Origin of the sequence: Streptomyces flaveus (genome assembly GCF_014647675.1) — a bacterium.
Lineage (GTDB): Bacteria > Actinomycetota > Actinomycetes > Streptomycetales > Streptomycetaceae > Streptomyces > Streptomyces flaveus.
The window spans coordinates 1-55,975 of record NZ_BMPQ01000017.1; the positions used below are offsets into that span (position 1 = coordinate 1).

General features: G+C 69.7%; 54 protein-coding genes and 1 pseudogene (1 of these 55 cut by a window edge). 23 read left to right on the top strand and 32 right to left on the bottom strand.

The genetic code is table 11. From position 1 onward, the window contains the following. The first annotated feature begins 365 nt into the window (after window positions 1-365). Window positions 366-764 (top strand): hypothetical protein, encoded by a 399-nt coding sequence (locus tag IEZ21_RS28335; RefSeq protein ID WP_189324727.1) that lies wholly within the window; start codon window positions 366-368, stop codon window positions 762-764. 5 nt (window positions 765-769) lie between these two features. After that, complete coding sequence (locus tag IEZ21_RS28340) at window positions 770-1,438, top strand: nucleotidyl transferase AbiEii/AbiGii toxin family protein (protein WP_189324728.1); 669 nt, start codon at window positions 770-772, stop codon at window positions 1,436-1,438. A 135-nt stretch (window positions 1,439-1,573) separates the two neighbouring features. On the opposite strand, the gene IEZ21_RS28345 is transcribed toward IEZ21_RS28340, so the two are convergent. The 3 genes from IEZ21_RS28345 to IEZ21_RS28355 form a co-directional block, all read right to left on the bottom strand. After that, complete coding sequence (locus tag IEZ21_RS28345) at window positions 1,574-5,056, bottom strand: type ISP restriction/modification enzyme (protein ID WP_246568206.1); 3,483 nt, start codon at window positions 5,054-5,056, stop codon at window positions 1,574-1,576. Window positions 5,057-5,601: 545 nt separating this feature from the next. After that, a complete protein-coding gene (locus IEZ21_RS28350) occupies window positions 5,602-6,942 on the bottom strand; it encodes a class I SAM-dependent RNA methyltransferase (protein ID WP_189324729.1) in 1,341 nt (446 codons plus the stop codon). Between the two features lie 92 nt (window positions 6,943-7,034). Then, the gene (locus IEZ21_RS28355; RefSeq protein WP_189324730.1) at window positions 7,035-9,086 is read right to left on the bottom strand and encodes an APC family permease; all 2,052 of its coding nucleotides are present in this window, start codon (window positions 9,084-9,086) and stop codon (window positions 7,035-7,037) included. 412 nt (window positions 9,087-9,498) lie between these two features. On the opposite strand from IEZ21_RS28355, the gene IEZ21_RS28360 reads away from it, so the two are divergent. Both IEZ21_RS28360 and IEZ21_RS28365 read left to right on the top strand, forming a co-directional pair. Further along, window positions 9,499-10,170: a potassium channel family protein gene (locus IEZ21_RS28360; protein WP_033318826.1), complete on the top strand. Its 672-nt coding sequence runs from the start codon at window positions 9,499-9,501 to the stop codon at window positions 10,168-10,170. After that, window positions 10,170-10,847: a potassium channel family protein gene (locus IEZ21_RS28365; protein WP_033318827.1), complete on the top strand. Its 678-nt coding sequence runs from the start codon at window positions 10,170-10,172 to the stop codon at window positions 10,845-10,847. Before IEZ21_RS28360 ends, IEZ21_RS28365 begins: the two co-directional genes overlap by 1 nt. A gap of 147 nt (window positions 10,848-10,994) precedes the next feature. Here IEZ21_RS28365 and IEZ21_RS28370 read toward each other — a convergent pair whose 3' ends face one another. From IEZ21_RS28370 to IEZ21_RS28400, 7 genes are all read right to left on the bottom strand, one after another. After that, window positions 10,995-11,714 carry a DUF3159 domain-containing protein gene (locus IEZ21_RS28370; protein WP_189324731.1) on the bottom strand — a complete coding sequence of 240 codons (720 nt, stop codon included), beginning with the start codon at window positions 11,712-11,714 and terminating at the stop codon, window positions 10,995-10,997. A gap of 3 nt (window positions 11,715-11,717) precedes the next feature. Next, window positions 11,718-12,116: an OB-fold nucleic acid binding domain-containing protein gene (locus IEZ21_RS28375; RefSeq protein WP_189324732.1), complete on the bottom strand. Its 399-nt coding sequence runs from the start codon at window positions 12,114-12,116 to the stop codon at window positions 11,718-11,720. A 58-nt stretch (window positions 12,117-12,174) separates the two neighbouring features. Continuing rightward, window positions 12,175-12,858 carry a response regulator gene (locus tag IEZ21_RS28380; protein ID WP_189324733.1) on the bottom strand — a complete coding sequence of 228 codons (684 nt, stop codon included), beginning with the start codon at window positions 12,856-12,858 and terminating at the stop codon, window positions 12,175-12,177. After that, a complete protein-coding gene (locus IEZ21_RS28385; protein WP_189324734.1) occupies window positions 12,855-15,404 on the bottom strand; it encodes a DUF4118 domain-containing protein in 2,550 nt (849 codons plus the stop codon). The genes IEZ21_RS28380 and IEZ21_RS28385 overlap by 4 nt, the downstream gene beginning before the upstream one ends. A gap of 251 nt (window positions 15,405-15,655) precedes the next feature. Beyond that, on the bottom strand, window positions 15,656-16,426 hold the full coding sequence (locus IEZ21_RS28390) for a DUF3710 domain-containing protein (RefSeq protein ID WP_033318832.1): 771 nt from the start codon (window positions 16,424-16,426) through the stop codon (window positions 15,656-15,658). 1 nt (window position 16,427) lies between these two features. Further along, the gene (gene dut / locus IEZ21_RS28395) at window positions 16,428-16,943 is read right to left on the bottom strand and encodes a dUTP diphosphatase (RefSeq protein WP_189324844.1); all 516 of its coding nucleotides are present in this window, start codon (window positions 16,941-16,943) and stop codon (window positions 16,428-16,430) included. A gap of 8 nt (window positions 16,944-16,951) precedes the next feature. Next, the gene (locus tag IEZ21_RS28400) at window positions 16,952-17,536 is read right to left on the bottom strand and encodes a PaaI family thioesterase (RefSeq protein ID WP_033318834.1); all 585 of its coding nucleotides are present in this window, start codon (window positions 17,534-17,536) and stop codon (window positions 16,952-16,954) included. 58 nt (window positions 17,537-17,594) lie between these two features. Between IEZ21_RS28400 and IEZ21_RS28405 the strand changes: the two genes are divergently transcribed. Next, window positions 17,595-18,053, top strand: coding sequence for a DUF3093 domain-containing protein (locus tag IEZ21_RS28405; protein ID WP_189324735.1), 459 nt, complete (start codon window positions 17,595-17,597; stop codon window positions 18,051-18,053). A gap of 55 nt (window positions 18,054-18,108) precedes the next feature. On the opposite strand, the gene IEZ21_RS28410 is transcribed toward IEZ21_RS28405, so the two are convergent. The 4 genes from IEZ21_RS28410 to IEZ21_RS28425 form a co-directional block, all read right to left on the bottom strand. Further along, window positions 18,109-19,005 (bottom strand): hypothetical protein, encoded by an 897-nt coding sequence (locus IEZ21_RS28410; protein ID WP_189324736.1) that lies wholly within the window; start codon window positions 19,003-19,005, stop codon window positions 18,109-18,111. A 13-nt stretch (window positions 19,006-19,018) separates the two neighbouring features. Then, window positions 19,019-19,315, bottom strand: coding sequence for a DUF4193 domain-containing protein (locus tag IEZ21_RS28415; protein WP_005481602.1), 297 nt, complete (start codon window positions 19,313-19,315; stop codon window positions 19,019-19,021). Window positions 19,316-19,706: 391 nt separating this feature from the next. Beyond that, entirely contained in the window at window positions 19,707-21,017 is a 1,311-nt protein-coding gene (locus IEZ21_RS28420; RefSeq protein WP_373302316.1) for a sensor histidine kinase, read from the bottom strand. A 3-nt stretch (window positions 21,018-21,020) separates the two neighbouring features. Continuing rightward, a complete protein-coding gene (locus IEZ21_RS28425; protein ID WP_010983842.1) occupies window positions 21,021-21,674 on the bottom strand; it encodes a response regulator transcription factor in 654 nt (217 codons plus the stop codon). A gap of 439 nt (window positions 21,675-22,113) precedes the next feature. Here IEZ21_RS28425 and IEZ21_RS28430 point away from each other — a divergent pair, with 439 nt between their 5' ends. Then, window positions 22,114-22,284 (top strand): hypothetical protein, encoded by a 171-nt coding sequence (locus IEZ21_RS28430; protein ID WP_169786180.1) that lies wholly within the window; start codon window positions 22,114-22,116, stop codon window positions 22,282-22,284. Between the two features lie 239 nt (window positions 22,285-22,523). Here IEZ21_RS28430 and IEZ21_RS28435 read toward each other — a convergent pair whose 3' ends face one another. Both IEZ21_RS28435 and IEZ21_RS28440 read right to left on the bottom strand, forming a co-directional pair. After that, window positions 22,524-23,336: an inositol monophosphatase family protein gene (locus tag IEZ21_RS28435; protein WP_189324737.1), complete on the bottom strand. Its 813-nt coding sequence runs from the start codon at window positions 23,334-23,336 to the stop codon at window positions 22,524-22,526. A gap of 8 nt (window positions 23,337-23,344) precedes the next feature. Continuing rightward, window positions 23,345-24,472: a ferrochelatase gene (locus tag IEZ21_RS28440; RefSeq protein ID WP_189324738.1), complete on the bottom strand. Its 1,128-nt coding sequence runs from the start codon at window positions 24,470-24,472 to the stop codon at window positions 23,345-23,347. Window positions 24,473-24,610: 138 nt separating this feature from the next. Here IEZ21_RS28440 and IEZ21_RS28445 point away from each other — a divergent pair, with 138 nt between their 5' ends. From IEZ21_RS28445 to sepH, 3 genes are all read left to right on the top strand, one after another. After that, complete coding sequence (locus IEZ21_RS28445) at window positions 24,611-25,849, top strand: MFS transporter (RefSeq protein WP_189324739.1); 1,239 nt, start codon at window positions 24,611-24,613, stop codon at window positions 25,847-25,849. After that, window positions 25,809-27,128 carry a D-arabinono-1,4-lactone oxidase gene (locus IEZ21_RS28450; protein WP_189324740.1) on the top strand — a complete coding sequence of 440 codons (1,320 nt, stop codon included), beginning with the start codon at window positions 25,809-25,811 and terminating at the stop codon, window positions 27,126-27,128. Before IEZ21_RS28445 ends, IEZ21_RS28450 begins: the two co-directional genes overlap by 41 nt. Before the next feature lie 484 nt (window positions 27,129-27,612). Then, complete coding sequence (gene sepH / locus IEZ21_RS28455) at window positions 27,613-28,677, top strand: septation protein SepH (protein ID WP_189324741.1); 1,065 nt, start codon at window positions 27,613-27,615, stop codon at window positions 28,675-28,677. Window positions 28,678-28,765: 88 nt separating this feature from the next. Here the strand turns inward: sepH and IEZ21_RS28460 are convergent, their stop codons facing one another. Further along, entirely contained in the window at window positions 28,766-29,593 is an 828-nt protein-coding gene (locus tag IEZ21_RS28460; RefSeq protein WP_189324742.1) for a sulfurtransferase, read from the bottom strand. 316 nt (window positions 29,594-29,909) lie between these two features. Between IEZ21_RS28460 and IEZ21_RS28465 the strand changes: the two genes are divergently transcribed. Continuing rightward, window positions 29,910-30,704 (top strand): VOC family protein, encoded by a 795-nt coding sequence (locus IEZ21_RS28465; protein WP_189324743.1) that lies wholly within the window; start codon window positions 29,910-29,912, stop codon window positions 30,702-30,704. Window positions 30,705-30,773: 69 nt separating this feature from the next. Here IEZ21_RS28465 and IEZ21_RS28470 read toward each other — a convergent pair whose 3' ends face one another. Both IEZ21_RS28470 and IEZ21_RS28475 read right to left on the bottom strand, forming a co-directional pair. Beyond that, complete coding sequence (locus tag IEZ21_RS28470; protein ID WP_189324744.1) at window positions 30,774-31,433, bottom strand: NAD(P)H-binding protein; 660 nt, start codon at window positions 31,431-31,433, stop codon at window positions 30,774-30,776. A gap of 52 nt (window positions 31,434-31,485) precedes the next feature. After that, window positions 31,486-31,917, bottom strand: coding sequence for a VOC family protein (locus tag IEZ21_RS28475; RefSeq protein WP_033318845.1), 432 nt, complete (start codon window positions 31,915-31,917; stop codon window positions 31,486-31,488). 122 nt (window positions 31,918-32,039) lie between these two features. Here IEZ21_RS28475 and IEZ21_RS28480 point away from each other — a divergent pair, with 122 nt between their 5' ends. Further along, complete coding sequence (locus IEZ21_RS28480) at window positions 32,040-32,708, top strand: GntR family transcriptional regulator (RefSeq protein ID WP_189324745.1); 669 nt, start codon at window positions 32,040-32,042, stop codon at window positions 32,706-32,708. A 331-nt stretch (window positions 32,709-33,039) separates the two neighbouring features. Here the strand turns inward: IEZ21_RS28480 and IEZ21_RS28485 are convergent, their stop codons facing one another. Genes IEZ21_RS28485 through IEZ21_RS28495 form a run of 3 tightly spaced genes read right to left on the bottom strand, consistent with a single transcriptional unit; the run spans window position 33,040 to window position 35,978 of the window. Next, window positions 33,040-33,486, bottom strand: coding sequence for a GlcG/HbpS family heme-binding protein (locus IEZ21_RS28485; protein ID WP_189324746.1), 447 nt, complete (start codon window positions 33,484-33,486; stop codon window positions 33,040-33,042). Then, window positions 33,437-34,477: a DMT family transporter gene (locus IEZ21_RS28490; protein WP_189324747.1), complete on the bottom strand. Its 1,041-nt coding sequence runs from the start codon at window positions 34,475-34,477 to the stop codon at window positions 33,437-33,439. Before IEZ21_RS28490 ends, IEZ21_RS28485 begins: the two co-directional genes overlap by 50 nt. Beyond that, window positions 34,461-35,978, bottom strand: coding sequence for a flavin monoamine oxidase family protein (locus IEZ21_RS28495; protein ID WP_189324748.1), 1,518 nt, complete (start codon window positions 35,976-35,978; stop codon window positions 34,461-34,463). Before IEZ21_RS28495 ends, IEZ21_RS28490 begins: the two co-directional genes overlap by 17 nt. Window positions 35,979-36,779: 801 nt before the next feature. Here IEZ21_RS28495 and IEZ21_RS28500 point away from each other — a divergent pair. The 7 genes from IEZ21_RS28500 to IEZ21_RS28525 all read left to right on the top strand — a co-directional run bounded on the left by IEZ21_RS28500 (window position 36,780) and on the right by IEZ21_RS28525 (window position 44,232). Beyond that, window positions 36,780-37,388 carry a nitroreductase family protein gene (locus IEZ21_RS28500; RefSeq protein WP_189324749.1) on the top strand — a complete coding sequence of 203 codons (609 nt, stop codon included), beginning with the start codon at window positions 36,780-36,782 and terminating at the stop codon, window positions 37,386-37,388. Between the two features lie 141 nt (window positions 37,389-37,529). After that, window positions 37,530-38,360 (top strand): DUF1684 domain-containing protein, encoded by an 831-nt coding sequence (locus IEZ21_RS28505; protein ID WP_189324750.1) that lies wholly within the window; start codon window positions 37,530-37,532, stop codon window positions 38,358-38,360. A 154-nt stretch (window positions 38,361-38,514) separates the two neighbouring features. Further along, a complete protein-coding gene (locus tag IEZ21_RS48905) occupies window positions 38,515-38,607 on the top strand; it encodes an Ms4533A family Cys-rich leader peptide (RefSeq protein WP_373302317.1) in 93 nt (30 codons plus the stop codon). Between the two features lie 172 nt (window positions 38,608-38,779). Beyond that, a complete protein-coding gene (locus IEZ21_RS28510) occupies window positions 38,780-40,507 on the top strand; it encodes an ABC transporter substrate-binding protein (RefSeq protein WP_189324751.1) in 1,728 nt (575 codons plus the stop codon). Continuing rightward, complete coding sequence (locus tag IEZ21_RS28515; protein ID WP_189324752.1) at window positions 40,507-41,496, top strand: ABC transporter permease; 990 nt, start codon at window positions 40,507-40,509, stop codon at window positions 41,494-41,496. Before IEZ21_RS28510 ends, IEZ21_RS28515 begins: the two co-directional genes overlap by 1 nt. Continuing rightward, window positions 41,489-42,502 carry an ABC transporter permease gene (locus IEZ21_RS28520; RefSeq protein WP_246568208.1) on the top strand — a complete coding sequence of 338 codons (1,014 nt, stop codon included), beginning with the start codon at window positions 41,489-41,491 and terminating at the stop codon, window positions 42,500-42,502. The genes IEZ21_RS28515 and IEZ21_RS28520 overlap by 8 nt, the downstream gene beginning before the upstream one ends. Beyond that, complete coding sequence (locus IEZ21_RS28525; protein ID WP_189324753.1) at window positions 42,499-44,232, top strand: dipeptide ABC transporter ATP-binding protein; 1,734 nt, start codon at window positions 42,499-42,501, stop codon at window positions 44,230-44,232. The genes IEZ21_RS28520 and IEZ21_RS28525 overlap by 4 nt, the downstream gene beginning before the upstream one ends. A gap of 150 nt (window positions 44,233-44,382) precedes the next feature. Here IEZ21_RS28525 and IEZ21_RS28530 read toward each other — a convergent pair whose 3' ends face one another. Together IEZ21_RS28530 and IEZ21_RS28535 are read right to left on the bottom strand one after the other, a co-directional pair. Next, window positions 44,383-45,219 carry a TIGR03619 family F420-dependent LLM class oxidoreductase gene (locus tag IEZ21_RS28530; protein WP_189324754.1) on the bottom strand — a complete coding sequence of 279 codons (837 nt, stop codon included), beginning with the start codon at window positions 45,217-45,219 and terminating at the stop codon, window positions 44,383-44,385. Further along, on the bottom strand, window positions 45,216-45,905 hold the full coding sequence (locus tag IEZ21_RS28535; RefSeq protein ID WP_189324755.1) for an alpha/beta fold hydrolase: 690 nt from the start codon (window positions 45,903-45,905) through the stop codon (window positions 45,216-45,218). Before IEZ21_RS28535 ends, IEZ21_RS28530 begins: the two co-directional genes overlap by 4 nt. A gap of 64 nt (window positions 45,906-45,969) precedes the next feature. Here IEZ21_RS28535 and IEZ21_RS28540 point away from each other — a divergent pair, with 64 nt between their 5' ends. Next, complete coding sequence (locus tag IEZ21_RS28540) at window positions 45,970-46,344, top strand: MerR family transcriptional regulator (protein WP_189324756.1); 375 nt, start codon at window positions 45,970-45,972, stop codon at window positions 46,342-46,344. Between the two features lie 282 nt (window positions 46,345-46,626). Here IEZ21_RS28540 and IEZ21_RS28545 read toward each other — a convergent pair whose 3' ends face one another. Then, a complete protein-coding gene (locus tag IEZ21_RS28545) occupies window positions 46,627-47,226 on the bottom strand; it encodes a thymidine kinase (RefSeq protein ID WP_189324847.1) in 600 nt (199 codons plus the stop codon). 247 nt (window positions 47,227-47,473) lie between these two features. Between IEZ21_RS28545 and IEZ21_RS28550 the strand changes: the two genes are divergently transcribed. Next, window positions 47,474-47,677 (top strand): transposase, encoded by a 204-nt coding sequence (locus tag IEZ21_RS28550; RefSeq protein ID WP_189324757.1) that lies wholly within the window; start codon window positions 47,474-47,476, stop codon window positions 47,675-47,677. Between the two features lie 22 nt (window positions 47,678-47,699). Here the strand turns inward: IEZ21_RS28550 and IEZ21_RS28555 are convergent, their stop codons facing one another. The 3 genes and pseudogenes from IEZ21_RS28555 to IEZ21_RS48495 form a co-directional block, all read right to left on the bottom strand. Continuing rightward, entirely contained in the window at window positions 47,700-47,873 is a 174-nt protein-coding gene (locus IEZ21_RS28555; RefSeq protein WP_189324758.1) for a DUF6185 family protein, read from the bottom strand. After that, window positions 47,866-47,946 (bottom strand): annotated as a pseudogene (locus IEZ21_RS28560) (FMN-binding protein); the annotation flags it as partial. The gene IEZ21_RS28555 and the pseudogene IEZ21_RS28560, both read right to left, overlap by 8 nt. A 91-nt stretch (window positions 47,947-48,037) precedes the next feature. Beyond that, window positions 48,038-48,166, bottom strand: a complete 129-nt coding sequence (locus tag IEZ21_RS48495) for a hypothetical protein (RefSeq protein WP_281399557.1) — start codon at window positions 48,164-48,166, stop codon at window positions 48,038-48,040. A gap of 229 nt (window positions 48,167-48,395) precedes the next feature. Here IEZ21_RS48495 and IEZ21_RS28565 point away from each other — a divergent pair, with 229 nt between their 5' ends. Next, on the top strand, window positions 48,396-50,648 hold the full coding sequence (locus IEZ21_RS28565; protein ID WP_189324759.1) for a WD40/YVTN/BNR-like repeat-containing protein: 2,253 nt from the start codon (window positions 48,396-48,398) through the stop codon (window positions 50,646-50,648). 100 nt (window positions 50,649-50,748) lie between these two features. Here the strand turns inward: IEZ21_RS28565 and IEZ21_RS28570 are convergent, their stop codons facing one another. The 3 genes from IEZ21_RS28570 to IEZ21_RS28580 all read right to left on the bottom strand — a co-directional run bounded on the left by IEZ21_RS28570 (window position 50,749) and on the right by IEZ21_RS28580 (window position 53,500). Continuing rightward, window positions 50,749-51,051: an Rv0250c family protein gene (locus IEZ21_RS28570; protein WP_189324760.1), complete on the bottom strand. Its 303-nt coding sequence runs from the start codon at window positions 51,049-51,051 to the stop codon at window positions 50,749-50,751. A 683-nt stretch (window positions 51,052-51,734) separates the two neighbouring features. After that, the gene (locus tag IEZ21_RS47075; protein WP_213089367.1) at window positions 51,735-52,310 is read right to left on the bottom strand and encodes a phosphatase PAP2 family protein; all 576 of its coding nucleotides are present in this window, start codon (window positions 52,308-52,310) and stop codon (window positions 51,735-51,737) included. A 293-nt stretch (window positions 52,311-52,603) separates the two neighbouring features. Further along, on the bottom strand, window positions 52,604-53,500 hold the full coding sequence (locus tag IEZ21_RS28580; RefSeq protein ID WP_189324848.1) for an oxygenase MpaB family protein: 897 nt from the start codon (window positions 53,498-53,500) through the stop codon (window positions 52,604-52,606). A 105-nt stretch (window positions 53,501-53,605) separates the two neighbouring features. On the opposite strand from IEZ21_RS28580, the gene IEZ21_RS47080 reads away from it, so the two are divergent. After that, the gene (locus IEZ21_RS47080; protein WP_213089368.1) at window positions 53,606-53,884 is read left to right on the top strand and encodes a transposase; all 279 of its coding nucleotides are present in this window, start codon (window positions 53,606-53,608) and stop codon (window positions 53,882-53,884) included. A 502-nt stretch (window positions 53,885-54,386) separates the two neighbouring features. Next, entirely contained in the window at window positions 54,387-55,082 is a 696-nt protein-coding gene (locus IEZ21_RS28590; protein WP_189324761.1) for a DUF4397 domain-containing protein, read from the top strand. A 313-nt stretch (window positions 55,083-55,395) separates the two neighbouring features. On the opposite strand, the gene IEZ21_RS28595 is transcribed toward IEZ21_RS28590, so the two are convergent. Continuing rightward, window positions 55,396-55,975 carry the 3' portion of a thymidine kinase gene (locus tag IEZ21_RS28595; RefSeq protein WP_189324762.1) on the bottom strand. It continues 71 nt past the right edge of the window, so 580 of the gene's 651 nt are visible here — the last part of the coding sequence; its start codon lies off the right edge, out of view — the gene reads right to left on this strand; it ends in the stop codon at window positions 55,396-55,398.

Consider the following 55,975-nt stretch of genomic DNA (forward strand, 5'->3'; position numbering starts at 1 on the left):
CCGGCGGCCTCCACGGACGCCGGGCATCCAGTCCTGCCCAAACAGTCCCTGACCTGGAGCTATTTACGCGTCAGACACCCTTGTCAGCTGGCTCCAGGATCGCTACACACTCCACGTGCGACGTCATCGGAAAGATGTCGGCCTGAGCGAGTCGTGGAAAAGACCAGGTCAGAGCAGTTTTCTCGGCTCACCGCGCAGCGTGAGGGCGCCCAGAGCGTCAAACGAGCGTAAACGGCCGACAGCCCGTCCCGCCTACTCAGGCAAATAGAGCTACCACGACCAGCTCAGCAGGCTCCGTCCCGCTCACTCCAGACCCAGCTCGCTCATCATGCCCGCGCCACTTCTCCGGCCGCCATAATGGAGTCATGCCCTCCAGCCCACAGCACCACCCCGCACCCGCGCCGAGGGAACTCGCGGGCGCGGACGCCGAGGACCTCGCGCTGTACCGGGAGAAGTTCCGGCAGCGTCTGCCGGAGTCGCTGGACGAACTGCACGGCCCGACCCAAGGGGTCGTCGAGCTGCCGCTGCACATGGCCTGGTCCGGAATGACCTCCTACGACATGAGCAAGCCCCGCCAACGCATGGGCCTGTACCGCACCGTCCTGCACGAGGGCCTGCACGACGACCTGCCCCGCTACCTCAACCAGGACCTGCTCCTCCAGCTGTGGCCGGTGCTGCGCACCCTCGTCGGCCGCACCGTGCGCACCGTGTGGGAGGACGCCTTCCCCCAGCTCGCCTCCCGCAGCACCCGGGCGGCCGCGTGACGGACATGCCGGAGCTGCACACGCGGCTCCTGGCGGATGTGATCGCCCTCGGCTCCCCGTATCCCCTGGTCCTCACCGGCGGGTATGCCGTGCGGGCGCACCGCCTCGTGAACCGCCCCAGCCAAGACCTCGACGTCGCCACCGAGAACCCGGCCCCCATGGCCGACATCGCCGCCACACTCCGCGCCGGCCTGGAAGCCCGCGGCTGGAAGGTGCACGCGCTGGAGACCGCCCCGCTGTCCGCCCGCTTCACCGTGACCGACCCGGCCACCGGGCAGGACTGCGAAGTCGACATCCTCAAGGAGATCTTCTGGCGGCCGGTCGCCCAGAGCCCGTACGGGCCCGTCCTCGCGGAGGAGGATGTGATCGGGACCAAGGTCCGCGCCCTCGCCGACCGCGGAGCGCCCCGCGACCTGATCGACGTGTTCGCGGCCTCCCGCCGCTGGACCAACGCCGAGCTCGAGGAGTTCGGCCGCCGCCACGCCCGCGGCCGCTTCGAGCGCGAGGACCTACAGGCGAACCTCACGGGCGCCGAGTGGACCGACGACGAAGCCTTGGCTGCCTATGGGATCGATGACGCCACCATCACCGCTCTACGTGCTTGGGCCGTGGAGTGGGCCGACGACCTCGCGGCCCGTCTCCTCGAAGAGGCCGATGATCCGGACATCGACTGATCTCCTCCGCGTGAGGTCACATCTGATACTGGTCAGAGCAAGAGCCAGAAGATCCACACAAGACGGTGTCGAGACAGCCCCTCCCACGGAGGGCGTTCCGACGAACCGCCCATGACACCGGGTCAGGCAGCAGCTCTATGGATCTTGTCGATTCCTGCGGAGTACCTGCGGTGCGTCGGTTTTCCGGCTCCTCCGTGACTGCGTCATCGGAGCGGTGGCCGGAGAGTCCCTCTCCGCGGCCAGTGGCCTGACGGCGTGCGGTTCGCGCGCTTCGATCCCCTCGGTCCCGGGGATGGGGTCGGTCTGTGTCGGTGCGGGAGCGGAACGACGTGCGGTGTCCGGGACGGGCAGGACGTTCCGACGTTGCAACTCGGCGACGCTGACCAGCGGTGACATAAGAACGCGGTCGAGCAGCTCGTTCTGAGCTGACTGCAGCTCGACCAGATGCCACAGGACGGCCAGCACGTACTGGAGTTCCTCGCTCCAGGCAGGTAACCACCGCTCGGGCCGGATGCGGTCCAGCTCGCTGACGGCTCTGCGGGACGGCGGTCCTGTCCTGCGTTTCAACCAGCCGTCGAGAACGTTCTGCCCGCTGACTTGATAGTCCCGCATCTCTTGAGTCACCGGCCCGAAAACGCCTTGGCCAAAGTGGAGTTCGAGACGGTCGGGATCGTGGACGAAGTTCTCGGGTAATTCGTCCCTGCCGACCTGTCTCCGGTACGTGATCGCCGGCTGTGCGGTCGTCCAGACCTCCTGGGGCGTACCGGGCCTCCCCGCCACCGGGTCCACGAGCCTCTCTCCGAAGGTGGACGCCCAGATCACCTTCCGCCCGATGTGCAGCGCCTCCGACCACAGGGTGGCGTCACCGGTGAGGGGTACGCGGACGCCGTTGGTGGTGAGTTCGTCGTCGAAGCGGGACCGGAAACCGGGGTGAGCCGTGATCGCGGCGATGTACGCGAGCAAGTCCTCGGCGGAGATAGCCAGACCGCCGAAGGAGTTACGAAGGTGCTGGAGAAGACCGGGGGTCACATTGGGGGTGCCGTCCTTCTGCAGGAAGGGGAACACCCTGCCACCACCCCAGCCGGCGAAGTGGTGCATGTCCGGCATCAGCGCGGTGAACAGCGTGGCGGGGCCGTCACCGAACCGTTCGGAGTGCAGCTCCACGATGTGTATCTGGCCCTCGGCCCGGTTCTCCCACAGCTCCGGCGAGCATCTGTCGAGGACCCTGTTGTCCGGGATGATCCACTGCCGATCGAAAGGGCGGAAGGCCACAGGCACCGGTTGCGGACACTCGGGACCTGCCTCCAGCATCGACCGCCTTCTCTGTGCGGAGCCCGAGAGCGGCTTGACCGGCCGGTCGACGGTACGGCCCTTGGTCTCCCTGAACAAGGCACGCTTCTCGGCCAGGTCCGTCTCGGCGGACAACCTCCGCCACCGGGAACGCAGCATGTCGGGGTCCGGGGAGTAGACCCACGTCCGCTTAGGCAGGATGCCGGGCACCGTCCATGGCAGCAGATCATTCAATGCGGGATATGTGTCCCATGCTCCGAGTGCCGCAGGCGTGAACGGGGCGTGGGCGTCCTGACGCACCGGGCGCCACTGGTCACTGTCCGGCCCGAGAGCCTCGAGCTGCGCGTACTTCTCCTCACGAGTGCTGCCGTCCAGGGCGACGTACCTGATGTGGGCAGGTTCGGTGTCCGCCCTGCTGCGGACGAACACGGCGATCGTCAGTTGCTGCTGAACGCCCTCGAAGAGGCGTGTCCGCAACGGCGGCTGGATACCCTCCGGGCTGAGGTCGATGATCCAGCCCTCGGAACAAGTCTCCCGCAGGTACTTCCTCATCCCTCGGAAACCGGGCCCGCTGAGGAAGCCCGCGGTACTGATGAAGGCGACGATTCCGCGATCCGACTCGGAACGGTGCTGTTCGAAGACTTTGAAGGTGGCCCAGCGCCAGAAGTAGACGTACAGGTTCTTGAGCTTGTTCTCGTGCACTCCGTTTCTGCCACCGAGGCGGAAGGCATCGAGCAGAGGTGCTGTGTCATCCCCCTCGCGGCCTTTCTCCACCCAACCGCCCTCCCCCTCGGCTCTCTCCCGGTCCGGCGGGTTACTGATCATGACGGTGACCTTCTGCTCGCGCTTGATCCAGTCCGCCTTGCGGGTGTTCTCGACCAGAGGATCGCCATCGGGCAGGAACGTGAAGAGCGTGGCCCTCTCGTAGGGGTCCGCAAGGGTGTCGGCGAGATGGAGTCGCAGATCGCCGAGTTGGGTGTCCGTGTCCTGCCTGCGGAGGGTCTGGGTGATCCTCATCTGAGCGACGGCGTAGGCGGCCATCTGGCGCTCGAAGCCGATCAGCCGACCCGCCAGCTGTTCCACCGCTTCGCCGCGGAAGCCTTCCCCGCGGCGGGAGCGTTCTTCGGCGACCCTGTCGATGATCTCGCTGAGGAATGTGCCCGTACCCATGGCAGGGTCGACGATCGTCACCTGCCTGTCCGCAAAGCCCTCCACGCAGCCGAGGCGGGTGCGCAGGACGGCGTCGGTGAAGCGGACCATCTCCTTCACGAGACGGGGCGGGGTGTAGTACGTGCCGGAGCGTCGACGCAGCTCGCGGTCGTACTCCTGGAGGAAATCCTCGTAGAGATGAACGTGGGCGTCGGGCGTGCGGGCTTGGATCACCTCCCAGTCGACAGCGTCGATGACCTGCACGAGCGTGTCGATGCGGCGGGCGAACTCGGCGTCCACCGTTTCCGTCAGCAGCTGCAGGGCTCGGCCCATGACCGTGTTCTCGGCCTTCAACTCACGTGCGACGTCAGCAAAGTTACGGCCAGTGAGCGGTACGTTCTCGATCCGGGCCAGCAACATGGCAAAAGCGATCGTCTGGGTGTAACGGTCGGCGAAAAGGTGGTTGGGGTCTTGTCCGTCGGTGGAGGGGAAGAGCACCTTGCTCCAGTGGTGCGCCAGCGCGGTGAACGGCTTGGGGGCACGCCGTCGCCCGCGAGGACCGTCCGGTGTTCTGCGTTCCAGGGCGAGCTGCTCCAGCACCTCCTCTCGCAGGTACTGGCACAGCGGAGCGATGGACGACACCAACTGGCTGACGGTGGTAATGCGTTGGGGCTGCCACCCGAGAAATTCCCGCAGCAGATCCCGAAACGCCGCTCCGTCGGCATCGCCGGTGCGCAACCGGCTGCCGGACCGGTACAGATCACCTTCGAGCCGAACCGTGCGGTGAGGCCGCGAACCTCCTCGGTACAGGCACCAGGTGTGACCGTTGCTGTACAGCACGTTGGGCAGCCGACGCATCAGCTCCCACTGCTCCCGGTCCCGCTTCGTGAAGCCGTTGGGCGTGACGTCGTGCCCAGGGGCCTTCAGCTCCAGGAAGCCAGTGATGCGCCCCGAGGTCTCCACCGCGTAGTCCGGACGCACCCGGGCCTCAGGCAAGGGGTACTCGGGATGAAGGCGAGGACTCAGCTTCCGGCGCGCGCCGAAAGTTTCCACCAGCTTCGCCACCGGCAGGCTGATGGACGCCTCCGTGTCGCTGACCCGCAGACGCTCCCTGCACTCGGATCCAAAGTCCGCGATGAGATCCCGTATCCACTCCTCCGGCACCTTGTCCCCCTCCAAGCTGTGGACGTGAGCGGTGGATCACCACAGACACAGCTTGTTGGAGGCGAAGGGGCCGACTCAGTGCGCACGGGGGGCGCGCGCGAGGCACGAACGGCGCGTTCGGTGACTGCTGGGAAATCAGATGCTGGTGTTGGTCAGGAAGGAACCGCAATAACCGACTTAGCAGTGCGATGCGTAGTCGTAAAAGTACTCTCGAGACGCGATGGCATTGCCATCGCCGACCGTCAGGTGGGCCTTCACACACACGCTGATCCCTCAGGCGGGGAGGCGCGCCACTCCCAGTTGCTGCCCACGTGCAAGAGGACCAGTACGTCAGGCTGGCCGCTGGGAATCAGCACCGCTCACGGAAGCCATAACGAAGTTTCAGCACGAGCGTCACCTGAGCGTCAATCGTGCCAAACAGCGCCGGGAGCACGACTCGGCGGCACACCGTCCGTGCCTGAAACCGCAGTTCAGAGGCCCAAAGCGGATGGTTCCCTGCCCGATGTGTTGTGCGGAGGGAAACAGGTCGAGGGAAGCGCCCAGGATGGTGAACCCGCAGCTCAGGAGCCCTTCCCGACTGGCTCAAGAATCGCCACGCACTCCACATGATGCGTCATAGGAAACAGATCGAACGCCCGAAGCGTCCGCACCCGGTACCCGCCCTCGCGGAAGTATCCCAAGTCCCGTGCCAGCGCCGCCGGATCGCAGGCCACGTACGCGATGCGCCGCGCCCCCAGCCCGGTCAGAAGCCGAACCGTCTTCTTGCCCGCGCCCGCGCGGGGCGGGTCGAGGACGATGAGGTCGACCTCGGTGATGCCGGTGCGCGGGAGGACCGACTCGACCTTGCCCTGTTCGATGCGGACGCGGTCGAAGGCGGCGAGGTTGTGCCGGGCGTCCTCCACCGCGCGCTTGGCGGACTCGATGCCGAGCACCGCGCCCTTGTCGCCGAGCCGGTCGGCGAGGGCGCCCGCGAAGAGGCCGACGCCGCAGTACAGGTCGAGCGCCATCTCGCCCTTGCGCGGCAGCAGGCCCTGCATGACCGCCTTGACCAGCGTGTCCGCGGACTTCGGGTGGACCTGCCAGAAGCCGCCGCTGCCGACCCGGTACGTGCGGTCGTCCGCGCGCTCGCGCACGAAGGGGCGGCCGTGGACGCGGTGCACGCCCCCGTCCTTCTCCTCCACGCGCATGACCGACACCGGCCGGTCCAGCTCCACGATCGGCAGCCGGGCGCCGGGCCGTGGCGTCAGGATCACCTGCCGGTCCTGGGAGCCCGTCGCCGCGATCGCCTCGATCGACTCCATCCCGGGCCACTCACGCCGCTCGATGCCCAGCTCGCTGACACCCGGCGCGGCGATCATGCAGTGCTCGATCGGCTCGACCTCGTGCGAGCGGTGCCGCCGCAGACCGGCGTGCCCGGCGTCGTCCACCGCGTACTGCACGCGCGTACGCCAGGCGGGCACCTCACCGGGGGGCAGCTTGTCGCCCTCGGCGGGCATCACCGTGCCGTCCCAGCCGACCTCCTCGGGCGTCAGGCCCGCGAGCCGCTTCAGCTGCTCGGCGATCACCTCGCCCTTCAGTCGGCGCTGCGCGCCCGGCTTGGCGTGCTGCCAGTCGCAGCCGCCGCAGCGGCCGGGGCCCGCGTACGGGCAGGGCGCCTCGACCCGGTCCTTGGACGCGTCCAGGACGGTGACCGCGTCCGCGCGCAGGAACCGCGAGTCCTCCTCGCCCTCCGTCACGCGCGCGACGACCCGCTCACCGGGCAGCGCGTGCCGGACGAAGAGCACCTGCCCCTCGGACGTACGGGCGACGCAGTGGCCCCCGTGGGCGACGGGCCCGACCTCGACCTCGTACTCCTGCCCCACGAGCGACCCCGCCGGCGATTTCTTCGGTTCTGCCTGCATGGCGGGGTGACTCCAGTTGCGAAAAGGGGGAACGGCCGGACAACAGCCCACCAGTCTACGTGGACGCCGCCCGGCCGTTCGACACGAGTCCGTCAGCCCTTGGGAGTGGTGGGCTCCTTGGGCCGCTCCTCCGCGGGACCGCGCCGCACGGCACCCGGCGCGTTCCACTCCTGCTGCTTCCGGGCCCGCCTCTTGGCCACCTCGGAGGACTCCAGCTGGTACGGCACGGACGTCACCATCACCCCCGGTGTGAACAGCAGCCGTCCCTTGAGCCTGAGGGCGCTCTGGTTGTGCAGCAGTTGCTCGTACCAGTGGCCCACCACGTACTCGGGGATGATCACGCTGACCGCGTCACGCGGGGACTCCTTGCGCAGGTTCTTCACGTACTCGATGACCGGCCGTGTGATCTCGCGGTACGGGGAGTCGAGGACCTTCAGCGGTACGTCGATGCCGCGCCGCTCCCACTCCTCCCTCAGTGCCTTGGTCTCGGCCGGGTCGACATTGACGCTGAGCGCCTCCAGGGTGTGCGAGCGCATCAGCTTGGCGTAGGCGAGGGCGCGCAGCGTCGGGCGGTGGATCTTCGAGATCAGGACCACGGAGTGGACGCGCGAGGGGCGTACGACATCGTCGCTCGGCCCTTCCGGCGCGGCGATCTCCTCGGCGACGCGGTCATAGTGCTTACGGATCGCGGACATGATCGCGTAGAAGATCACCATGCCGAGCAGCGCGACCCAGGCGCCGTGCGTGAACTTGGTGACCAGGACGACGATCAGCACGAGCCCGGTGAAGAAGGCGCCGAAGGTGTTGATCGCCCGGGAGCGGTACATGCGGCGGCGCGCGGCCTGGTCGCGCTCGGTGGCCAGGTGGCGGTTCCAGTGCCGGACCATGCCGGTCTGGCTGAGCGTGAAGGAGACGAAGACGCCGACGATGTAGAGCTGGATCAGCCGGGTCGAGTCGGCGCCGTAGAACCACACCAGCAGTCCGGCGGCGCCCGCGAGCAGCACGATGCCGTTCGAGAAGGCGAGGCGGTCGCCGCGGGTGTGCAGCTGACGGGGCAGATAGCGGTCCTGCGCAAGGATCGAGCCCAGCAGCGGGAAGCCGTTGTACGCGGTGTTGGCCGCCAGGAAGAGCACCAGCGCGGTGGCCGCGGCGAGCACCACGAACATGAAGCTGCCGTCACCGAAGACGGCCTCGGCGACCTGCGAGATCACCGGGTTCTGGACGTAGTCGGCGCCGACCGCGACACCGTTCTCCAGCAGGTCGGTCGCCGGGTGCTCGGCCATGCGTACGTTCGACGCCATGGCCAGGCCGATGATGCCGCAGAACATGGTGACCGCGAGCAGGCCCATCATCGCCAGCGTGGTCCCGGCGTTCTTGGACTTGGGCTTGCGGAAGGCCGGGACGCCGTTGCTGATCGCCTCGACACCGGTGAGCGCGGCACAGCCGGAGGAGAAGGCACGCAGCAGCAGGAAGACCAGCGCGAATCCCGCGAGACCTTGCTGCTCGGCCTCGATGTGGAAGTCGGCGGTCGGCGCCTTCATCGTGTCGCCGAGGACCAGACCGCGGAACGCGCCCCAGGCGATCATCGCGAAGACGCCCACCACGAAGACGTACGTCGGAATCGCGAACAGCGCCCCGGACTCCCTGACCCCGCGCAGGTTCATCAGCGTGAGCAGCACGATGACCCCGATCGCGCAGAGCACCTTGTTCTCGATCACGAAGGGGATCGCGGAGCCGAGGTTCTCGATGCCGGAGGAGATCGACACGGCGACGGTGAGTACGTAGTCGACGAGCAGCGCACTGGCGACGGTGAGGCCGGACTTGGGGCCGAGGTTGGTGTTGGCCACCTCGTAGTCGCCGCCGCCGCTCGGGTACGCGTGCACGTTCTGCCGGTACGACGCCACCACCGTGAACATCAGCACCACGACCGCGACCGCGATCCAAGGGCTGAAGTGGTAGGCCGACACGCCCGCGATGGACAGGACCAGCAGCACCTCGCCCGGCGCGTACGCCACGGAGGACAGCGGGTCGGAAGCGAACACGGGTAGGGCGATGCGCTTCGGCAGGAGCGTTTCCCCCAGCCGGTCACTGCGCAGTGCGCGCCCGATGAGGATGCGTTTGGGCACGTCGGTCAGTTTGGACACGCTGAGGATCGTAAGCGGTCGGGGTACGGGGTGCCCACCCGCCACCCGACCTCTGCTCTACGAGTGAATTGAGCGACCGGTGATGCTGCGGGTTCCGGCACCGACAGCTTCCCCATGCCTATATGACAAAACCTCGCCTCCCACCCCTCCTGGAGACCTCATGACGCAAGCCGCCGCGGAACTCATCGGCGCCGCCGCCGCACTCATCGGGCTCGGCGTCCTGACCCTCGTCAGCGTCCGCAGCATCAGCCGCCGCTGATCGCGACAAGGAGAGTGGGCGAGCGTGCAAGGGGGTGCCCGCCGTGGACCATGCGTGTGTAGCTTGGGCATCGGTCTGAGACCCTGTTCGAGACCTTGTTCAGCCTGAGCAGTAACTCCATGAGCAGTAAGAATTGATACCGGAAGGACGGTCGTGCACATCGTCATCATGGGCTGCGGGAGAGTGGGTTCCGCTCTCGCCCAGACCCTGGAGCAACAGGGGCACACGGTCGCCGTGGTCGACCAGGACCCCACCGCCTTCCGACGACTGGGCTCCGGGTTCGGCGGCCGTCGTGTCACCGGAGTCGGCTTCGACCAGGACACCCTGCGCGAGGCGGGCATCGAGGAGGCGGGCGCCTTCGCCGCCGTCTCCAGCGGCGACAACTCGAACATCATCGCCGCCCGGGTGGCCCGCGAGATGTTCGGCATCGAGAACGTCGCGGCGCGCATCTACGACCCGCGCCGCGCCGAGGTCTACCAGCGGCTCGGCATCCCGACCGTCGCCACCGTCCGCTGGACCGCCGACCAGATGCTGCGCCGGCTGCTCCCGTCGGGCTCCGAGCCGCTGTGGCGCGACCCCACGGGCGGGGTGCAGCTCGCCGAGGTGCACGCGTCGACGGCGTGGGTGGGCCAGCGGATCAGCCGGCTCCAGGACGAGACCGGCGTACGCGTCGCTTTCGTCACCCGCCTTGGCGAGGCGATCCTGCCGAGCTCGCAGACTGTGCTGCAGGAGGGCGATCTCGTGCACGTGATGATGCGTACGGACGACGTGGACAAGGTCGAGGCGGCGTTCGCCAAGGGCCCTGACGAGGAGGGCGGTCACTGATGAGGGTCGCCATTGCCGGTGCCGGTGCGGTGGGCCGCTCGATCGCGGGCGAGCTGCTGGAGAACGGGCACGAGATCCTGCTGATCGACAAGGCGCCGACCGCGATCTCGGTCGAGCGCGTGCCGCAGGCCGAGTGGCTGCTGGCCGACGCCTGCGAGATCACTTCGCTGGACGAGGCGGCGCTGCAGCGCTGCAACGTGGTGATCGCCGCGACGGGCGACGACAAGGTCAACCTCGTCGTCTCGCTGCTCGCGAAGACGGAGTACGGCGTTCCGCGCGTCGTCGCCCGCGTCAACAACCCCAAGAACGAGTGGCTGTTCAACGAGTCCTGGGGCGTGGACGTCGCCGTCTCGACCCCCCGCCTGATGTCGGCCCTGGTCGAGGAGGCGGTAAGTGTCGGCGACCTGGTCCGCCTGCTCCGCTTCAGCCACGGCGACGCCAACCTCGTCGAACTGACGCTCCCCCCGGAGTCGGCCCTCGCAGGCACCCGGGTCGGCGACGTGGAATGGCCCGAGGACACGTCCCTGGTCACCATCATCCGCGGCACCCGCGTCCTGACCCCCACCCGGGAGGACTCCCTGGAGGCGGGCGACGAGCTGCTGTTCGTTGCGGCTCAGGCTCGGGAGGAGCAGCTGGAGGATCTGTTGTCGGTGCGGCGGGAGGATGCGGTGGGCTGACCGACCCCGGAAATACGAGAAGGGGGGCGCCCGGAGTTCTCCGGGCGCCCCCCTTCAGCCCGTCCGGCGTTTGAGGACGAGGCCGTTCAGGCCGATAGCGGGGGTCTGGGGGCGCAGCCCCCAGTGGCCCACACCACCACCGCGTACCTACTCGGCGGACCGAGCGGCAGCATGCCGCTCCTTCTCCGCACGCTCCTCCGCTTCCATCTCCGCGAACACGTCGATCGGCGCGGGCGCCTTCGCCAGGAACACCCAGGTCAGCCACACCGCAAGCAGGAACGGCGGAATCTTCAACGCGACCAGGACCCACCCGAGCTGCGTGGTGTCCGCCCACCAGTACAGCGGGAAAAGAATCGCGCACTTGGCGAGCAGGATCGCACCCCAGGCGTAACTGGCCTTCGCGTACGCCTTCTTGCGCCCCGGGTTACGCGTCCGCCAGGAGAGGTTCTCCTTGAAGACCGGGCCGAGGATCAGGCCGATCAGCGGGACGCCCGCGAGAGTCGTGATGATGTACGCGAGGCCCAGGCCCAGCGTGTAGAGCATGCCCGGCAGATAGAAGTCCTTGGCGTTCCCGGTCATCATCGCGAAGACCACGCCGAAGGCCACCCCGAAGACACCGCTGAAGGCGTGCTTGACGGTGTCCTTCATGACCAGGCGCACCACGACGAGCAGCACAGAGACTGCGATGGCCGCGATGGCCGCGGAGTGCAGGTCCTTGTTGACCGTGTAGATCGTGACGAAGAGCAGGCCGGGCAGGACCGTTTCGATCATGCCCCGCAGACCGCCGAACGCCTCGAAGAGCGCGGCCTCCGTCACCGCCCGCGAATCATGGGCGTCGTCTTCGGTCGGCTTGTCGAGCGACGTCACCGGCTACTCCCGTCCGAGGGGTCTGAGTTCGTATTTCGGATTGAACAGCACCTTGCGGCCCCGGCTCATCGAGACCCGGCCCGATGCGATCAGCTTGCGCCCCGGTTCGATCCCGACGATGGAGCGCCTGCCGAGCCACACCACGTCCAGGGCGGCCGAACCGTCGAACAGCTCGGCCTCCAGGGCCGGGACACCGGCCCTCGGGCGCAGCGTGACCGTGCGCAAGGTACCAGTAACGGTCACTATCTGTCGGTCATGTGCGTCACCGATACGCGTACATCCGGTGGTCTCGATGTCCTCGCGCAGCTCCTCCGACTCCAGGTCCTCCTGCGACGAGGAGAGCCGGTCGATCATCCGCCGGAACCGGCCCGGCGGCCTTTCGGAACGAGGAACAGCACTCATGTCTGAAGCGTACCGGGGGCCGCCGACAGCTTCGTACCCCTTGAACTTACCCATAGAACTAACGCTCGAATCGATAACCCATCCCCGGCTCCGTGATGAAGTGCCGCGGATGCGAAGGATCCCCTTCCAGTTTGCGGCGGAGCTGGGCCATGTAGACACGCAGGTAGTTGGTCTCGGTGCCGTACGAGGGTCCCCAGACCTCCTGGAGCAGCTGCTTCTGGCTGACCAGGCGGCCCGTGTTGCGCACCAGCACCTCCAGGAGGTGCCACTCGGTCGGGGTCAGGCGTACGTCGCGGCCTGCCCGGTTGACCTTCTTGGCGGACAGGTCGACGGTGAAGTCCTCGGTCTCCACGATCACTTCGTCCTCGCCGGCCCCGTTGGGCTCCGCGCGGCGGACGGCGGCCCTCAGCCGGGCGAGCAGCTCGTCCATGCCGAAGGGCTTGGTGACGTAGTCGTCGGCGCCCGCGTCCAGGGCCTCGACCTTCTCGTCCGAGGAGTGCCGGGCGGACAGCACCAGGATCGGTACGCGGGTCCAGCCACGCAGTCCCTTGATCACCTCGACGCCGTCCATGTCGGGCAGGCCCAGGTCGAGCACGATCACGTCGGGGTGGCGGGCGGCCGCGAGCTGGAGCGCGGTGGCGCCGTCGGCGGCCGCGTCGACCTCGTACTTGCGTGCCTTGAGGTTGATCACGAGGGCTCGGGTGATCTGCGGCTCGTCGTCGACCACGAGGACGCGGGTCATGAAGCCTGCCTTTCCGGTTGTACGAGTTCCGCGAGTCGTCCGGCACGGGACGGGCCCGCCCGGACGGTGAGCACCATGGTGAGGCCGCCTCCGGGAGTGTCCTCGGCGTCGAGGGTGCCGCCCATGGCCTCGGCGAAGCCGCGGGCGACCGCGAGCCCGAGGCCCACACCGGTGCCACGCGGGGCGTCCCCGTAGCGCTGGAAGGGCGCGAAAATACGGTCCTTGGCCTCGTCCGGGACGCCGGGCCCGCGGTCCACCACCCGCACCTCGACCCGGTCGCCGAGCGTGCTGGCGGCCACCAGCACCCGCTCCCCGTCGGGGCTGTACTTCACCGCGTTCTCGACGATGTTGGCGACCGAGCGCTCCAGCAGCCCCGGGTCGACGGCGACCATGGGCAGGGTCTCGGGGATGTCGAGGTCCACGCTGTCCTCGGGCACGCCGCCCAGCGCCATCGGGACCACCTCGTCCAGGTCGATCTCGCGGATCAGCGGGGTGACGGTGCCGGTCTGCAGCCGGGACATGTCCAGGAGATTGCCCACCAGGTGGTCGAGGCGGTCGGCGCCCGCCTCGATCCCCTCCAGGAGCTCGGCCTCGTCCTCCTGAGACCAGGCCACGTCGTCGGACCGCAGGGACGACACGGCGGCCTTGATCGCGGCCAGCGGGGTGCGCAGATCATGGCTCACGGCGGCCAGCAGCGCCGTACGGATGCTGTTGCCCTCGGCGAGGGTGCGGGCCTGCTCGGCCTCCTGCTGAAGGCGCTGGCGGTCCAGTACGACGACGGACTGGGCGGCGAAGGCGGCCAGTACCCGGCGGTCCTCCGCGGGCAGCACCCGGCCGGACAGCGCCAGCGCCATGTGGTCGCCGACCGGCATGTCCACGTCCGCGTCCTCCGGGAGGGCCGGCGGATTCGGGCCCACGCTGGCCGCGCAGGTCCACGGATCGACGTCGCTCGTACGCTCCAGCAGGGCGACCGACTCCATGCCGAAGGTCTCGCGGACCCGCTCCAGAAGGGCGTCCACACTTGTCTCGCCGCGCAGCACGCTGCCCGCCAGGAAGGAGAGGATCTCCGACTCGGCGCGCAGCCTGGCCGCCTGATGCGTACGCCGGGCCGCCAGGTCCACCACCGAAGCCACCGACACGGCCACGCCCACGAAGATCACCAGAGCGACGATGTTCTTGGGATCGGCGATCGTGAGCCGGTGCAGGGGCTCGGTGAAGAAGTAGTTCAGCAGCAGGGAGCCGAACGCCGCCGAGGCGAGGGCCGGGAGGAGTCCGCCGAGCAGTGCCGACGCCACGGTCAGCGTCAGGAACAGCAGCATGTCGTTGGCGAGGCCGAGGTCCGCGTCGATGTGCGTCAGCAGCAGGGCCAGCAGCACCGGGCCCGCCACGCCCGTCAGCCAGCCCCAGATGATCCGGGACCGCCCGAGCCGCGCACCCCGGGCGACCGGAAGGCCGCGCCCCTTGCCGACCTCGTCGTGCGTGATGAGGTGGACGTCCAGGTCGGGCCCGGATTCCCGGGCCACCGTGGCGCCGACGCCGGGCCCGAAGACGTACTGCCATCCCTTGCGACGGGAGACGCCCAGCACGATCTGGGAGGCGTTGACCCCGCGCGCGAACTCCAGCAGCGCCGAGGGGATGTCGTCCCCGATGACGTGGTGAAAGGTGCCGCCGAGATCCTCGACGAGGGTGCGCTGGACGGCCAGTTCCTTGGGCGAGGCGGACGTCAGGCCGTCGCTGCGGGCGATGTAGACGGCGAGCACCTCGCCGCCCGCGCCCTTCTCGGCGAGCCGGGCGGCCCGGCGGATCAGCGTCCGCCCCTCCGGACCACCGGTCAGCCCGACCACGATGCGTTCGCGGGCCTGCCAGGTGGAGCGGATGCCGTGCTCGCCCCGGTACTGCTGGAGGTACTCGTCGACGCGGTCGGCCACCCAGAGCAGAGCCAGCTCGCGCAACGCCGTGAGGTTGCCGGGGCGGAAGTAGTTGGAGAGGGCCGCGTCGACCTTGTCCGGCTTGTAGATGTTGCCGTGCGCCATCCGCCGCCGCAGCGCCTGGGGCGACATGTCGACCAGCTCTATCTGGTCGGCCCGGCGCACCACCTCGTCGGGGACGGTCTCCTTCTGCCGTACGCCCGTTATCGACTCGACGACGTCACCGAGCGACTCCAGATGCTGGATGTTGACCGTCGAGACCACGTCGATACCGGCCGCGAGCAGCTCCTCGACGTCCTGCCACCGCTTGCCGTTGCGTGAGCCGGGTACGTTCGTGTGGGCCAGCTCGTCGACGAGGGCCACCCGGGGCCTGCGGGCCAGCACCGCGTCCACGTCCATCTCGGTGAACACCCCGCCGCGGTACGCCAGTTCAGCGCGCGGGATCTCCTCCAGACCGTGCAGCATCACCTCGGTCCGCGGCCGGGCGTGATGCTCCACGAAGGCCACCACACAGTCCGTGCCCCGCTCGACGCGACGATGCGCCTCGGAGAGCATCGCGTACGTCTTGCCGACGCCCGGCGCCGCGCCGAGATAGATCCGAAGCCTGCCGCGTCCCATGGTCCCATTGTCTTCCTGTAACAGCCGCACACGCTGCGTCGACCTTACGGCCAATCACCACTGCCCAGGGCGCTGAAGGCGGGCCCGGAGACGTCTTTGACGCAACCCTGATGCGCGTTCGCGCGGATGGGCCCGGCAAGGGTGCGGCCCGGCTCGCACGTCGGCCGCACCGACGGCCCGGAGGCCGCATACGACGACGGGCCGCACCCGGCGAAGGTGCGGCCCATGGTCGTGAATCGATCGGTGTGTGCCTACCGGACCTCGGTGATCTCCGGCCCGCGCTGCAACTGCCCCATGCCTCCGGAGAAGCGGGAACCCTCCTGCTCCTCCTGCTGGACACCCTCGGCGACCATCTGCGCGTCGTCCGGCAGCTTCAGCACGATCGGGTCGCGCGGGGCCATCGGGCCCTCACCACGGACGACGACCGTGTCCCGGAAGATCTGCTCGAGCAGCCCGGCGGCCTGCGGCTGCACCGCGCCCTGCCCGGAGATCACGCCGCGCAGGAACCAGCGGGGACCGTCCACGCCGATGAACCGTACGACCTGGAAACCGCCGGTCCCGTCCGGCAGCTGCACCGGTACCTGGGCGCGCAGCTCCCAGCCCAGCGGGCCCTCGACCTCGTCGATGACACCGCCCTGCTGGGTGATGCCGGTGGCGATCTCCTCGCGCACCTCGCCCCAGATGCCCTCGCGCTTGGGGGCGGCGAAGGCCTGCAGCTGTACGGCGCTGTCCTTCAGCACCACGGTCGCCGCGACGATGGCGTCGCCCGCGACCTCCACGCGCAGTTCCATGCCGTCGACCCCGGGCACGAAGAGGCCGCCCAGATCGACCCGGCCCTCGGCCGGATCGCGGACCTCCGAACTGTCCCAGGGACCGTCGGGGCGCGGCTTGGGCTCGAGCCGTACGCGCTCCTGCTCTGCGTCGTCCGTCTCAGTGTCGACTTCCTCAACCACGCCGTCGACCTGCTCGGCCTCGCTCGCCGCGTCCTCGGCGGCACTGCCCTTCTTGCGACGTCCGAACACGTCACTGTCCTTCCCGGTCGGATACGACCGAAGCGTATCGATTCCCACCCGTTGTGCCGTCCACCGCGGCATGGCCGCCGGTGGACCCGAAGCCCCCTGCGGCCCGTGTCGAGTCGGGAAGCTCCGCAACCTCCTGGAAGCGCACCTTCTCGACCTGCTGGACGACCAGTTGGGCAATCCGGTCGAAGCGCTCGAACCGCACGGACTCGCGCGGGTCGAGATTCACCACGATCACCTTGATCTCCCCACGGTACCCGGCATCCACCGTCCCCGGGGCATTCACGAGGGCTACACCGCAGCGGGCGGCGAGCCCGGAACGCGGGTGCACGAAGGCCGCGTACCCCTCGGGGAGGGCGATGGACACTCCGGTCGGGAGAACGGCCCGTTCGCCGGGCGCGAGCTCATGGCTTTCGGTCGTCCGCAGATCCGCGCCGGCGTCGCCGGGGTGCGCGTATTCCGGAAGCGGTACGTCCGGATCGACGCGCCTGATCAGTACATCAACGGGGCTCGGGGGCACGGCTCGAGTCACGGGTTCACCTCGAAGGCACGGGCTCGCCGGACCTGGTCCGGATCGTTCATGGCCGCCTGGATCTCCTCCTGGCGGCCGTTGTCGACGAAGTGGTCGACCTTCACCTCGATGAACAGGGCGTCCGCGCGGACCGCGACCGGGCCGTCGGGGCCGCCTATCCGGCCGGTGGCCGTGGAGTAGATCTTCCGTCCGGCCACCGCCGTGACCTCGGCCTCCAGATGCAGGACCGTGTCCACGGGGACGGGCCGTACGAAGTCGGTCTCCAAGCGGCCGGTCACCGCGATCGTCCGCAGCAGCCAGTTCAGCGAGCCGAGCGTCTCGTCGAGCGCGCTCGCGAGGACACCGCCGTGGGCGAGGCCGGGCGCACCCTGGTGGGCGGTCTTGACGGTGAACTCGGCGGTGATCCTGACGCCTTCGCCCGCCCGGGCCGCGAGGTGCAGCCCGTGCTCCTGTCCGCCGCCACAGCCGAAGCACTGCTCGTAGTGCGCGCCGAGCAGTTCGCCGGGGGCGGGGGCGTCCGGGTGCCGCACCGGTGCCACGGCGTCGGCCGGGGGCCGCAGGGTCGAAGAGGTACCACTCACAGGCGCAGACCTTACCTCCGCGTCAGCGGCCCGTAGGCACCGTGGCAGGCTTGGGTTCATGCAGCTCTCCGCATCGCCCTACGAAGAACGTCTGACCGCGCCCCGCACCTGGTGGCTCGTCTGCTTTCTGGTCGGCGTCTCGATGGCGCTGATCCTGCTGCCGTTCGGCGTGCTGCCCCTGCTGGGCGGCCTGGCCGGCGGCACGGCGGTCGCGGCGGTGGTGACGAGTTCGTACGGCTCGGTCCGGATCCGTGTGGTGGGCGGCTCCCTGATCGCGGGCGACGCGAAGATCCCGGTGTCGGCCCTGGGCGAGGCCCATGTGCTCGACGCCGAGGAGGCGCACGCCTGGCGCTCGGTCAAGGCGAACCCGCGCGCCTTCATGCTGCTGCGCGCCTACATCCCCACGGCCCTGCGGGTGGAGGTCACGGACCCCTCGGACCCGACGCCGTATCTGTACCTGTCGACGCGGGAGCCGGAGCGACTGGCGGCAGCACTGGACGCGGCTCGGGCGGCGTAGGTCCCTCGTCGGACTGCTTGCGGGGATCGGCTTTTCGGCGGGCTGCCGTGCGGACTCAGTACCCCAGCTCCTTGGGAGTGTTGCCCATGTCCAAGGGGTCGGCGGGTTTCTCCAGGGGCGGCAGCGCGGGCAGGGCGTCCCAGGGGACCTGCGTCTTGCGGAGGTCCGTGCGGACGCGGTCCGCGAGTCTTCTGGTCTCGCGGCGGTTCATCACCGCCCCGACGGCGGCGCCCACCAGGAACGGCATCAGGTTCGGCAGATTCCTGATCGTCCGCTTCATGATCCGCTGGCGCAGCTCGCGCCTCATCCGGCCCCCGAGGGCCGCGTTCACCGTCGACGGCTTGGTCACGTCGATGCCGCGCTCCTCCGACCACGAGTTCAGATACGTGGTCGTACGTTCCTTCAGATTGCCCGGCGGCCGCTGACCGTAGACCTCGTACAGCTCGGCGATCAGCTTCAGCTCGATGGTGGCGACGCCGGTGATCTCGGCGGCCAGCTCCGTGGGCATCGCCGGTGGTACGGGCATCATCGCGGCGGCGCCGACTCCCGCGCCCACGGTCGCCGTCGCCTTGCACGCGCCCGCGACCAGCTTGTCCGCGAGCTGCTCGGGGCCGAGGCCGGGGAACTGCCTCTGGAGCGTCGCGAGGTCCCGTACGGGAATTCGCGGGGCGTTCTCGATGATCCGCTCCGTGAGGTACGCCAGGCCCGCCCTGGCCCGACCGCTGCCCCAGCGAACGCTTTCTCTCACCCCATGTCCGACGGCGACCACCCGCCGCTTGGCGACAGGCGCCTTCTTGTCCGCCACCTCGAGGGCACCGGAGGCGCCTGTCACGTCCGCTGCTTCGAGCGAGGCCGGGTGGCCCCGCTCGTCGTCACGTACGCCGTCCGCAGACGGTCCGGCCGCTCCCTGGTCGTGGGAACGGCGCTTCCAGGGCGGGGTCGAGCCATTCACGGCCGACCCTGCCTCAGTCGCAGTCGCGGCAGATCGGCTGGCCGTTCTTCTCGCGGGCCAGCTGGCTGCGGTGGTGGACCAGGAAGCAGCTCATGCAGGTGAACTCGTCCTGCTGCTTCGGCAGGACCCGGACGGCCAGCTCTTCGTTCGAGAGGTCCGCACCGGGCAGTTCCAGGCCTTCCGCGGCCTCGAACTCGTCCACGTCTACGGCCGACGTCGACTTGTCGTTCCGGCGAGCCTTCAGTTCTTCAAGGCTGTCCGAGTCGACGTCGTCGTCGGTCTTGCGTGGGGTGTCGTAATCCGTTGCCATGTCGCTCTCCCCCTCTGGGTGTCTGTGGTGTCTCAGCGCACGTAACGCGTGAGAGGCCGGACTTGTGCCCGACCTGAGGCGGAGATTTTGCCTCACATCAAGGTCTGTTACTCAATCGACACCCAACCGAACTCAGCAGTAGTGATCGGCTTGGATGGCGAACGGGACCGTACACGGTCCCAACGCCGCACTTCAAAGGCGTCCCACCTGTACTTCCCGTGAATGAGACCATCGAAAACCCGGACTTTCCCGGCTTTCCGCCAGTCCCCTTGATCACGGAGAGTAGATGGCCAGAAATTCGTCTATGTGATCGATGACACATGAATCTCCTGGGCTGTTGCCCCGAAAATTCCGCGCAAAGCGAACATCGCCCTGTGTCGGCGACATGTTCTCAGATGGGCAGGGTTACTCGCATCACCAGCCCACCCCCTTCCCGCGGCTCGGCGGTGATGTGACCGCCGTGCGCACGGGCCACGGACCTGGCGATCGACAGGCCGAGCCCCACACCTTTGTCGCTGCCGGTCCGCTCGGTCCGCAAGCGCCGGAACGGCTCGAAGAGGTTGTCGATCTCGTACGCCGGCACCACGGGCCCCGTGTTGGACACCACGAAGATCGCCTGGCCGTGCTGGGCCTGTGTCGTCACCTCGACCCAGCCGCCCTCCCGTCTCCCGCCACCGCCCTTGTTCGGAAGCGCTTCGCGCTGCACCTCCTCCTTCGGCACGTTGTACCGGACGGCGTTCTGGACGAGGTTCAGCGCGATCCGCTCCAGGAGTACGCCATTGCCCTGGACGACCACGGGAGCCCGCTCCCCGCGAATCTCCACGCCGTTCGTATCCGCCTCGGCGCGCACCTGGTCGACGGCCTGGGAGGCGACCTCGGCGAGATCGACCGCCTTGCGCTCGACGATCTGGTTGTCGCTGCGGGCGAGCAGCAAGAGGCCTTCGACGAGCTGCTCGCTGCGTTCATTGGTGGCGAGCAGGGTCTTGCCGAGCTGTTGCAGTTCCACGGGTGCCCCCGGATCGGAAAGGTGCACCTCCAGGAGCGTGCGGTTGATCGCCAGGGGCGTACGCAGCTCGTGCGAGGCGTTCCCGACGAAGCGCTGCTGGGCGGTGAACGCCCGCTGCAATCGCTCCAGCATGTCGTCGAAGGTGTCCGCCAGCTCCTTCAGCTCGTCGTCCGGACCGTCCAGCTCGATACGGCGCGAGAGGTCCGAGCCGGCCACCGCGCGCGCGGTGCGGGTGATCCGGCCGAGCGGCGCCAGGACCCGGCCCGCCATCGCGTAGCCGAAGGCGAAGGCGATCACGGCGAGGCCGAGGAGGGCCAGGAGCGAGCGGCTGAGGAGGTTGTCCAGGGCGGTCCGGCGCTGGATGTCGATGCAGGTGGCGATCGCCGCGTTGAACTCGTCGAGCGTCTGGTTGGAGTTGACCGCGGGACAGTTCTCGCTGGCCACCTTTATGTTCGTGCCGCCCGTGACGCCGGTGATCTTGAAGAGCGGATCACTGCCCGTGTTCAGCGCCTGTGCCGCCAGCAGATAGATGATCGACAGCAGCATGATGCCGGCGATCAGGAACATCCCGCCGTACAGCAGCGTGAGCCTTATCCGGATGGTCGGGCGCAGCCAAGGGAACGGGGGTTCCGGTCTCCGCGGGTCCCAGGAGGGCTTCGGAGGCGCTGTCGGAAGCGCGGGTTTCGTCACCACCATGGATCAGATCCGGTAACCCGAGCCCGGCACGGTCACGATGACCGGCGGCTCGCCAAGCTTGCGGCGCAAGGTCATCACCGTGACGCGCACCACATTGGTGAACGGGTCGGTGTTCTCGTCCCAGGCCTTCTCCAGGAGCTGCTCGGCGGAGACGACGGCGCCCTCGCTGCGCAGCAGCACCTCCAGGACGGCGAACTCCTTGGGGGCGAGCTGGACCTCCTTGCCGTCGCGGAAAACCTCGCGGCGGTTGGGGTCCAGCTTTATCCCGGCACGCTCCAGGACGGGCGGCAGCGGCACGCTCGTACGCCGGCCGAGGGCACGCACGCGTGCCGTCAGTTCGCTGAACGCGAAGGGCTTGGGGAGATAGTCGTCGGCGCCGATCTCCAGGCCCTCGACACGGTCGCTGACGTCACCGGAGGCCGTGAGCATCAGCACGCGTGTGGGCATGCCGAGCTCGACGATCTTGCGGCAGACGTCGTCGCCGTGCACCAGGGGGAGGTCACGGTCGAGGACGACCACGTCGTAGTCGTTGACGCCGATGCGTTCCAGGGCGGCCGCACCGTCGTACACGACGTCGACGGCCATGGCCTCCCGGCGCAGTCCGGTGGCCACCGCATCGGCGAGCAGTTGCTCGTCCTCGACGACGAGTACGCGCACGTCGCTTGTCCTTCCTCTGTCCACCCGCGTAGCGCGCTTTCGGCGCACACGGGCAGGGTCTGATGGGGGTCCCCCCGCTCGAGCGAAGCCGAGAGTGGGGGAGGGTGAGACCTCCATCCTGCCCTTTTCGGCCATAAGTCGGCTGTAAGACGGGTGAGAGGGGTGTGAGAGGCCCGGGAATGCGAGATTTTCCCTTCCGGTTGAGGTTTCCGCGGAAGGGAGTGCGGGGAGGACGGCTTTACACCCCGCGATCACGCTCTGCATGTGGCACACCACCATGTGGTACGCCACCGGCCGCTTCCGCAGAGCGGACGTGGGTGTCCGGCACCGTCGCCGCCCAGCACGGGCAGCGCTGGGCATCCACAGGAGACGTGATCGCCCCTTCCGAACGGCACACCCCCGTGCCACCGACCCACGACCCAGGACGAGGGGGCGCAGCATGGACGCATTCACCGCAGGACTTCTGCAGCGCATAAAGGCGACCGAGTCCGACCTGACGCGGGCTCGCGAGACCGGCGACGACTTCCTCGCGGAGGTCGAGGAGGCCGAGCTCGACGACCTCCGCCGCCTCGCCGCCGAGCACGGCGTGGAGGTCGGCTCACGCGTCTGATCAGCTCGTACGAGAGCGGGGCCCGGCAGATCCAGACCGGGCCCCGCCCCTTTTTTTGGGCGGCTCGGTTCGCCTCCGGGGCGCAGAAGCCTGTGTCGAGAGCCCGACCGTGCTCGACCCTCCTTCGTCGGGCACTCCGCGCGCTCGGGCTCTCGACACAGGCGCACCCCTTCGGCTCACTCGCTGCCGCTGTTGTACGCGGTGTCAGTCGGCGGGAGCGGCGGCGGTGGTCCGTACCGTCAGTCGTGCCAGGCGCCCAGTTCCTCCAGGCGACTCTGGAGCGGCTCGAAGAGGCCGGGCGGGGCCGCGACGGTCAGGTCGGGTGAGAGGGGCTCTCCGGGGCGGCCACCGGTGAGGGCGCCCGCTTCCCGGGCTATCAGGTCACCGGCCGCGTAGTCCCAGGGGTTCAGTCCGCGCTCGTAGTACGCGTCCAGGCGACCCGTCGCCACATCGCACAGGTCGATCGCGGCCGAGCCGCCGCGGCGGATGTCCCGCACCTGTGGGATGAGCCGGCGGACCACCTCGGCCTGCCGGGACCGACGCTCGGCGAGGTAGCCGAAGCCGGTGCCGACGAGGGCAAGACCGAAGGCGGGAGCGGGCCGCACGCGCGCGGGGCGGTCGTTCACAAACGCGCCCTCGCCCAGGACGGCCCGGTAGGTCTCGCCGCGCATCGGGGCGTGCACCACGCCGACGACCGTCTCGCCGTCCTTGCGGGCCGCGATCGAGACGGCCCAACTGGGCAGTCCGTACAGGTAGTTGACCGTTCCGTCGATGGGGTCGATGACCCACTGGATCCCGCTGCTGCCCTCGACGCTGGCGCCCTCCTCGCCGAGCACGCCGTCGTCCGGCCTGAGGTCGGCGAGCAGGCCGGTGATCAGCTTCTCGGAGGCGATGTCCATCTCGGTGACGACATCGGCGGCGCTGGACTTGGTCGCGGCCACGCCGAGATCGTCGGGGCGGCCGTCGCGCAGGAAGGCGCCCGCGTGGTGCGCCGCATCCAGCGCGATCTGCAGGAGTTCGGCCTTCAGGCGGTCGCTCGTTGTCGCGGTCACGGTGCTCCTCAGGCGTACGGGCTGTCGGCGCCCGCGGCGGCGGGCTTCGGGGCGCGGGCGGGGCAGCAGCCCACGGGGCACACGTCGTGGCTCGGCCCCAGGGCGCCGAGGGCGCAGAGCTTCACGTCGCGGCCGCTCTCGGTGGCGGCCCGCTCCACGACGAGCTCGCGTATCGCGGCGGCGAACCGCGGGTCGGCGCCCACGGTGGCCGAGCGGCGCACCGGCAGCCCCAGCTCCTCGGCCTTGGCCTTCGCTTCCGTGTCGAGGTCGTACATGACCTCCATGTGGTCCGAGACGAACCCGATGGGCGCCATGACGACGGCCGGTACCCCGGCGCCGTGCAGCTCCTCCAGGTGATCGCAGATGTCCGGCTCCAGCCAGGGGATGTGCGGGGCGCCGGAGCGGGACTGGTAGACGAGCTGCCAGGGGTGGTCGGTCCCGGTCTCCTCGCGCACCGCGTCGGCGATCAGCCGCGCGGCGTCCAGGTGCTGCTTCACGTACGCACCCCCGTCGCCGTGGTCCTCGACGGGTCCGGAGGTGTCCGCGGAAGCGTTCGGGATCGAGTGGGTCGTGAAGGCCAGGTGCGCGCCCGCGCGGACGTCCTCGGGAAGGCCGGCGAGGGACTTCAGTACGCCGTCGATCATGGGCTGGATGAAGCCCGGGTGGTTGAAGTAGTGCCGCAGCTTGTCGACCCTCGGCAACTCCAGACCCTCGGCCTCAAGGGTGGCGAGCGATTCGGCGAGGTTCTCGCGGTACTGGCGGCAGCCCGAGTACGAGGCGTACGCGCTGGTGGCGAGGACCAGGATGCGTCGGCGGCCGTCGGCGACCATCTCGCGCAGGGTGTCCGTCAGATACGGCGCCCAGTTGCGGTTGCCCCAGTAGACCGGCAGGTCCAGGCCGTGTTCGGCGAAGTCCTTGCGGAGGGCGTCCAGCAGGGCGCGGTTCTGGTCGTTGATGGGGCTGACCCCGCCGAACAGGAAGTAGTGCTGCCCCACTTCCTTGAGGCGTTCCTTGGGGATGCCGCGTCCCCGCGTCACGTTCTCCAGGAACGGGACCACGTCGTCGGGGCCTTCGGGACCGCCGAACGAGAGCAGGAGCAGGGCGTCGTACGGATGGGCATCGAGCGCGTCGGGCATGTCTTTGATCCTGCCACTCGTCACTGACAGCCGGGAAACGGCGGTATGACGGGCGGGCGCCCGGCACGGGCCGGAGTTACCTGACCCGTAAGCTGTATCGGCTGCATTCGCGCCTTACGGATCCTCACCGGAGACCCCGTGCCCAGCCCCTACCGCGCCCTGTTCGCCGCCCCGGGCTCCGCGGGCTTCTCCGTCGCAGGTTTCCTCGGCCGGATGCCGCTGTCGATGATGGGCATCGGCGTGGTCACGATGATCTCCCAGCTCACCGGGCGGTACGGCCTCGCGGGCGCCCTCGCGGCGACCATCGCACTGTCCGCGGCGGTGATCGGTCCGCAGATCTCGCGGCTTGTGGACCAGCACGGGCAGCGCCGGGTGCTGCGGCCCGCGACGCTGTTCGCCCTCGCCGCGGCGGCCGGGCTGCTGCTGACCGCGCACTTCGACTGGCCGGACTGGGTGCTGTTCCTGTGCTCGGCCGGCATCGGCTGCGTACCGAGCATCGGCGCGATGACCAGGGCACGCTGGGCCTACCTCTACCGGGACAAGCCGGAGTTGCACACCGCGTACGCCTTCGAGTCCGTCGTCGACGAGATCTGCTTCATCTTCGGCCCGATCATCTCCATCGGTCTGTCCACGGTGTGGTTCCCGGAGGCCGGGCCGCTCCTGGCGGGCTGCTTCCTGGCGACCGGTGTCTTCTGGCTGACGGCCCAGCGCGCCACCGAACCCGCGCCGCATCCCCGCGAACACCACACCGGCGGCTCGGCCCTGCGCTCACCCGGGCTGCAGGTCCTGGTGGCCACCTTCGTGGCGACGGGAGCGATCTTCGGCGCGGTCGACGTGGTCACGGTCGCCTTCGCCGAGGAGCAGGGCCACAAGGCCGCCGCGAGCGTCGTACTGGCCGTGTACGCGGCGGGCTCCTGCGCGGCCGGAGCCGTCTTCGGGCTGCTGCGCTTCACGGGGGCGCCCGCCCGCAGGTGGGTGCTGGGCGTCTGCACGATGGCCGTGAGTATGATCCCCCTCCTACTGGTCGGAAACTTGCCGTTCCTGGCCGTGGCGCTGTTTGTCGCGGGCCTGTCCATCGCGCCGACGATGATCACGACGATGGCCCTCGTCGAACGGCACGTACCTCGCGCGAAACTGACCGAGGGCATGACCTGGGTCAGCACCGGTCTTGCGGTCGGGGTCGCGCTCGGCTCCTCCGCCTCCGGCTGGGTGATCGACGCCGCCGGGGCGCGGGCCGGATACGGGGTTCCGGCGGTCGCCGGGGCCGTCGCGGTCGCGGTCGGTTTCCTGGGGTATCGCCGGCTCAGCGGGCCGGTTCCGCAGCGGGGAGGGACCCATGAGCAGCACAGCGAGCGGGAAGAGCGGCACGTGGCGTAACTGGGCGGGCAATGTCTCCGCCCGTCCCGTACGGGACGTCACGCCGGCTTCTGTCGAGGAGCTTTCCGCCGCCGTGCGCCAGGCCGCCGAGGACGGACTGAGGGTCAAGGCGGTCGGCGCCGGGCACTCCTTCACGGCCGTCGCCGCGACCGACGGTCTGCTGATACGGCCCGATCTACTCACCGGCATCCGCAAGATCGACCGCGCGGCGGGCACCGTCACCGTGGAGGCGGGCACCACCTTGAAGCGGCTGAACGTGGCCCTGGCCCGCGAGGGCCTGTCGCTCACGAACATGGGCGACATCATGGAGCAGACGGTTTCCGGCGCGACCAGCACCGGCACCCACGGCACCGGCCGTGACTCGGCGTCGATCGCCGCTCAGATCACGGCACTTGAACTGGTCACCGCCGACGGCTCGGTCCTGGCCTGCTCCGAGAAGGAGAATCCGGATGTCTTCGCGGCCGCCCGCATCGGACTCGGCGCCCTGGGTGTCGTCACCGCGATCACCTTCTCCGTAGAGCCCCTTTTTCTGCTCACGGCCCGTGAGGAGCCGATGACCTTCGACGAGGTCACCAGCACCTTCGACGAACTCCACGCGGAGAACGAGCACTTCGAGTTCTACTGGTTCCCGCATACCGGCAACTGCAACACCAAGCGCAACAACCGCAGTGCGGGCCCGGAGAAGCCGGTCGGCAGAATCAGTGGCCTCTTCGAGGACGAGTTCCTTTCCAACGGCCTCTTCCAGGTGGCCAATTCACTGGGCCGTGCCGTGCCCGCGACCATCCCGGCGATCGCGAAGATCTCCAGCCGGGCCCTTTCGGCCCGCACGTACACGGACATTCCCTACAAAGTCTTCACGTCCCCGCGCCGGGTGCGCTTCACAGAGATGGAGTACGCCGTCCCGCGCGCGGCCCTCGTCGAGACGCTGCGCGAACTGAAGGCCATGATCGACCGCTCTCCGCTGCGGATCAGCTTCCCGGTGGAGGTGCGCACCGCGCCCGCGGACGACATCACGCTCTCCACGGCATCCGACCGGGACAGCGCGTACATCGCGGTCCACATGTACAAGGGCACCCCCCATCGGGCGTACTTCACGGCCGCCGAGCGGATCTTCCTCGCACACGAAGGGCGCCCGCACTGGGGCAAGCTGCACACGCGCGAGGCGGAGTACTTCGCCGGGATCTATCCGCGCTTCGGCGAGTTCACCGCCCTCAGGGACCGGCTCGACCCGGACCGGCGCTTCGGAAACGACTACTTGCGGCGGGCGTTGGGGACGTAATCGCGACACGTGGTCACGCCATCGCCAACTCCGCGAGAGCGAGAGGGTCTTGGAGGGGGCTCAAGAACTCAAAACCGGAACGATCAACTTCAGTCGTGACGATCGCGTGAAGATCGCCACTCACCGTGGTCACCGGAACGGCGTCCCCGGTGGCCAACTCCCGACCCCCGGGAGAAGTTGGGCGGCGTGCCGATCCACGCAGGTGGCCCAAATGGAGTACTGTTGCGAGCCCTGGGTCCGGACACCCGCCAGGGCGTCCGGGGCCTTCCAGGACCGCCGTGAGGGGGGCTCGTTGCACAGGGTGACGGAGTTCGTCACTTAGCGTTGCGAATAGGTAACCGTGCCATAACGGCGATCCAGGGCCAGCGCCCGACACGCCGGGCAAACAGGCAAGGTTGTGGCAGGCTGCACCCGGGCAGGCCACACTCGACTAGCGGAAGCAGCGACGCACGTGACGTCGGCAGGCACCACCCGGGAGGTCCCCATGCCCGAACTGCGTGTCGTGGCCGTCTCTAACGACGGCACACGGCTGGTGCTGAAGGCTGCGGACAGCACGGAGTACACGCTTCCGATTGACGAGCGTCTGCGCGCCGCCGTTCGCGGCGACCGTCCCCGCCTCGGCCAGATCGAGATCGAGGTGGAGAGCCATCTCCGCCCCCGAGACATCCAGGCGCGTATACGCGCAGGCGCCTCCGCCGAAGAGGTCGCCCAGCTCGCCGGCATCCCCGTCGATCGCGTACGCCGCTTCGAGGGCCCCGTGCTCGCGGAGCGCGCCTTCATGGCGGAGCGGGCGCGTAAGACCCCGGTCCGTCGGCCCGGCGAGACCACCGGACCCCAGCTCGGCGAGGCGGTGCAGGAGCGGCTGCTGCTGCGCGGCGCCGACAAGGAGACCGTGCAGTGGGACTCGTGGCGCCGTGACGACGGCACCTGGGAGGTCCTGCTCGTCTACCGGGTCGCGGGTGAGCCGCACTCGGCGAGCTGGACGTACGACCCGCCGCGGCGGCTCGTACAGGCTGTGGACGAGGAGGCGCGCTCGCTGATCGGCGAGTCCGACGACGACCTCGCCTCGCCCGAGCCCAGCTTCCCGTTCGTGCCGCGTATCGCCCGGCTGCCGCGCGACCGCGAACGCCCGATGGACCGCGCCCTGGAGCGCCAGACGGAACGTCCCGTCCTGCCGGCCCAGTCGCCGGAGCCCGAGGAGGAGAGCATCAACGGTGAGCGGGACTCGCTCACCAGTCTCCTGGAGGCGGTGCCCAGCTTCCGTGGCGACCTGGTGGTGCCCGAGCGCCCCGCCCCGACCACGGATATGCCGGCGGAGGAGGAGCCTGCTCCGGAGCCCGAGGAGGAGGAGCCCCCGGCTCCCGCGGCCTCGGCCGGTTCGGCGTACGCCGATGTCCTCATGCCGCGCTCGGTGGCCAGCCACCGCGAACGGCTCGTCGGCTCCACCGACCGGCAGGCCGAGGCGGACGGCGTCCGCCCGGGGCGAAGAGCGGCGGTGCCGAGCTGGGACGAGATCGTCTTCGGGACTCGTCGCAAGAAGCAGGAATAGGAAGCAGAAGATGTACGCGGCTGGGGCTCGCACCACTTCGGGGCGAGCCCTTTTCGCTGCCGTGCGGAGACTGCGTGCCGGGGCCGGTCTACTGCGGGTCGGGCCCCGTCGCGACCGGGCGGCTCCCGTCCGCCGACCACTGCGACCACGAGCCCGCGTACAGCGCCGCCGGAATGCCCGCGACCTGAAGCGCGAGGATCTCGTGGGCGGCGGAGACACCCGAGCCGCAGTAGACGCCGACTTCACACGTGCCGGTCGCGCCCAGGGACTTGAAGCGCTCGGCGAGTTCGGCGGCGGGGCGGAAGTGGCCGGATTCCGTCACGTTCTCCGTCGTCGGTGCCGAGACCGCGCCGGGGATATGGCCGGCGATCCGGTCGATCGGCTCGACCTCGCCCCGGTAGCGCTCGGCGGCTCGTGCGTCGAGGAGCAGGCCGGTGCGGGCCAGGGCGGCGGCTCCGTCCGCGTCGAGCAACGGCAGCGCGCCGGGCGACGGCAGGAACGTACCGGCGACCGGAGACGGGACACCGGCCTCGACGGGGCCGTCCCAGGCCGCGAGTCCACCGTCAAGGACACGCACCGCCGGGTGACCCGTCCAGCGCAGCAGCCACCAGGCGCGCGCGGCGGCCCAGCCGAGCCCGCCGTCGTACGTGACGACGTCCCGGTCCGCACTGACCCCGGCCGCCCGCATCGCCGTCCCGAAGACCTCCATGTCCGGCAGCGGATGCCGGCCGCCCTCCCCGGCCGGAGCTGCGAGTTCCGAGTCCAGGTCCACATAGACGGCACCCGGAATGTGCCCCTCCTCGTATGCGGAACGCAGGTTCGGGCCGCCCAGTTGATAGCGGATGTCGAGCACCACCGGAGGCTTCGGTCCGGCCAGGGCGCTCGCGAGTTCGGCTGCGGAGATGATGGCGTTCATGGCCACCATCCTTGCGCACGGGGTGGCCGCATCGTTCAGGTCCGGTTACTCTGCCCGCCGGACCGGCCCGAGCACACGGCGTACGGACCTGGACACAGGCTGTACAGCCGATGGACACCACCAGGCAACCGTGGGGATACGGATGGGATACAGCAAATCGGGCATCCTCCAGCCATGCGCCACCGGCCCGGGGCCCGCCCGCATCCCTGGGGATACGGGCGGCGGCACCGGGCGGGGAATCGCGCGGGGGCAGTACGCGCTGTCGGAAGCGGAAGTGAAGCGGCAGGCGCCCCGAGGCGCCGAGGAAAGAGTGACGATGACCGAGTCACGGGGGTCGACCGGCCTGAACGGCACCGCGCACGCGCCCGGCACGCCCTGCTGGGTGAGTCTGATGGTGCACGGGATGGCCGCGACCCAGGAGTTCTACGGAGCACTGTTCGGCTGGAAGTTCCAGCCCGGCCCCCAGCAGCTCGGCCCGTACGTACGTGCCGTGCTCGACGGCCATGAGGTGGCCGGGATCGGGCAGCTGCCGCCCGACCGTCATCTGCCCATCGCCTGGACGCCCTATCTCGCCTCGGACGACGTGGATCTGACGGCGGAGACGGTACGGGCCTGCGGCGGCACGGTCGGCGTGGGCCCTCTGGACGCCGGGGATGCGGGCCGGATGGCCATCGCCTCCGATCCCTCGGGCGCCGTGTTCGGCATCTGGCAGACCGCGGCCCACCTCGGCACGGGCATCACCGAGGTGCCCGGCACGCCCGCCTGGAACGAGCTCGTCACACGCGACTCCGCCGGCGTCGCCAAGTTCTACCAGATGCTCTTCGGCTACGAGGAAGAGCCGCTCGTCTCCACGGACTTCGACTACATCACCCTGCACATCGAGGGCCGCCCGGTGGGCGGCATCCGCGGTGTGGGCCGCGCCCTCCCCCGCGACCGGGGCCCGCACTGGATGACGTACTTCGAAGTCGCCGACGTGGACGCCTCCTTGACCGATGTCATCGACCTGGGCGGCCACGTCCTGAAAACGCCCCGCGACACCCCGCACGGCCGCATCGCCACGGTCGCGGACCCCGAGGGGGCGGCGTTCTCCCTCGTACGTACGAGCCACTGAGCACCAGCCACTGCCCACGAGCCACGATGAACTGGGTCTCCGATGTGGTTTCGGCAGAGGAAGCCGGGTTCAGTGGGTCGCTGTCGCGAGGGCGGCGACGGCGTCGGCGGCGGGGGTGTCGCCGGAGGTGAGCTCGACGATCACGCGGCTCAGGCGCGGCTCGTGGAGGGCGGCGTCGATGAAGGCGGCGACGTCGTCGCGGTGCACATCGCCGTACTCGACCGCGGGACCGGCCGTCACGCGGCCGGTGCCGGGGGCGTCGAGGAGCGTGCCGGGGCGGACGATCAGCCAGTCCAGAGCGGTACGGGTCAGGTACACGTCGGCGGTCTTCTTGACCTTGATGTAGTGCTCGAAGCCCTCGTGGCGCTCGCCGTCTCGCAGTGCGTCGGGGAACACCGAGACGAGGACGAACCGCGGCACCCCGGCGTGTGCGGCCGCGTCGGCGGCCTTCTCCAGGCCCTTGCCGTCGATGAGTGTCGTCTTGTCCATGCCGGTGCCGTGGGCTCCGGCGGAGAACACGACCGCGTCGTGCCCGGCGAACTTCGCCGCGAGCTCCTCGGCGGAGTCGTTGATCAGGTCACCGGTGACCGGGGTGGCGCCCGATGCGCGGACGGTGTCGGCCTGCGCGGGGTTGCGGTGCATGCCGGTCACCTGGTCGCCGCGGGCGGTGAGCAGCTCGGCGAGCCGGCGCCCGACGCCTCCGGCGGCGCCGATCTGGAACACCTTCATGGTCTTCTCGTCTCTCTTCGAACGCGGGGATGAGGGTGGCGGAGTGCCGGGGTCAGGCGGCGAAGACCTGGGAGTCGTCGGCGAACGCCTTGAACTCCAGTGCGTTGCCGGCCGGGTCGAGGAGGAACATCGTCCATTGCTCGCCCTTCTGTCCCTCGAAGCGGACGTAGGGCTCGATGACGAACTCCGTGCCCGCCGCGCGCAGCCGCTCGGCGAGCTCCTGGAAGGCGGGGATCGTGAGGATCAGGCCGAAGTGCGGTACCGGGACGTCGTGGCCGTCGACGGGGTTGTGTATGCGCTGGGCGCGCTCCGGTGCGAGATGGGTGACCACCTGGTGGCCGTGCAGGTTCCAGTCCACCCAGGTGTCCGCGCTGCGGCCCTGCTCGAGGCCCAGTGTGTCGCCGTAGAAGCGGCGCGCGGCCGCGAGGTCGTCGACCGGCATGGCCAGATGGAACCGCGGGATCGGGGAGTCGAGAACGGTCAAGGCACTGCCTTTCTGAGGATGTGGGCCCGGATGGACCATCAACCAGTTGTCCTAATGTTGACATTGCACCAATGCCTTAATGTTAACATTAGGACGTTGATTGAGAAGGTGCAGGTCAGATCATGAGTGATCAGGGCAAGGTGTCCCCGGCTCGCCGTCGCGGCCTGGCGGACGAGGTCGCGGACCGGATCCGGGAGGCCATCTTCAGCGGGGCCTACTCCCCCGGCGCCCAGCTGCGCGAGGTGGAACTGTCGAGCGTGATGGACGTCAGCCGCGGCCCTGTGCGCGAAGGGCTGCGTGTGCTGGAGCGCGAGGGCCTGGTCCACTGCGCCTGGCACCGCGGGACGACGGTGACGACACTGTCCACCGAGGACGTCGCGGAGCTCGACAGCCTGCGCGGCGCCCTGGAAGACCTTGCTGTCCAGCAGGTGATCGCTCGTGCCTCGGACGAGGATCTCGCGTCCATCGCGAAGGCGGCCGAGGTGATGGAGCGCGTTGCGGACACGCACGAGATGGTCCGCCTGGACATCGCCTTCCACGACACCGTCTTCGCCGCAGCCGGCCACCGGCGACTGGCCGATGCGTGGGAGGGCATACGGTGCCAGGTCCACCTGTTCCTGCTGACCCGGATCAACCTCAGCACCGAGGGGTACCTCGGCTGCATCCCGCATGAGCACCGCGAGCTCGTCACCGCGCTGCGCTCCCGCGACACCGACACCGCCCTCCAGCTCTTCGCCGCGCACCGCCGCCATGCCGTCGACGTGGTGACCGGGACCATCGCCCCGAGCTGAGGGTCGCGCCGCCGCCCTCGTACCTGGGCGACGGTCTGCTCCATCGCGCGGCCAGGTGGGCGCGGCTTCCTCCGTTCCGATGTTCTGGATCCTCCACCCAGGACTCGAATGCGACTGGCACAGTCAGCGAGAACGTCCGCCACCTCCCCTCCGACCGGAAGTCACGCGGAGGAGACCGGCAGCACGTCCGGCGACAGCGTCCCCGCCCTCGACGCGGAAGAGGCCGAGGAAACAACGGACGAAGACCCCGAGCGCGTCGCCCTGATCCACGAGCGACTCGACCACGGCGAACCCGTCACACCGAGTGTGGGGCCCTGCCCTGCGGGACGCGCTACTCGTCGGCCTCCTCCGCCCCCGTTTCCGGCACGAGCCCAGCGGCCCGGATGCCTGCGACGGCTGCCCGTTCGTCGTTCAGCGAGGTGTCGCCGGTCGCGCCGACCGCGCCCAGCAGGCGCCCCTCCTCGTCCCGTACGAACACGCCGCCCGGGACTGACAGCACCCGGCCTCCGGCCAGGGCCGCGACCGAGGTGAAGAACTCGGGTGCGGCGGCGGCCCGCCTGCCGATCTCGCGGTTGTTGATGCCAAGCCCGAGGACACCCCACGCCTTGGCGACGGCGATGTCCGGCCTGAGCAGCCCGGCGCCGTCCTCGCGCGCCAGCACCACCAAAGTGCCGCCGGGGTCGAGGACGGCGAGCGTGAGTGGCTCCAGATTCTCCTCGCGGGCGAAGTCAAGACCGGCTTGCACGATGCGGTTCGCCTTGGCCAGGGTGATGCTCATGTACGTTCCCTTCCTGTGTCGTTGATCCTTTTCGGCGGAGTCTGCGGAAAGTGCGGAAAGTCCCGAAGGACAGCCCCTGCGCGTACGCCAGTGCCGCAAGGACCAGCGCGGAACCCGCAGCCTGCGGCCAGGTGATCCGCTGCTCACCGGTCAGGGCGGCGAAGAGGGCGGCGGCGACCGGTACGGCGAACATCCACAGCATCACGGCCGCCGAACCCGCCTGCCCCACCGCCCGGTACCAGACGACCAGCCCGGCCACGGTCACCAGCAGCACGGAGTAGCCGAGCGAGAACCAGCTCAGTGGCTGCCGTGCCGTTCCGTGCTGGGTGAAACCCGCGATCGCGGCGAGTGCCAGGAGAACTACCGCGCCCGCCGCGGAGGTCCAGGCGGTCACACGCAGCGGGCTGCAGTCCCTCAGCAGCGGTCGGGTGACCACGGGGTACCAGCCCCACAGTGCGGCGGCGAGCAGGGCCAGGGCGTTGCCATACCACTCGGCGGTCGGAGGGCCGGCCGCCGAACCGTCCCGACCGAGCACGACGAGGACGACCCCGGCGAATGCCACCGTCCCGGCTGCCGCGGCGCGCCGCGCCGGCAGTGTGCCACGTTCGCCGGCCAGCCGGGCGAACAGCGCGGTGAAGAACGGTGACAGGGCGATCAGGATTGCCGCGCCGGCGGGCGTGCTCAGCCGGACTGCGGCGCTGAACGCGAGCTGGTAACCCACGATCCCGACAGCCGCCGACAGCAGGAGGCGCGGCCAGCGGCCACGCGCCACACGCAGCGAGCCCTCGGTCCACCAGGCGAGCATCAGCAGCAGCGGGGCGGCGAGCAGGAAGCGGAGCGCGTTGAAACCGAGGACCGTGAACTCGCGCAGGCCCCAGGCGTTGACGGTGTAGTTGGCTCCCCAGATCGCGCTGACCGACGCGAGTGCCCAGGGCGCCCGCCTGCACGCCCCTTCCCCTTTCTGCCGGGGCCGCTCAGCGCGCCGCGGCACGGGCGCCCGCCTGCTCCAGCACACCGCGTACCGCCACGAGAGCGGACTCCAGGGCTCCCTGGATCCAGGCGTGTGCGACCGACAGCTGCTCACCTGCGAAGAAGATCCTGGGGCGCTCCGCGGGGTGGGGTGCGCCCAGCTCCGTCAGGTAGCGGGCGTGCTGACCGGGCGCGAGATAGGCGAACGCGCCGCCGCCGATGCCGGGTTGTTCGTCCCAGTTCCAGTGAACGATGTCGTCGACGGTGTCGGAGATGCCGGGATGGAGCTGTTCCAGGGACTCCAGGACGAGTCCCGTACGGTCCTCCTCCGGGAGCGTGGAGAATCGCCGTGCGTTGCCCTCCCATAGATAGGCGCCTGTCAGTACGGCGGGCTCGTGGGACCGGACAGGTTCGGCCGCAACCCAACTCTCCCCGCTCGGGCGGGCGTTGTCGGATGGGTACCAGCACTGCTGGATGGGCAGGTCGGTGAAACTGCCGCCGCCGTGGATCCCGTCGGACAGTTCCCACACCCTGCGGTTCACGTGCACCAGCGTCTTGCTGCTGCTCGCGTAGTGGATGCCGCGCACCGCCTGCCGCTGGGCGGGCGGCAGGCCCGGCTCGAAGCGGATCTGGTCCAGGGCGGGGGCGGGCAGCGCGCACACCGCCCAGTCGTATCGCTCGTCGAGCCGCCCGCCCAGGCCGCGGCCGAGCACCCGCACTCCGTCGCCGTCGGTGTGTATCCGCTCGATGTGTGCGGAGAGTCTGATGGTCTGCGGCGGCAGGGCTCGTACGAAGGCGGAGACCAAGGCGTCCATGCCGTCGGTCAGTTCCAACTGCTCGACGTGGAAGAGGCCGAAGTAGTCGACCAGCACCTCCAGCAGAGAGGCGTGTTCGTAGTGGGCCAGGCCGCTCACCTGACCTGCCAGGTCCCAGGCCTGCGGGGTGAGCCTGGTGCTGGCGTACTGCCACAGGGAGGTGGACATCAACGCCTCGATCTCCGGGTCGTCCACTTCGCCCGCGAGGACCGCCTTGTGCTGCTCGGGACGCAGCCTGTACCAGACGTGGTGCAGCAGTTCTTCCAGCAGCTGCCTCGGGTCACGGTTCTCGGGTCGGGTGAGCCCGTAGCGGTCGGACAGGGTGTGTGCGTCGCGGGCTCGTACCCGCTGTCCGCGCAGATGGAGGTAGGCGTCCGGGTTGGCATTGACGAACTTCCGTGTGGGCAGCCCGAATTGGCGTACGTAGTGCAGTGTGGTGTGGTGGTTGGCGGGCAGCCGCATCGCGCCCAGCTCGCCGTGTGTGCCGTCCCAGAAGCGGTGCGTGCGGATCCGGCCGCCGGGGCGTCCCGCACGCTCGTACACCGTCACTTCCAGGCCCCGGCCGACCAGTTCGTACGCACAGGCCAGTCCGGAGATACCGCCGCCGATCACGGCGACCCGGCCCCCGGCGCCGCGCCGCGCCTCCATCAGGTCCGCGGGAAACCGGAAGTGCTCGTCAAAAGGGCTGCTCACGTCGGTGTCGGCCATGTCACGGGACGCTACGCAGCAGTGCGGGGCGGATGGTGGAGGCGGTATTGCAGTCGCGTGAAACCATCGGAGGCCGGGCGTCCGCCCCGGTTCCCGGTCAGCAGGGATGCGGGCCGGCAGCCGGCCGAGCGTACAGGCGCGCGGCACCCGCCCGTCCAGGCCCAGGCGGGCCCGGACCTCCTCGGGTGCACCGGCCACGAACCGTGCCGGACCCAAGCATCTGGTCAAGGCCTGCCCATACCTACGCTGCCGCTGTGCTTGGGCCGACCTCAGCGACCTGCTTCACCGCAGGATTGGGCGGCGATCACTGGTGCTGTTCGCGGCGGCTGTGCTTTGCTGGCTCCATGACCGTGCTCGTGATCCGCCGCCACGTCGACTTCGTGCGCGTCACGACCACAGCCTGTACCGCCGGACGCTGACACCGCGCCCCAGGTGTTCTGCCGCCGGCTCGCGGCTCTGTTCATGCCGCCGTCGCACCCTTGACCGCCCCGGCAATCGTCCCGACCGAGGTGATGAACCACGCCTTCGGCCGGAGCCGGGGTGGCACCACCGCGAGGTACTGCATCGGAGAACGGCGGACACGCTGATCGCAGCCGTGGGCTCTGGCCGGCTGTATCCGCCGGCCCGGCAAGCGGAGCCGCGGCGGGCATCCCGGGCGCCGGCCGTGTATGGCGGATCGAGTCGGCGTACGGCCGCGGCAGTTCGCTGATCGAGACAGGGCCGGCTCGTTCGCCCATCACCGAGCTGACGGCATGACAGCCCCTCCACACTTCACCCATCCATCGAGGAAAGGCACCGAGCATGTCCCCTCGCACCGCGAACACGGCCGTGGCCGTCCACCCGCTGCTCGCCGAGCGCTGGAGCCCGCGCTCGTTCGACGCCAGGCACACGATCACCGACGAGCAACTCGTTTCGCTGCTGGAGGCGGCCCGTTGGGCACCCTCGGCCCACAACTCGCAACCGTGGCGTTTCCTGGTCGGCCGACGCGGCGACACGACATACCAGCGGCTCTTCGCCACCCTCCTGTCCGGCAACCGGCTCTGGGCGGGGAACAGTTCGCTGCTGATCGCGGCGGTAACGGCAGAGCGCCTGGAGAACGGCACGCCGCATCACGGCGCCGCATACGACACCGGGCTCGCAGTGGCCCAACTGGCGGTGCAGGCCCACGCCTTGGGGCTGCACGCCCACCAGATGGGCGGCTTCGACCCCGAGCAGCTGCGCACGTCGCTGGGTATCCCGGACGACTACCGGCCGCTTTCCGTCACCGCGATCGGGGCTCTGGCCGCGGCGGACCTCCTTCCACAGGAACTGCGCGACCGCGAGACCGTCGCCCGCGAGCGGCGCCCCCTGGCGGAGACCTTCTTCGCAGAGGGCTGGGGCAATTCGTTTCTGGTCCGGCACGACGGTTGAGGGGCGCCACATGCGTGCACACGGATCCGCCCCCTTCGACCGTTTCCGGTCGGCCCGTGAACCTCACCTCCCTCGCCGTTGCCCCGCACATCACCTCTGACCATCAACGCCGTATCCCTGCCGTATCCCTCAGGAGTACACATGACCGTCCAGGATTCCCCCACCGACATCGACGCCTTCGCCGCAGAATGGGAGGCGTGGCACCTGCGGAAGGATTCCGCGCTCGCCCACGAGCACGGATTCCTCGCCGTCACCGGCCTGCACTGGCCGGCCACCGACCCCCAGCGCTTCCCCGATGCGCCCGGTACCTGGTCGACAGGCGACGACGGCATCACCGTCGTGCTCGGCGAGGGGGAGGAACTCGTCGTCGACGGCACCGCGGTGCGCGGACGACACGCTTTCGGTGTCATCCCGGAGCGCGGCGGCGTCAACGCCGTCTGGGGGGATGCGGTGATCGAGATCGCCAAGCGCGGCGGCCACCACCTGATCCGGCCACGGCACCCAGAGCATCCGCTGCGCACCGCGTTCACCGGGACGCCCACGTACGCGCCGGACCCGCGCTGGGTGGTCACCGGCACGTACACCCCCTTCGCCGAGCCGCGACCGACCACCGTGGGCGCCGCCGTCGAGGGGCTGCAGCACGTCTACGACGCGCCCGGCAGGATCCGCTTCCGGATCGACGGCCGGGAACTGGGCCTGACCGCGTTCAACGGGCGCGCACCGGGCAGCCTCATGGTGTTGTTCACCGACGCGACCTCCGGCGTGACCACGTACGCGGCGAACCGCGCCCTGCAGATCGCCGCCCCCGGGCCCGACGGCGCCGTGGTGCTGGACTTCAACCGCGCCACCAACCTGCCGTGCGCCTACACCGACTTCGCGACCTGCCCACTGCCGCCCGCCGAGAACCGGCTCCCCGTCGCAGTCGAGGCCGGTGAGAAGATCCCCCACGAGCGGAAGCCGATCGCGCAGTGAGCACCTCGTCCCTCCCCCCGGAAACGGTGCCGGCCTGAGCCCATCCACTGCCGTGGGCCGCCGAGCGGGGCGCGAATTTCAGTATGCGGGAAATTTCGTCTCGCATATCGATACCGGGTTGTCCCGCACGGCGTGATCGATCAGTCTTCTGTCCATGTCCAGTCACCGCCTCTCCGAACGCGCCGGCTTCCGCCTGGTGCTCATCGGTGTGCACGCGCACGCGGTGTCCGACATCGACTGTCGCTGAGTCCCGGGCTCGAAGAGGCGCTGCTCGCCTCCCCGTTGTCACCATCCCGAGCCCGATCCGGCACGACCACTCTTCCCGTGTCGTCGGTGCGGTCTCGCACAACTCAGCGCTCACAGCCAGCTGTTCACTGCCTTCCGACGGCACTACCGCCCCGAAAGGCAGCCATCCCCCCATGCGTGAACGCAGACTGATATCCCAGCGCGCCACCGTGACCGCCGTCAGCCTTGCCCTCCTTGGAGGACTCGCGGCCTGCTCCGGGCCGAAGGACAACGCCGCGAACTCCGGAGAAGGCGGCGGAAAGCCCGCCAAGGGCGGCAAGCTCACCGTGCTCAACTCCGAGGCGCAGTCGGACTTCGACCCGGCCCGCCTGTACACCTCCGGCGGCGGCAATGTCCCCTCGCTGGTCTTCCGTACGCTGACGACCCGCAACCGGGCGGCCGGTGCCGCGGGCACGAAGGTGGTCCCCGACCTCGCCACGGACCTCGGCACCCCCAGCAAGAACGCCACGGTGTGGACGTACACGCTCAAGGAGGGGCTGAAGTTCGAGGACGGCTCCGCCATCACGTCCACCGACATCAAGTACGGCGTGGAGCGGTCCTTCGCCGCCGAACTCTCCGGCGGGGCCCCGTACTTGCGCGACTGGCTGATCGGCGGCGACACCTACCAGGGCCCCTACGAGTCCGGCAAGGGCAAGAAGACGCTCGACTCCATCGAGACGCCGGACGAACGGACCATCGTCTTCAAGCTGAAGAAGCCCGTCGGTGACTTCCCCTACCTGGCGACCCAGACTCAGTTCGCGCCCGTGCCCAAGGACAAGGACACCGGCACCAAGTACGAGGAACACCCGGTCTCCTCCGGACCGTACAAGGTCGTCAAGAACACCAACGACGGCGAACGGCTCCAGCTGGAGCGCAACCCGCACTGGTCCGAGAAGGCCGACGACCAGCGCAAGGCATACGCCGACACCGTCGACGTGCGCTCCGGACTCGACCCGGCGGTCATCAACCAGCGGCTGTCGACCAGTTCGGGGGACGACGCGAGCGCGGTCACGACGGACACGAACCTCGGCCCCGCCGAGCTTGCCCAGATCGGCCAGGACAAGGCCCTGAAGTCCCGGGTCGGCGTCGGGCACTTCGGTTACACCAACTACCTGGCGTTCAACCCGAAGGTGAAACCGTTCGACAAGCCCGAGGTACGGCAGGCGATCTCGTACGCGATCGGCCGTAGCAGCGTCATCAACGCCGTGGGCGGCTCCTCGCTGGCCGAGCCCGCCACCACCTTCCTGCCGAACCAGAAGGCCTTCGGCCACACGCCGTACAACCACTTCCCGGCGGGCAAGAACGGTAACCCGGCGAAGGCCAAGGAGGTGCTGGCGAAGGCCGGTTACAAGAGCGGGCTCACCGTGACCCTCACCCACTCCACCGACGAGGGCGAGATGGGACCCAAGGTCGCCTCGGCCGTACAGCAGTCCCTGGCGAAGGCCGGCATCACGGTGAAGCTCAAGGGCCTGGAGGGCAACGCCTACAACGAAAAGCGCTGGGCCGCCGCCGACGCACCCGGGTTCTTCCTCAGCCGCTGGGGCGCCGACTGGCCCGCCGGCTACCCGTTCCTCGCCCCGATCTTCGACGGCCGGCAGATCGTCAAGGACGGCGCCAACTTCAACAACGCGCAGCTCAACGACCCCGCGATCAACAAGGAGTTCGACGAGATCCACGAGCTCACCGACCTGAACGCCGCGGCCGAGCGGTGGGGCGCCCTGGACCAGAAGATCGGTGAGCAGGCCCTCACCGTGCCGCTCTACCACCCGGTCTACCAGCGGCTGGTCGGCAAGGACATCAAGAACGTCGTCATCAGCGACTGGACCGGCGTCCTCGACATCTCGCAGGTGGCGGTCAAGTAATGACCGTGCAGGACGTGTTGACTCCCGGGGCGGGCGAACCGGCCGCCCCGGGGCCGGCGGCGGGGGCCCGCGGTGCGTGGCGCAGGCTGCGCACCAGGCCCTCGGCCGTCGTCGCGGGCGCGGTGCTCGCCGCGCTGATCCTCGCCGCGATCGCCGCGCCGCTGCTCACGGCGATCGCCGGCCAGGACCCGTACACCTACCACGACGAGCTGGTCGACTCCGCGAGCGGCGGCGCACCGAAGGGCTCCTTCGGCGGTGTCAGCGGCGAGCACTGGCTGGGGGTCGAACCGGGCACCGGCCGCGATCTGTTCGCCCGGCTGGTGTACGGGGCCCGGGTGTCGCTGCTCGTGGCGGCGGGGGCGACGGTGCTGCAGGTGGTGATCGGTGTGAGCGTGGGCCTGGCCGCGGCGCTCGGCAGCAGGTGGGCGGACCAGATTCTCAGCCGGGTCACCGATGTGATGGTGGCGCTGCCGATGCTGGTCCTCGCCATCGCGCTGACCACCGTCGTACCCGACGACTTCCCGCGCCCGCTGCTGCTCGTCCTGGTCATGGGCGCTCTCAACTGGGGCGGCACCTCCCGGGTCGTACGGGCCCAGACCCTGACCCTGCGCCGTCTCGACTTCGTCGCCGCGGCCCGGCTCGGCGGCTCGGGCCCGTTGCGTGTGGTCCGGCGGGAGCTGTTGCCGTCGCTCGCGGCGCCCGTCATCACCTACGCGGCCATCCTCCTGCCGTCCAACATCGTGCTGGAGGCGTCGCTGTCGTTCCTCGGCATCGGCGTGAAGCCGCCCACGCCCTCGTGGGGTCAGATGCTGTCGACGGCGACCACCTGGTTCCGTGCCGACCCGATGTACGTCCTGCTGCCGTCCGGGCTGCTGTTCGTCACCGTCCTCGCCTTCACCGTGCTGGGCGACGCGGTGCGCACCGCGCTCGACCCGCGGGAGGCGAGCCGGCTGCGGGTGGGCACCCGCAAGGAGAAGACCCGTGACTGACCGTTTCCCGTTCCCGGGCGTGCGCTTCGCGGCGAAGCGCCTGTTGGGTGCCGTACTGGTCCTGCTGGTGCTGTCCGCCGTCCTGTACGCGCTCTTCTATCTCGTCCCCGGCGACCCCGCGCAGCTCGCGTGCGGGGAGCGCTGCAATCCGGCCCAGGTGGCGCAGGTGCGCGAACAACTCGGGCTCGACGAGCCGGCGTACGCCCAGTATCTGCACTTCCTGCAGGGCGTGTTCGCGGGCCGCGACTACTCGGCGGGCACCTCGCTGCAGCACTGCGCCGCACCCTGCCTGGGCCTGTCCCACCAGAACGACCAGCAGGTCACCACGCTGATCGTGGAAGGGCTCCCGGCCACCGCCTCGCTCGCCTTCGGTGCGATGGTGGTGTGGCTGACGCTGGGTGTCGGTACGGGTCTGCTGTCCGCGCTGCGCCGCGGCGGGGCGACCGAGCGCGTGCTGACCGTCCTCACGCTGGCCGGGACCGGCACCCCGGTCTTCATCCTGGGTCTGCTGCTGCTCATGGCCGTGTGCGCCTATCTGCAATGGCTGCCGTTCCCGTCGTACGTACCGCTGTCCCAGGACCCCGAGCAATGGGCCTGGAACATGCTGCTGCCCTGGCTGACGCTGGGCCTCTTCGAGAGCGCGAAGTACGCCCGGCTCACGCGTTCGTCCACCCTCGAGGTCCTCGCGGAGGACCACATCCGCACCTTCCGCGCGTACGGGGTGAGTGAACGTGCCGTCGTCGCGCGGCACGCGCTGCGCGGGGCGCTGCCCCCGGTGATCGCCCTGAGCGCTTTGGATCTGGGGTCGATGATGGGCGGCGCGATGCTCACCGAGCAGCTCTTCGGCCTCCCGGGCCTGGGCCGGCTCCTCATCGACAGCGTCCGCTCCGTCGACCTGCCGGTCGTCGTCGGTGTGGTCCTCGTCATCGGGACGGCCGTGGTCCTCGCCAACGCCGTCGCGGACGTCCTCTACGCCCTGGCCGACCGAAGGGTGGTCCTGACATGACACCGGAGCAGCCGACGGGCTCGGCGGCCAAGACAGCCGAGACACCTGAGACAGCTGAGACGGCGGAACCGTCGTCCGAACCGCTGATCGACGTCCAAGGTCTGACCATCGACTTCCCCACGGGCGAGGAGACCCTACGAGCAGTCGACGACCTCTCCTTCCGGCTCACCGCCGGGCAGGCCCTCGGCATCGTGGGCGAGTCCGGTTCCGGCAAGAGCACGGTCGCCGCGGCGCTGCTGGGCCTCCATCGCGGCACCGGAGCACGCCTGACCGGCACCGTACGGGTCGGCGGGATCGACGTGGGGGCCGCGTCCGTGCGGGAGTTGCGGCGCCTGCGCGGCGGCACCGCCGCCATGGTCTTCCAGGACCCGCTGTCCTCCCTCGACCCCTACATGGCCGTCGGCGACCAGATCGCCGAGGTCCACCGGACCCACGCCCCGCACGTCTCCCGGCGAGCCGCGCGGGAACGCGCGGTGACCGTGCTGGACAGGGTCGGCATCCCAGACGCGGAACGCCGCTCCCGGTCCCGGCCGCACGAATTCAGCGGCGGCATGCGGCAGCGCGCCCTGATCGCGATGGCGCTCGCCTGCGAGCCGCGGCTGCTGGTGGCCGACGAGCCGACCACCGCACTGGACGTGACAGTTCAGGCCCAGATCCTCGACCTGCTGCACGACCTGCGCGAGGAGACCGGCATGGGCCTGATCCTGGTCTCCCACGACCTGGGTGTGATGGCGGGCAGCGTGGAGGACATGCTGGTCATGAAGAACGGGCGCGCCGTCGAGCGCGGCCCGGTCGGCACAGTCCTCAGCGCCCCGCAGCAGCCGTACACCCGCGAACTGCTGACCGCCGTGCCCCGGGTGGAGACCCGCCGTACCCCGGTCGCCCCCGCGGCTGCCGTCTCATCCGCATCCGGCCCAGACGTCCTGCTGGAAGCGGTGGAGGTGCGCAGGGAGTTCGGGCGCAGGAAGGACCGCACGGTCGCCGTGGACGGGGTGTCGCTGACCGTGGCGCAGGGCGAGACCCTCGGCATCGTCGGCGAGTCGGGCAGCGGCAAGACCACGCTGGGCCGGATGCTGGTCCGCCTGCTGGAGCCGAGCGCCGGCTCCGTCCGTTACGCCGGGCGCGAGCTGACCGGTGTCCGCAGCGACCTGCAGATGGTGTTCCAGGACCCGGTCTCCTCGCTCAACCCGCGCCGCAGCATCGGCGAGTCCATCGCCGACCCGCTGCACGCCGCCGGAACCCTCACCGACGCGGAGATCACACGGCGCGCGCGGGAACTCCTGGAGCGCGTCGGGCTCGACCCCCAGTGGTACCACCGCTATCCGCACGAGTTCAGCGGCGGTCAGCGCCAGCGCGTCGGCATCGCCCGGGCCCTCGCACCCGGACCCGGACTCATCGTGTGCGACGAGCCGGTCTCCGCACTCGACGTCACCACCCAGGCACAGGTCCTGGACCTCCTGGCACAGCTCCAACGCGACCTCGGGCTCGGCTTGGTGCTGATCGCCCACGACCTCGCGGTGGTGCGACAGGCCAGCGACCGCGTGATGGTCATGCGCCAGGGCACCGTCGTCGAGGAGGGCCCTGCGGACAGGGTCTACGACGCCCCCCAGGACCCCTACACCAAGGCCCTGCTGGCCGCGGTCCCGGTGCTCGACCCGGCGGAGGCGGCCCTGCGCCGTGCGGCTCGCAGGGGCAGCGACGGCGGGGTACTCAGGGCGGCTGCCGGTTAGCCTGCCCGGTGTGTGTCCGCCGTGGTTGCCCCGATGTGGCCGGGGCAACCACAGCTGATCCTGGCCGGGGAGGGGCATGGCTGGGGGCGGGCGCCCCGGTCCTCCCTCTCCCCCGGCCCGGCACCTACCGACCGTCACCCATGCCCGTGATCAGAGGATCAGCATCGCCGGGTCCGCCGGCAGCGCCCGAGCGAAGGCGGCCATCCGCCGGGCGTATCCGCCAGGGTCGCCGAAGTGCACTGCGAGGTGTTCGGCTCCGGCGGCCCGGAAGGCCTCGGCGGTGCGGGCGGCCTCGCCGACGGTGCGGTCCGGGCCGTGCCAGTCGATCCGGGTGCCGGGGGACACAGCGCGGCCGTCCGTACGCGCCCGCAGGTACGCCAGCCGTTCGCCGAACGCCGTCGGGTCCAGGCCCACGCCCTGCCAGACGTCGGCGTACCGGGCCGCCCGGCGCAGGGCGGCGTCGGTGACACCGCCGGTCATCACCGGCACCGGACCGTCGGGGCGCGGCTCGAAGACGCCCGTCTCGAAGCCGTACCAGCGGCCCTCGAAGGGGCCCCGGCCGGCCCGGAACAGGTGCCGGAGCAGTGCGATGGCCTCGTCCGTGCGGGCCGCCCGGCTCCTGAAGTCGGCGCCGACGGCGGTGAACTCGCGTTCGTCCCAGCCGATCCCCACACCCAGGGTGATCCGCCCGCCGGACAGCCCGTGGAGGGTCGCGACCTGTTTGGCCACCACGAAAGGACTGCGCAGGGGCAGGACGAGTACGGAGGTGCCGAACCGGATCCGGGTGGTCGCGGCTGCCAGCCAGCCCATGGTCACCAGCGGTTCGAGGACCCCTCCGTACACCGGGCCGTATTCACCGGGCGGCAGGATGTGATCGGGGAGCCATGCCGTGTCGTAGCCGAGGGCCTCGGCCTGCTGCGCCAGGTCGGCGAGTCGGCGCGGGTCGGCCCCCGCGGCCTCGTTCGGGAGGACGACCTGCAGCTTCACTCCCCCCCACCGTCCTTCCCTTCCGAAAGCGAAAGGAAGTGGAGAAAGTCGAGGACGGGCTTCAGCCACTCCTCCGACCGCTCGACCATGACCACATGGTCGCTGTCGATCTCCGTGTACCGCGCGCCGCGGATCCCGGCCGCCAGGGCGCGGGAGCCGGCAGGCAGGACCATGCTGTCGGCGGTCGTCGCGACGACCAGCGTCGGGGCGGCGACTTCGGCCAGGTCACCGGTGGTGTCGAGGGAGGGGATCAGGTCGATGTGCGGGTGGAGTGCGGGCGGCACCTCGGCCCGCCAGCCGGGGAGGAGGCCGAGCACATGGTCGTCGGGCCGCGCAAACCCGGCGGTCAGTACGAGCGCGGTCACCCGCTCGGGATGGCGTACGGCGGCGCGCACCGCCACCAGCGTGCCGAGCGAGAAGCCGAGCACCGCGAACCGCCCGACGCCGCGCCGTACGGCGGAGTCGACGACAGCGTCCGTGAGCTCATCGAGGTCCAGTGGGGCGGCGGCGACCGGGGTGCCACCCGAGCCGGGGTAGTCCGGGGCGACGACGGTGTGGGCGGCGGCGAGGGCGGGCAGAACCGGGGCGAAGTTGTCTTCGATGCTGCCGGTGGCTCCGTGGGCGAGCAGCAGTCCTGGGCCGGTTCCGGTGACGGTGGTGACGAGGGCGGGGAATGAATCGCGCATGCCTCGTACGTTGACCCATCACACCGGTGTGAAGGTCAAGTCCCAGGCGTGGTGAGGAGAATCGGTGCTGATAGGCGAGCTGTCACGGCGGACCGGAGTTGTGGCCCGGCTGCTGCGGTACTACGAGGAGCAGGGCCTGCTGTGCCCCGACCGCGACAGCAGCGGATACCGCGTGTACGCGCCCGACGCCCCGTACACCGTCGCCCGCATCCGGGGCATGCTGGCGGCCGGGCTGACCACCGACGCCATCCGCGAGATGCTGCCGTGCGCCACCGACGCCGGGCCGGGGATCGAGCCCTGCCCGGAGGTACTGCGGACAATGACCGCGCACCTGGAGCGGATGGACGCGGACATCGAGGATCTGCGCCGCCGCCGGGCCGCGCTGGCCGCGTTCCGTGACGCGACCGAGGCGCGGCAGAGGCGGGCGCGGGCCCGCTGAAGGGCGCCGGCCGCCTTCCAACGACCCCAGCGGGACGTTCCACTTGACGTTCTTGAGGTTGTAGCCCTCAGTGCCGAAGATCTTCACTGTGCGGGAATTCATGGTGATGCGGGGGCACCTTGCCCAGCACGATCCGCCGCTGACGCCCCGTGATGCTGCTCGTGGCGGGCTGGGCCAACGGCCATCCGGCGCTCACGTCCAGCAGCCGCAGGTCAGGTCGCGCCCCATTCGTGGGCCAGCGCGGCCGACAAGCAAGCCGACGCGCTTCTCGCCGGCCAGAGGTCAAGTGGCGGTGACTGGCAGCACGTCCGGCGAAAGCGCCGCTGCCCGCGCCGCGGCGCTCGTCATCCGCCTGCGGTGATGACGTCGGCAGAGCACCTCGTACCCGACTTCCGCCGCCGACTTGGCCACGTCGCCCACGACGACCTGCTCCCCCTCGACGACCATCTCTCCATCCACGGTGCGCGCATTGTGCGTGGCCCGAGCACCGCACCAGCACATCGCCTCGACCTGCAAAGTCTCCAGGCGATCGGCAAGTTCGATCAGACGCTGGGAGCCAGGGAAGAGCCTCGTCCGAAAGTCAGTGGTGATGCCGAACGCGAAGACGTCCAGCTCCAAGTCGTCCACGATCCGGGCCAGTTGGTCGATCTGCCCGGACAGCAGGAACTGGGCTTCGTCCACGATCACGTAGTCGACCCGGCCACCCCGAGACAACTGCTCCACCACATATCCGTACAACTCCAGCCCCGGCCCCGCCTCCACCGCGTCGGTCACCAGCCCCAGACGCGACGAGAGCTTGCCCTCACCGGCACGGTCGTCACGCGTGAAGATCAACCCCTGCAGCCCACGCGCCGAACGGTTGTGCTCGATCTGGAGAGCCAGCGTCCTTTTGCTTGACTATCCACCAACTTCCCCCCTTGAGGGACATGACTCTGCGTCTTCTCGGCTCCCGCTTGGGAGGCGCCAGCGCACAACCCACTCGCTCCGCAGCGGGAACGTGCCCGCGCCGCCACTCATGCCGCGCACGCACGCTCGACCGTTGAGGAGCACAAGGCCACCCGGCCCGTCCTCCGATCGTGTCCCCCGCGGACACCGTCTGCGCATTCGGCGGCGGAAGGGCTGCTTATGCATGCAGATCCGGAAGGTGATCGAGCCGCTGTTCACCGATGAGGACTTCGCGGATCTGTTCCCGCGGCGTGGTCAACCCGCCTGGCCACCAGAGCAGTTGGCGATCGTGTCGGTACTGCAGCTCGTGGAGGCCTGTCGGACCGCCAGGCGGCGGCTGCTGAACCGCTCCGGTTCTGATGGAGGCTGTCGCTCGGTCAAGACTTGAGCCATCCGCCAAGCTGGCGTGGTCATTGCGTGCCGAGCTTGTCGGGAGGCGGGCCGCCATCGTCGGTGAAGAATTGCCAGATTGTGATCATGGCTAGGAGTTGGGCGATCAGACAGGCCGTCTGCAGCGAGAAATATCGCATCTGATAGATCGAAAACAATAGCCCGAGACGGCTGGCCCTCAGCTCCTCAGACACCGGCCTGGTCGAGTGCGCTCTGCAGGGACTGCTTGTAGCCCTCGCTCGTGTACGTGGCACCGGACACCGTGTGCCCGGCCGCAGCCCGGCCAGCGCCGCGCTGTGCCCGCCGCGTTCACCAGCCGGTCGGCGGTGGTCGCGGCGACGGCGGGGGCGTTCCGCCACTACAGCCACAGGACGGCGGCGGCACCCGCCCAGGCGAGCACCAGCAATGGTGCCGCGGGGGAACGCCGCGGGCGTATCCGGCGGTTGGCCTGCCGTCTCCCCGCCCGGCCGTGCTGGATCGTCGTCAAGGCCGTACTTCCCTCTGCTTGCTTTGTGCCACGGCACCATAGACCTGCCGGTTGGCTGAAAATCGTCGGGCAAGGCGATGGCGGCGGCACCCGCCGCGGCGGCCCAAGGAGATCCACTCGGGTTGGTCCTTCCCTCGTGCGGCCCGGCCGACTCGCGCCCTTCTGCTCAACACCCCTCTCTCGTAACGTCATCACAGTTTGAAGTGGTCATGACGAAGGAAGGGATTTCATGGGCAGAGGTCTGCTTTCGCTGGTTCTCACCGCGGTCACCGGTGCCGCGTTACTCGCTGCTCCACAGGACGCTGCTCCACAGGACGCTGCCGTTCCGGCGGCCGCCACCACGCCGCCCACACCGCCCGACGTGTACCGGCCGGTCCGTGGACCGGCCGCCCCGGCCGAGTACCGCTACCTCCAGAAGACCCTGCCGGGAGAGTCGATTCCGCGCCACGCCCACGACCTCGCCGCGGCACAGGCGCGCGAACTGCCCACCGCCGGCGGGCGTTGGAAGGCCGTCGGGCCCACCAACATCGGCGGGCGCGTGGTCTCCCTCGCGCTCGACCCCCAGCGCGCCGACACCCTGTACGCGGCGGCCGCCAGCGGCGGGCTCTGGCGCAGCACCGATGCCGGAGCGACGTTCCACTCGGTGTGGCCCGACAGCTGGACCCAGGCCATGGGCGCGGTCGCCACCGCGCCGGACGGCACCTTGTACGTCGGAACCGGTGAACCCAACCCCGGCGGCGGAAGCATCACGTACGAGGGGACGGGGCTGTACCGCAGCACCGACGGCGGCGCCCACTGGAAGCCGCTCGGCCTGCGCGACTCCGGAGCGATCAGCGCCATCACCATCGACCCCGCCAACCCCCGCCGCATCTACGTCGCCGCGGCCGGATCGCTGTACAACGGCGGCGGCGACCGGGGCGTGTACCGCTCGGAGGACGGCGGCGCCACCTGGGAGCGGATCCTCGCGGGCGCCAACGAGTTCACCGGCGCCACCGAGATCGTCGTCGACGGCGACCGGCTCTACGCCGTGCTGTGGGACCACCGCCGCCGCCCCGACCTGCGGACGTACGGCGGTGTCGGCTCCGGTGTCTTCCGCAGCACGGACGGCGGCGAGAGCTGGCAGCGGCTCGGCGGCGGCCTACCCGCCCAGGGTCCCGACGTGGGACGTATCGGTCTCGGCGTCGCGGGCGACCGGCTCTATGCGATCGTCAACAAGTCCAACGGTTCCTTCGAGGGCTTCTACGCCTCCACCGACGGCGGCAACAGCTGGAACCGCACCCCCGCCAACCAGGCCCTCACCGACTCGCAGTCCACCTTCGGCTGGTGGTTCGGCAAGGTGTGGATCGACCCCCGGGACACCGAGCACGTGCATGTGGCCGGGGTCGCCCTGCTGACCACGAAGGACGGCGGCGACACCTGGAGCGCCGACGACACGAGCATGCACGTCGACCACCACGCCATGGTGTGGGACCCGCGCCGCCCCGGCCGCGTCTACCTCGGCAACGACGGCGGCGTCTACCGCTCCGACTCCGGCGGCGACGGCGGCTGGGTCAAGTCCCGCCACCAGCCGTACACCCAGCTCTACAGCGCGGCGATCAGCCCGCAGGACGTCTCCAGGATCTCGGGCGGCGCGCAGGACAACGGCTCGCTGCGCTCCTGGGGCGGGGAGAAGTTCAACGAATACCTCGGCGGCGACGGCGAGGAGAACCTGATCAACCCCACCGACGTGGACAACGTCTTCGCCTGCTACCAGTACGGCAACTGCTTCCGCTCCACCGACGGCGGCGACACGCTCACGTACTTCGCCGACGCGACCGCCTATCTGCGCCGCAACTGGTTCACCCCGGTGGTCTTCGACCCCCGCGACCCGAAGGTCCTCTACTACGGCTCCGAAGTGCTCAACCGCTCCACGGACGGCGGCGTGACCTGGCAGCCCATCAGCCCGGACCTGAGCGGCGGCCCGGGCCCCGACCCCCTCTACACCAACTTCGGCACCATCACCTCGATCGCCCCGGCGGGCGACGGACGCACGGTGTACGTGGGCACGGACGACGGCCGTGTCTGGGTCACCAAGGATCTCGGGGCGACCTGGACGAAGCTGGCCGAGGGGCGGCCCTGGGTGACCCGCGTGGTCGTCGACCCGAAGAACCCCGAGCGGGTCTGGACCACGCACTCCGGCTACCGCTCCGGCTCCCCGCTCCCCCATGTGTACGGCAGCACCGACGGCGGCAGGCACTGGCGGAACCTTTCGGGCAACCTCCCCGCTGCCCCCGTCAACGACCTGGCCGTCGCGCGGGGCGGCCTGCTGTACCTCGCCACCGACCAGGGCGTGTTCACCAGCGTCACGGGCGGCGGCCTCTGGCTGCGCCTCGGCCGCGGCATGCCGCAGGTGCCGGTCGACGACATCGAGTACGACGCGGAGCACCGCCGCTTGGTGGCCGCGACGTTCGGCAGGGGCTTCTACGAACTGACCGCTCCCTGACCCGATTCCCCTCCGGGCGTCCCGAGACGAGATGAGCGGACGCCCGGAGTCCGGCCACCAGCAAGCGGGACGCCTGGCGGGACGCCCCCGGCGGAACGGCTTACCGCCGCAGTTCGGGACCGTGGCCCGAGCCGATACCTTCGTCGTCGCAGCCGACCCACATCGAGAGATCGTACGGCGTTTGCGGGATGAGCACGATCTCGGACTGCGCGGGGCCCGGCGTCGGCTCCTTCGCCGCCGAGCCCTCCCGCAACAGGTCCAGGTCCTCCCTCAGGCGGTCGGCGTCCTCCTGTACCCGGCGGACGTCCAACACGTCCCCGAGGCGGGTCTGCAGCCGACCCACTGATCGGACGAGGTCGATGAGAGCGTGCCGGGCGATGGCCAGTTCGTCGTGAACGGACACGGGGCCGCCTCCCTCCGGACAGGTTCGTGACAGGGCGTTCCGTGGACTGGTATGACGCAGGAGAGCGTCATAGGCCCATGGTGTCCGGGGCGACGACCGCGCACATGGGCCGTCAGGCCCTTCGGAAGGGGCCGAACAGCATGGGAGGGAGGCGCCGTTCGGGTTCCTCGGTCGGGCCATCGGGCCAGGCGCCGACCAGGCGTTACTCGGACCGACGGCGGATTGCCGCGAACAGGCGCCGCATGCCCAGCGCGTGCCCGCCCGTCCGACGAGCACGCCTGGGGCAAGGCCCGGGCCCGGACCGCGGGCACCCGCAGCTGCCGCAGGCCCGCGGCGAACACCAGTAACAGGCCGTCCTCCGAATCCAGCGGTCGCTCTCCTCGTCGGCGCCTACGTCGCCCACTACGGCTGGTACGAGATCCGCGTCCAGAACAACCCAGCCGCCAAGGAACCGGTCATCGATGCGGCCGGATCCGTCCATCGCGGCATCGCCGAGACGCTGAACGCCATCGGCCCCACGGTGATCGCTCTCGTCCTCGCGGGCCCTGTTCGTCACAGCCGTGGTGCTCGTCGGCTTCCGGCGGGCTCGAGGGGCCCGCCGGTCACCCGGTACGAACACCGGCGCCAGGCCGACGCCCAGCCACACCCCCTGAACGCGGGCGGCCGACGGGCCGACCGAGAGGTCAGACGGTCATGGTGGTGCCGTCGAAGCGGCTGAGCGTGAAGACGGCGTCCTTCAGCGCCGCCTCCTTGGCCTCGTGCAGCACGCCCATGGCGACCTCCTCGCCCAGCCGCACCGCCTCGGTGTAGTCGGTACGCCAGTGCACGCCGGCCATGTTCCGGCCGGTGGCGATGTTGGCGGCGACCTTGTTGAGCTCGCCGCCGACGGTGAGCCGGTCGGCGTCCGGGCCGGTGTACGGCTCCAGGGCGGTGCCGTCGGTGCTGGGCACCACCAGGCCGGGCAGGATGTCACCCAACTCGTTACACGGCTGCCGACCCCTGCGACTTGCCGTCGCCGTGGAGGAGTTGACCATGCGGCGCGACACCCTCACCGGCGGGCTGGCCGAGCTTCCGGTGCGGTGGTGACCGGCATGGGACGCGGCACCTGCGTGCATCATCCGCTCTTCGCGCGGCTCTATCCGTGGATGGGCAAGGCCATGGAGCGGGGCGGCATGGCCGAACAGCGCCAAGCCCTGCTCGCCCGGCTCACCGGCGAGGTGATCGAGGTCGGTGCCGACGACGGGCTCAACTTCCCGCACTACCCGGCCACCCGTCACCCGCGTCCTGGGCGTGGAACCGGAGCCGCACCTGCGAAGCTTCGCCCGCGCCGCCGCCGGCCAGGCGCCTGTGCCGGTCGAGGTTGTCGACGGCCTCGCCGAGCGGACACAGCGATCGGGAAATTTGAGGACATCCACACGGCCGTCCATCCCGGACGACCTGCGGGCAGAGCCCAACGTCCGACCGCTGCCGACCGTTTTGGGCCGGTGTATGGCGTCGGACGTCCACGCGGACGCGCGGTTCCTGGCGCTGGCTGTCCGCGTGGACTGACAGCTCAGTCGGCGACGGGCCGCTCCCCGTGCCGGACGGGGCAGCCGTGTACGCCGCCGACCGGGCGGGTGCCCAGTTCCTCCAGCCGGTAGCCGTTCGGATAGCCCTTGATCTCCCAGTTCTGCCGCGCGTGGTGCGGGGCGCGCCGTGGCGGCATCAGACGGACGGCGCGTCCGCGCAGCCGTACCGCGCGGCGGACGAACGCGCTCATGGCGGCGCTCGGCGGGGTATAGCGGAAGGCCCGCAGCAGCGGTTCGTCGAGCAGGGCCAGCGTCGCGGTGCGCAGCAGGGGGTGCAGCGGGCGCGGATACCAGGAGGCCATCAGGGCGAGCGTGGCGTCGGAGACCCGCCGCGCGTCCTCGTCCCAGGCGAAATGGGCTGCCTCATAGGTGTCGAGACAGTGCTCGAACTCCTCGTAGGTCTCAGGGATGTCCTTGATGCCCATGTGCTGGCCCAGCGCACGGTAGTGGACGGCGCTGGCCACGGTTTCGTGGCGCGACAGCTTTCGCCAGCCATAGGCGTCGATCCACCTTTTGGGCATCACGACGAACGTGCAGAGCACGTACCGCATGTCGTCGTTGCTGATGTCGTAGCTGCGGTGCATCTGGTTGATGCGGCGGATCGCCGTACGGCCCTGTTCGCTGTCGAAGCCGTGCTCGACGACGGCGTCGAGGAGCAGGGACGTGTCGTCGTACCGCTTCTGTGTCCGGTCGGTGAGCTCGGCCGTCTCGGCGAGCAGCCGCCCGATGCTGGGTACGGCGTACGTTCGGTACAGGGCGAGCTCAAGGGACCGGGTGAAGTCCCACGGAAACTCGTACGCCGACGCGAGCCGGTAGATCTCCGAGGCGTCCTTGCACGGGTCCAACCGCCGGATATGTTCCAGACGTTCGAAGCGCTTCACCACGCCGTCCCCTTCTGCCGCCGGGGCTCCAACTCTACGTTGAGAAGGAGGAGATGGGCGGCCAGCCAGAGCAGCCACGCAGGAGGATGAGGTTCCCGACTTGTATTGGCTGGAGCGGAGCGCGGTCGGGTTGGCCGGTTCGCCACCGCCGCGGCATTCGCGAATTACACCGGCGTCGCCCCGGTCGAGATCGCCAGCGCGGACAAGGCCCGCCACCGGAGCCACCGAGCGGACCCGCCTGCTCTGCTTCAGCGGCGCCGGATTCACCGCCGAGCTGCGCGGCATCGCGGACCGCGACCGGACGGTCGAGCTGATCGATCTGAACCGTCTCTACGAGGGCGAGTGGCAGCACCGCGCCCAGGCGCGGCGAGAGGTCAGGCCTGACACCAGCGCATGTCCAGCCCCGTGGAGTCCATGAGGACCTTGTTCAGCGCCTCGACCTCTCCGACGTCCTCGAAGCGCCCGCGTGACCCTGGATCAGGCGAACCCGTACACCACTTCTCAGGACGCGACCTGTCGGTCACCGACCTCGCGGCCTGCTATGAAAAACATCGAGGTCAGACCAGGCACAGGCCGGGCGTTTGCGATCACTCCGGAGCTGTCCGATGGTTGTTAGTGACCTTCATACGGCGTGAGCGGGGTGGTCTCTCGCAGGGCCGACGCGCCCGCCAGCGGTCGTCGTGGAGCCGATCGGACCGGGTCCGAAGCCGTGGGCGGTTCATCGCGTCGGTCCCCTCTCGGAAATCCGCAGGTCCGGAAGCCCGTCAGAAGACCGCCCGCTCTCTCAGGCCCCGGAGACCGCAGAAGCACATTTCCGTAAGTGCCCCCCACTGGCATCCGATGCAGGGCACCGGCGCAGCAGTTGCGCTACAGAAGGGACAACACCATGAGCACACGACTCACAAGGGCGGCCTTCGCGCTCGGTGCGGCCGGGCTGCTGGGACTGACGGCTGTGCCCGCCACGTCGGCCGGTGCAGCGCACAACGCGGCGCAGAACAACGCCACAGTCACGATCTTCCACGGCATCCCCGGGGCGACCGTGGACATCTACGCCAACGGCAAGAAACTGCTGTCCGACTTCACCCCAGGCTCGCTGAGTTCTCAGCTCTCCCTGCCCGCCGACTCCTACGACATCAAGATCTTCAAGGCCGGGGCCTCCTACTCCGGCACTCCCGTGGTGCAGAAGACGGTCGAGGTGTCCAGCGGCACCAACGCCAGCCTGACGGCCAACCTGAACACCGAGGGCCAGCCGGCGCTGAACGCCTTCCTCAACGACACGTCCCAGGTGCCGGGGGACAAGTCGAGGCTGATCGTGCGGCACGTGGCGGCCGCGCCCGCGGTTGACGTGCGGGCCGACGGCACTCCCGTCTTCAAGAACGTCGAGAACCCGCAGCAGAAGCAGGCGGACGTCCCCGCCGGGTCGGTCAACGCCGATGTCGTACTGGCCGGCACCACCACTGTCGCCATCGGACCCGCGAAACTCGACCTCGCGCCGGGCGCCAGCACCGTGGTCTACGCGTGGGGCAGCGCCGACGCCAAGAACCTCGCACTCAAGGTGCAGAAGCTGAGCGCTTCCGGATAGCCCCTGGCCCGGCGCCGAAAACGCTGTTGCAGAACACGTCGTACGCCGCCGGGGCTGTGCGCAGACGGGCCGCCGGCCACCACGTCGGTGTGCACGGAAGGCGCATGCCTAAGGACTTCCCTCTCTTCCGGGTCCCCGGCGGGGACTTGAGCCTGCGGCCAAGACCATCCGCCAGGGCCCATACTCCACCGCCCAGAGCCTGCCTCGTTCCATCCGCTCCAGAACTCACCGCCGCACCAGGCCCGAACGCTCACTCCGCTGCGACGGGCGCGATCAGCGAGCAAGTCCGCTCGCCTCCCCCTCCGACCGGAAGTCACGCGGAGGAGACCGGCAGCACGTCCGGCGACAGCGTCCCCGCCCTCGACGCGGAACTCGTCATCCGCCTGCGGTGATGACGCCGACACAGCACCTCATACCCCACCTCCGCCGCCGAGCCGGCCACATCCCCCACCACCACCTGCTCGCCCTCGACCACCATCTCCCCAGCCAGCGTGCGCGCGTTGTGGGTGGCTCGTGCACCGCACCAACACATCGCCTCGACCTGCAACGTCTCCACGCGGTCTGCAAGTTCGATCAAACGCTGCGAGCCAGGGAAGAGCTTGGTGCGGAAGTCCGTGGTGATGCCGAACGCGAAGACGTCCAAGTCGAGGTCGTCCACGATCCGGGCCAACTGGTCGATCTGCTCCGGCGCGAGGAACTGCGCCTCGTCCACGATCACGTAATCGACCTTGGCACCGTGCGACATCTGCTCCACCAGGTACCCGTACAGGTCCATGCCCGGAGCCGCCTCAACCGCGTCCGTGACCAAGCCCAAACGCGACGACAACTTACCCTCGCCGGCACGGTCATCCCGCGTGAAGATCACACCCTGCAGACCCCTTGCCGAACGGTTG

What these genes read in the sequence shown, in the direction of transcription:
- IEZ21_RS28335 (WP_189324727.1), top strand. Translation starts at nt 366, where the DNA reads ATGCCCTCCAGCCCACAGCACCACCCCGCACCCGCGCCGAGGGAACTC.
- IEZ21_RS28340 (WP_189324728.1), top strand. Translation starts at nt 770, where the DNA reads ATGCCGGAGCTGCACACGCGGCTCCTGGCGGATGTGATCGCCCTCGGC.
- IEZ21_RS28350 (WP_189324729.1), bottom strand. Translation starts at nt 6,942, where the DNA reads ATGCAGGCAGAACCGAAGAAATCGCCGGCGGGGTCGCTCGTGGGGCAG.
- IEZ21_RS28365 (WP_033318827.1), top strand. Translation starts at nt 10,170, where the DNA reads ATGAGGGTCGCCATTGCCGGTGCCGGTGCGGTGGGCCGCTCGATCGCG.
- IEZ21_RS28375 (WP_189324732.1), bottom strand. Translation starts at nt 12,116, where the DNA reads ATGAGTGCTGTTCCTCGTTCCGAAAGGCCGCCGGGCCGGTTCCGGCGG.
- IEZ21_RS28380 (WP_189324733.1), bottom strand. Translation starts at nt 12,858, where the DNA reads ATGACCCGCGTCCTCGTGGTCGACGACGAGCCGCAGATCACCCGAGCC.
- IEZ21_RS28385 (WP_189324734.1), bottom strand. Translation starts at nt 15,404, where the DNA reads ATGGGACGCGGCAGGCTTCGGATCTATCTCGGCGCGGCGCCGGGCGTC.
- IEZ21_RS28405 (WP_189324735.1), top strand. Translation starts at nt 17,595, where the DNA reads ATGCAGCTCTCCGCATCGCCCTACGAAGAACGTCTGACCGCGCCCCGC.
- IEZ21_RS28415 (WP_005481602.1), bottom strand. Translation starts at nt 19,315, where the DNA reads ATGGCAACGGATTACGACACCCCACGCAAGACCGACGACGACGTCGAC.
- IEZ21_RS28420 (WP_373302316.1), bottom strand. Translation starts at nt 21,017, where the DNA reads ATGGTGGTGACGAAACCCGCGCTTCCGACAGCGCCTCCGAAGCCCTCC.
- IEZ21_RS28430 (WP_169786180.1), top strand. Translation starts at nt 22,114, where the DNA reads ATGGACGCATTCACCGCAGGACTTCTGCAGCGCATAAAGGCGACCGAG.
- IEZ21_RS28440 (WP_189324738.1), bottom strand. Translation starts at nt 24,472, where the DNA reads ATGCCCGACGCGCTCGATGCCCATCCGTACGACGCCCTGCTCCTGCTC.
- IEZ21_RS28450 (WP_189324740.1), top strand. Translation starts at nt 25,809, where the DNA reads ATGAGCAGCACAGCGAGCGGGAAGAGCGGCACGTGGCGTAACTGGGCG.
- sepH (WP_189324741.1), top strand. Translation starts at nt 27,613, where the DNA reads ATGCCCGAACTGCGTGTCGTGGCCGTCTCTAACGACGGCACACGGCTG.
- IEZ21_RS28460 (WP_189324742.1), bottom strand. Translation starts at nt 29,593, where the DNA reads ATGAACGCCATCATCTCCGCAGCCGAACTCGCGAGCGCCCTGGCCGGA.
- IEZ21_RS28465 (WP_189324743.1), top strand. Translation starts at nt 29,910, where the DNA reads ATGACCGAGTCACGGGGGTCGACCGGCCTGAACGGCACCGCGCACGCG.
- IEZ21_RS28470 (WP_189324744.1), bottom strand. Translation starts at nt 31,433, where the DNA reads ATGAAGGTGTTCCAGATCGGCGCCGCCGGAGGCGTCGGGCGCCGGCTC.
- IEZ21_RS28480 (WP_189324745.1), top strand. Translation starts at nt 32,040, where the DNA reads ATGAGTGATCAGGGCAAGGTGTCCCCGGCTCGCCGTCGCGGCCTGGCG.
- IEZ21_RS28485 (WP_189324746.1), bottom strand. Translation starts at nt 33,486, where the DNA reads ATGAGCATCACCCTGGCCAAGGCGAACCGCATCGTGCAAGCCGGTCTT.
- IEZ21_RS28495 (WP_189324748.1), bottom strand. Translation starts at nt 35,978, where the DNA reads ATGGCCGACACCGACGTGAGCAGCCCTTTTGACGAGCACTTCCGGTTT.
- IEZ21_RS28500 (WP_189324749.1), top strand. Translation starts at nt 36,780, where the DNA reads ATGTCCCCTCGCACCGCGAACACGGCCGTGGCCGTCCACCCGCTGCTC.
- IEZ21_RS28505 (WP_189324750.1), top strand. Translation starts at nt 37,530, where the DNA reads ATGACCGTCCAGGATTCCCCCACCGACATCGACGCCTTCGCCGCAGAA.
- IEZ21_RS48905 (WP_373302317.1), top strand. Translation starts at nt 38,515, where the DNA reads ATGTCCAGTCACCGCCTCTCCGAACGCGCCGGCTTCCGCCTGGTGCTC.
- IEZ21_RS28510 (WP_189324751.1), top strand. Translation starts at nt 38,780, where the DNA reads ATGCGTGAACGCAGACTGATATCCCAGCGCGCCACCGTGACCGCCGTC.
- IEZ21_RS28515 (WP_189324752.1), top strand. Translation starts at nt 40,507, where the DNA reads ATGACCGTGCAGGACGTGTTGACTCCCGGGGCGGGCGAACCGGCCGCC.
- IEZ21_RS28525 (WP_189324753.1), top strand. Translation starts at nt 42,499, where the DNA reads ATGACACCGGAGCAGCCGACGGGCTCGGCGGCCAAGACAGCCGAGACA.
- IEZ21_RS28535 (WP_189324755.1), bottom strand. Translation starts at nt 45,905, where the DNA reads ATGCGCGATTCATTCCCCGCCCTCGTCACCACCGTCACCGGAACCGGC.
- IEZ21_RS28550 (WP_189324757.1), top strand. Translation starts at nt 47,474, where the DNA reads ATGCAGATCCGGAAGGTGATCGAGCCGCTGTTCACCGATGAGGACTTC.
- IEZ21_RS28565 (WP_189324759.1), top strand. Translation starts at nt 48,396, where the DNA reads ATGGGCAGAGGTCTGCTTTCGCTGGTTCTCACCGCGGTCACCGGTGCC.
- IEZ21_RS28590 (WP_189324761.1), top strand. Translation starts at nt 54,387, where the DNA reads ATGAGCACACGACTCACAAGGGCGGCCTTCGCGCTCGGTGCGGCCGGG.